We start from the raw sequence: 55,362 nt of genomic DNA, 5'->3' as shown, positions 1-55,362 counted from the left end.
CGAGATCCGGCCGCCGGGCCGGCGGCAGAGGCAGCTCATCGAGCGGCAAGACCATGCTCGATGGTCCCACCCCGACGAGCAGCGGTCACCCTGCTCGGCGGACGATCCGTTCCATGTCGGTGATGATCACCGAACGCGACTCCAGCCGGACCCAGCCCTTGGCCGCGAAGTCCGCGAGCGCCTTGTTGACCGTCTCCCGGGCCGCGCCCACGAGCTGCGCGAGCTCCTCCTGGGTCAGGTCGTGGCGTACGTGGAGACCCTCCTCAGTCTGCTCCCCGAACCTCTCTGCGAGGTCCAGCAGAGCCTTCGCCACCCGGCGGGGCGCGTCGGCAAAGACCAGGTCACCGATCACATCGTTGGCCCGGCGCAGGCGACCCGACAGCAGGGCGAGCAGCCCACGCGTCACGCTCGGGCGCCCGTCGAGCAGGCCCAGCAGATCGTCGTGCGACAGCGAGGCGAGCTCGACCTGGTCGGTGACGGCCGTGACCGTGGACGAGCGCCGACCGGGGTCGAAGAGCGACAGCTCGCCGAACACCTGGCCCGGCCCCAGGATCGCCAGCAGGCTGTCCTGTCCGTTGGCCGCGGCACGGCTCAGCTTCACCTTGCCGTCCACGACCGCGTAGAGCCGGTCGGCGGCGTCGCCCTCGTGGAACAACACCTCGCCGCGCCGCAGGCGTGTCTGACCCATCATCGCGAGCATCGCCGTCATCGACTCGTCGTCCAGCTCGCTGAAAAGCGGTGCGTGCCGAAGCACGTCTTGATCCATTACCCAGCCGCTCCTGTCATCCTTTTACCGAAGGCAACAGCCTAGCCAGACCGGGGCCTCCGACAGCGGATGTGTGTCCCGCATCGCACCCCTGTCGAGTGCGTTCTTCGCCACACCGGACACGGCGGGAAGCCTCGGAGCCCCTGCGTCGTTGCTTCAGTTGTGAAGCTCTCCATGCTGGACCGGTCCCGCACGCGGGTGGGGTACGCCGAGGGCGCTGCGTTGACCCACACGATCGATCGGGCGGTGGCGGCCGAGCGGCTCGGCTACCACCGGTTCTGGGTCGCCGAGCACCACGCTGTGCCCGGGATCGCGTCAGGGTCGCCGCCGGTGCTGATCGGTGCGCTCGGCGCGCACACCTCCACGATCAGGCTCGGGTCGGGCGGGGTGATGCTGCCGCACCACCAGCCGCTGGTCGTCGCCGAGCAGTTCCTCATGCTCGACGCGCTCTATCCCGGCCGGATCGACCTCGGCTTGGGACGTACGTTGGGCTTCACCGCTCCCGTACGCCGCGCCCTGCGGCAGGATCTCGACGACCCGGACACGTTCGCCGAGGACATCGAGGAGCTCCGCGGCTACCTCGACCGCACCGCGGCGGTCACCGCCCGGCCGGCCGCCGCCCAGCAGATCGCGATGTTCGTGCTCGCGACCGGGCGGGGTGTCGCTCTCGCCGCGAGCCTCGGGCTGCCGGTCGTCGTGGGCGGTCCGGTGCTGGACCGCCCGCGGCTGGACGAGGTCTTAGGGGCGTATCGGAAAGACTTCCGGCCCTCGTCGCGGGCCTCCGAGCCTTCGGTGATGATCTCCGTCGACGTGCTCGTCGCCGACACCGACGCCGAGGCCGCCGAGCTCGCCCTGCCGGAGGCGTGGGCAATGGCCAGGTCGCGGCAGACCGGCGAGTTCGGCCCGCTCGAGCCTGTCGCGGCGATCCGCGACCAGGCCTGGTCGAACCAGGTGCGCGAACGGGTCGAGGCGCATCTGGCGCGTACTACCGCGGGATCGGCCGAGACCGTCCGCCGTCGTCTCGACCAGCTGGCCGAGGCCACCGGAGCCGACGAGCTCCTCGCCTTCACCTCCACCTACGACCGCGACGCCCAGCTCGCCTCCGACGCCGCGCTCGCCGGGATCCTGACCGGGACTACGAGCCGGAGCTAGTGGTCAGAGTGTGGGCGACCTCCAGGAGGAGGCGGCCGAGCTCGTGCTGACGCGGCGGTCCGAGGCGGGCCTCGATGCCGGTGATGCTGAGCGCTCCGTACGGCTGCCCGTGGGCGTCGAAGACGGCGGCGCCGAGGCCCCAGCTGCCGACCACGATGAGGCCCGGGTTGACCGCGAAGCCGCGATCGCGGGTCGCGGCGACGCGTTCGCGCAGGGCGTCGGCGGAGTGCTGGTCGCCGTAGGCGCCGACGAGGTCGGTGCGGGCCAGGTAGGCCTCGCGCCGCGACTCCGGGAGGAAGGCGAGGATCGCCAGGCCGGCCGAGGCGACGCCGAGCGGGAACCGGATGCCTTCGTGGAGCACGTGGGAGCGGATCGGGAAGCTGCCATCCTCACGCAGTACGCAGACCGTCTCGTCACCGCGCCGGATCGAGAAGAAGGCGCTCTCCCCCGTCTCTCTGGCGATGCGCAGAACGGCCGCCCGGGCCGCCGGGGTGATGTCGTGGCGGGTGGTCGCGGCGGCGCCGAGCAGGAAGCACTCCGGGCCGAGGTGCCAGGTGCCGGTGTCGTTGTCGCGCTCGACCAGCCCCTCCTCCTGGAGGGCGCTGAGCAGCCGGTGGGCGGTCGGGCGCGGAATGGCGGCGGTCGTCGCCAGATGGGTGGTCGTCGCGCCCTCCGGCTCGCGCGCGGCGAGCAGCCGCAGCAGGTGCGCGCTGCGGCGGATCACGCTGGGACCGGGTTCCATGGGACGTACGATAGGCGACGTTCACTCAGTGAACGCATCTGCGGCAGCGGAGTCGGTCAACGAAAGATCGAGCGTGAACTCGTGCTCATCTATTGACCGAGCGGCCCGCCCACCCTTGACTGATCATCATGGACAAGGTCATCTCCTCAGCCGCCGAGGCGGTCGCGGACATCCCGAACGGAGCGACCCTCACGGTCGGCGGTTTCGGGCTGTGCGGCATTCCCTCGGTGCTCATCAATGCTCTGCTCGAGGCCGGTGTGACCGACCTCGAGGTGGTCTCCAACAACGCTGGCGTCGACGACTGGGGCCTGGGCCTGCTGCTCGGCGCCGGACGGCTGCGGCGGGTCGTCGCCTCGTACGTCGGTGAGAACAAGGAGTTCGCGCGGCAGTACCTCTCCGGCGACCTCGAGGTCGAGCTGACCCCGCAGGGCACGCTCGCCGAGCGGATGCGCGCCGGCGGCTCCGGCATCGCTGCGTTCTACACCCGCACCGGCGTCGGCACGCAGGTTGCGCAGGGCGGGCTGCCGTGGAAGTACGACGACGCCGGCAACGTGATCAAGACCTCGCCCGAGAAGCCGGTGATGACCTTCGAGACGCCTGACGGCGAGAAGGAGTTCGTCCTGGAGGAGGCCATCGTCGCCGACTTCGGCATCGTTCGCGCGTGGAAGGGCGACCGCCACGGCAACCTCCTCTTCAAGGACTCGGCCCGCAACTTCAACCCGCTGGCCGCGATGGCCGGACAGGTCACGATCGCGGAGGTCGAGGAGCTCGTCGAGCCCGGCGAGATCCCGCCGAACGACGTCCACCTCCCCGGGGTCTACGTCCACCGCGTGGTTCCCCTGACCCCCGAACAGGCCGCCGACAAGCGCATCGAGAAGAGGACGGTCCGCTGACATGGCATGGACACGTGAAGAGATGGCCGCCCGCGCCGCCGCGGAGCTTTCTGACGGCGACTACGTCAACCTCGGCATCGGGCTGCCGACGCTGGTGCCCAACTACGTCCCCGACGACGTCGAGCTGGTGCTGCAGAGCGAGAACGGCATCCTCGGAACCGGCGCCTACCCGACCGAGGACGCCGTCGACCCGGACCTGATCAACGCCGGCAAGGAGACGGTCACCGTACGCAAGGGGGCGAGCTTCTTCGACTCCGCCACCAGCTTCGGGATGATCCGCTCCGGCAAGATCGATGCCGCCATCCTCGGTGCCATGCAGGTCTCCGCGGCCGGAGACCTGGCGAACTGGATGATCCCCGGCAAGATGGTCAAGGGCATGGGCGGCGCGATGGACCTCGTCCACGGCGCCAAGAAGGTCGTCGTACTGATGGAGCACGTCGCCCGCGACGGCTCCTACAAGATCGTCAACGAGTGCTCGCTGCCCTACACCGGCCTCGGCGTCGTGCAGCGCATCATCACCGACCTCTGCGTCCTCGACATCACCCCCGAGGGCCTGCGCCTGGTCGAGCTCGCCCCGGGCGTGACGCTCGGTGAGGTCGAGGAGAAGACAGAGCCTCCGATCCTCCGCTGACCGCCCGAGAAGGCCCGCGCGTCGGTCGACGCGCGGGCCTTCTCGGCATCTGCGACAATGTGCGGCGTGGAATTGAGGGTGGTGCGGCCGACGCGCGGGAGCGTGTGGCTGGCGCTGCTCGCGGCCATCGAGATCACCACCGGGTCCAGCTTGGCCCACCTGGCCGGCGGCGGGGAGCTGCCGGACGCGTTGTGGCTGGTGGCGACCGGGTTCGCCGCATTCGGCGCCGGGGTCGTCGTGCTGCAACGACGGGTCGGGATCGTCTTGGGGGCGGTGCTCGCCGGCGCGGCGCAGCTGGGGATGCACGAGGCCTTCGAGGCGTACGCGGCACCGGCTGCACACATGCACAACGCCGGCTCGGGCGACACCTCGATGCTGGTCGCGCACGCCGCGGCCGCGGTGCTCACCGTCGTCGTGTGGGTGCTGCACCGCCGGGCCTGGCAGGTCATCTCCGGGGCGCTCACGCCGACCCGGAACCCGATCCCGTTCCGCCTGCCGGTACAGGCGCAGCCGGTCGTGCCGCGCACCGGGCTGTGGACGTACGTCGCTGCTGGCCGGGGTCCGCCGGTCCTCGCCTGAGGACCCGACCCCGTCAACTGGGCATCGCCCATCAGCAGACACTCCACAGAAAGCAACAACATGTCTCGACGTACCCTCACGCGCCTCGGCGCGCCCGCCGCCGCTGCCGCGGCCGTCATCTTCCTCGTCGCCGCCCCGGCCTCCGCGCATGTCACGGTCACCCCGACCGAGACGGCGGCCGGCGCGTACACCGTGCTGACCTTCAGCAACGGCCACGGCTGCGAAGGATCGCCGACCAAGCAGGTCACGATCCAGGTCCCCGAGGGGATCAACGACGTGACGCCCACGCGGCAGCCGTTCTACGACGTCAAGGTCGTCACCGAGAAGCTCGCCGAGCCGATCGAGGACGCCCACGGCAACAAGATCACCGAGCGCGACTCGACCGTCGTCTACACGTCCAAGACGCCGCTGCCCGACGGTCAGCGTGACGCGTTCGAGGTCTCCCTGCAGCTGCCCGAGGAGGAGGGCACGCTCGCCTTCCCGGTCATCCAGACCTGCCTGAAGGGCGAGACCGCCTGGGTCGAGGAGGCTCCCGAGGGCGCCACCGAGGAGCCGGAGAACCCGGCGCCGTCCTTCGAGGTCACCGCGGCCGAGTCCGAGGACGGTCACGGTGCCGAGGAGTCAGCCGAGAAGGCCGAGCCGGTCGCCGCGGATATCGAGGACGGCGACGACGGCAACCTGTGGGGTGCTATCGGTGCCGGCGCAGGCATCCTCGGCCTGATCGCGGGCACGACCGCCCTCGCGCTGGGACGTCGTAAGGCGTGAGTGCTCCCCTGACGCGCCGGCCGGGCCTCGACCGGCCGGGTCGGCGCGCCGTGGGGCGGTTGCTGGTGGTGCTTGCTGCCGCTGCGTACGCCGTCCTGCTCGGCATCTCCCCCGCCCAGGCACACGCCAGCCTCATCGGCACGAACCCCGAGGAGGGTGCGGTCCTGGAACAGGCGCCGGAGACGATCACCTTCACTTTCGACGAGGCGGTGACGCTGCCTCCGGCGGGCGTGACGGTCTACGACGCGAAGGGCGAAGAGGTCACCTCCGAGGCGACCGCGAGCGGCACCGAGATGCAGGTCGCGCTCGCGGGGGCGAGCAGCCTCGGCGACGGCACCTACGTGGTCGCCTGGCGCGCGGTGTCGGCCGACGGTCACCCGATCTCGGGCTCGCTGACCTTCGCGGTCGGCGCCCCGAGCCTCAGCGTCGCCCCGCCTCCGTCCACGGAGCCGTCCAGGGCGACGGCGGTGATCCACGGGGCGCTCCAGTTCCTCCAGTACGCCGCACTGCTGCTGGTCGTGGGCCTGGTCTGGTTCCGAGCGGTGATCATCGGCGAGCACCGCATCCCCGACCGCGCCACCGCCCGGGTCCAGCGTGTCGAGGTCCTCGCCGGCATGGTCGCCGTGGTCGCGCTGGTGGCCCTCGCTCCGGCCAGCGGCGCGCTGCAGAGCGAGAGCGGGCCGGGAGCGATCCTCACCTTCGACGCCTGGTCGCCGGCCTCGGTCGGCAAGGAGTGGCTCAGTGCGCTGGTGGGGATCGTGGGCATCGCGGCCGCGCTCGCGCTGCGTGAACGGCCCCGCCTGGCTGCGGCCGCGGCGCTGGTGGCGATCTGCTCCCCGGCGCTGGTGGGCCACTCCCGGGCGGTCGTACCAGCCTGGCTGGTCACCGCCACCGACGTCATCCACCTCATCGCCGGCGCGCTCTGGCTCGGCGGCCTCGTCGGTCTCGCGCTGACCCTGCCGCTGATCACCCGGCGCGGCACGGTCGCGGCCGAGATCGTCACCCGGTTCTCCACTCTTGCCGCCGCGTCCCTGGCCGCCCTCGCGCTCTCGGGCGTGCTGATGGGCTGGCGGATCCTCGGCTCCTGGGACAACCTGCTCAACAGCACGTACGGCACCCTGCTGATGACCAAGATCGCTCTGGTCGTCGCGGTGGCGGTGATGGCGGCCGGCAACCGGCTGCTGGTCCTCCCCCGCGTCCGGCAGGCGGCCGGACACGACGACACCGTCGAGGCCGGCTCGATGCTGCGCCGGGCCGTGCTGATGGAGGCGGGCGTGCTCGTCGTCGTCCTCGGCGTCACCGGCTTCCTGGTCGACCAGCCGCCGCAGGCCGGCGCCGGATCGACCGGGACCGGTTCGGCCACGGTCGCGCAGACCAACACCCAGGCAGCGGAGCTGGGCGACGACCACCGGGTCTACGCGACGCTGACCCCGGCCGGTCCGGGTCCGAACGTGCTCCGGCTGCAGATCCAGGACGCGGCCGGTGAGCCCGTCGAGGCGTCGGCGGTCCCGACCGCCAAGCTGAGGTCTGGCGACGTCGACCTGGGCAGTCTGGCCCTGAAGACGGTCGCTGCCGGCACCTGGGAGGCAGACGTCGTACTGCCCAAGGGCGGCGTCTGGGAGGCGACCGTCGGACTGCGCCTGGGCGAGTTCGAGAGCCCCCTGGGACTGGTGAAGTTCACCGTCAGACAGTGACTGTCAGACGGTGACCGGGAGCCGAAGCGTGTGGATCATCCCGTCGACACGTACCTGCACGAAGAAGACGTAGTCACCCGCCTTCGGCGGCTTCACATGGATGCCGAGGCGGGTGCCGTCCTCGCCGTTCTCGGGGCCGCCGAGCGGGTGCAGGTGGATCACCTCGCCCGTCTCCCGGCTGAACGCGGTCACGTGCGCGTAGACCCCGAGATAGGTGCCGAGGTTGACGGGCTTGCCGGCCGGGTCGGAGATCAGCAGGCCGACCTCCTGGTCGATCCCGGGCTTCGGGGTCTCTTCCAAAGCAGCGATCACGGTGCCGTCGTCGGAGCCGGGTACGTCCACCTCGGAAGCCCCTGCGACCTTCGCCGTCGTGCCGAGCATCGCCTGCTCCCCCTTGCCGTCGGGGGTCCGGGCCGCGAACTCCACGACCACTCGATAGGTGCCGCCCGCGGGCAGCGTCAGGTCGCCTGACCATTCCCCGGCCTCGCCGAGCGTCGGGTGCAGGTGACGAAACACCTCCAGGTCGTCGCGTACGACGTAGAGGTGGATGTCCTTGGTCTGCTCCTCGATGTAGTCGGTGACCGGGTCGCCCTCCTTGGTGATCGTGAAGCTCACCTTGCCCGGGGTGCCGGCCTCGGCGGGCAGGCTGACGTCACCGAGCGTGTAGCCGCCCGCGGTCGCGGAGGTGCCGTCGGCACCCTTGATCGCGGTCACGACCGTCGCCACGTTGGGCGACTCGTTGGGCGAGGTGGGGTCGGCCGCCTCCGGTTCGCCGCCGCAGGCGATCAGGGTGATCGCGAGGCCGAGGGTCAGGACGACAGCAGCAATTCCGACACGCACGGAGCAAGGGTGTCATGTCCCTGGTCAGAACCCGACACCAGGATTGAGAATCCCCAGCGGATCCAGGGCCGCCTTGATCCGATGCTGCAGGTCGATGGAGTCGGCGCCGATCTCGGGCTCGAGCCACTTGCGCTTGAGCCGGCCGACACCGTGCTCGCCGGTGGTGGTGCCGCCGAGCTCGATGGCGAGGGCGAAGATCTCGTCGCCCGCGGCGGTCTCGGCCGGCGGCATCACCCCCGGGACGTCGTCCGGCGACGGGTCCCAGCCGATGACCGGGTGGAGGTTGCCGTCGCCGGCGTGCGCGAGCGTGTAGGTGCGTACGCCGTGCCTCTCCGAGATCTCGGAGATCCGGTCGACCGCCTCGGCGAGCCGGGACCGGGGCACGCAGATGTCCTCGATGAACCAGGACCCCTCCGCCTCGATCGCGGGCAGGACCTGGCGACGGGTCTCGACCAGCCGGTCGGAGGACTCCTCGTCGACACCCTGCTCGATCCAGGTCGCCTCCTTGCCGAGGATGGCCGCGATGGCCTCGATCTCGGTCGCCGCCGCGGGTCCGTCGGCCTGGGCGATGACCAGCGCATCGCCCCGTTCGGCATACCTGGTGCCTGCGAACCGGTCGACCGCCTCGAGACAGCGCCGGTCGATGAACTCCAGCATCGACGGCAGCCGCCGGGCGGCGGCGATCTCGGCGCAGGCGCGAGCGGCCGCGGCCACCGAGGCGTACGCAGCCGACGCCGTCAACGTGGAGACCGGCCGTGGCTTGAGCCGCAGGGTCGCGCCGACGACGATGCCGAGGGTGCCCTCGGAGCCGACGAAGAGGGCGGTGAGGTCGAGGCCCGCGACGCCCTTCATGGTGCGGCGGCCGGTGTGGATCAGGGTGCCGTCGGCCAGGACGACGTCGAGGCCGAGGACCGCCTCCCGGGTGACGCCGTACTTCACGCAGCGCAGCCCGCCGGCATTGGTCGCGACGTTGCCGCCGATCGAGCAGATCGCCGCCGAGGCCGGGTCGGGTGCATACCGCAGCCCCACCTCGGCCGCCGCCGCGTCCAGGCGCGCGTTGAGCACGCCCGGCTCGACGACCGCGATCTCGTCGACCGGGTCGAGCTCGAGGATCCGGTCCATCGCGGACAGGTCGACGACGAGGTGGCCGGTGCCGGCCACCGCTCCCCCGGCCAGCCCGGTGCCCGCACCGCGCGGGACCACCGGCACCCGGTGCGCCGAGGCGACTCGCATCGCCGCCTGGACGTCCGCGATGCTGTGGGCCCTCACCACCGCCAGCGGCAGGCCGGCGGCGACCGATCCGGACCGGTCGGTCGAGGCCGCCAGCAGCGAGATCTCGTCGGTCACCACCTCGGAGACGCCGGCGGCGAGGTCGTCGATCAGGGAAAGCGCTGACTCCGTCGTCATCCTGACATCCTCTCGTGAGACAGCGATTTGCGAACCCCTTCGACGATACCGATACGCTTTCCCTCGAGGGGAGTACCTCACCAAGCTCATTCCGGTCAGTACGTCGGTGCCGACACCGTCCCGGAATGGCACCCCGATCTCGGGGTGAGGGAGACCTCAGACGTTCATCGACACGCCTGAGGAACCCGCATGCTCGATACCATCGCCACGCCCACTCTGTGGGCCGTGACCATCGCCGCCGTCGTGGTGCTGATCGCCCTCGACTTCGTCCTGACCCGCAAGCCCCACGACGTCACCATGAAGGAGGCGCTGGGCTGGTCGGCCTTCTACATCGCACTTCCGCTCGCGTTCGGCGTCTGGGTCTGGAACGCCCACGGAAGCCAGACCGGCTTCGAGTACTACACCGGCTACATCGTCGAGAAGTCGCTCAGCGTCGACAACCTGTTCGTCTTCATGCTGCTGCTCGCGGCCTTCGCGGTGCCACGGCACCTGCAGCAGAAGGTGCTGCTCTTCGGCATCGTCGGCGCGCTCGTGCTGCGCGGCATCTTCATCGCGCTGGGCGCCGCGGCACTCTCCCAGTGGGACATCGTCTTCCTGATCTTCGGCGCGATCCTGCTGATCACCGCGGCGAAGATCTTCGCCGAGGCGCTCCAGGGCCACGACCAGAAGGTCGACCCCGAGGAGATGCTCGCCGTACGCATCGGCCGCAAGATCGGCCTGAAGCCGATGGCCATCGTGGTGCTCGCCATCTTCGCCACCGACATCGTCTTCGCCGTCGACTCGGTGCCGGCGGTCTACGGCATCACCGGCGACCCCTACCTCGTCTTCGCCACCAACGCGTTCGCGCTGCTCGGCCTGCGGGCCCTCTACTTCGTGCTCGAGGGCGCCCTGTCCAAGCTGGTCCACCTCTCCTACGGTCTGGCCGCGATCCTCGCCTTCATCGGCATCAAGCTCGGCCTGCACTGGGGCCACGGTCACTGGGACAGCGTCCCGGTGATCCCGACCTGGCTCTCGCTGGTGGTCATCGTCGGCATCCTCGCCGTCACCGTCACCACCAGCCTGATCGCCTCCGCGCGCACGCAGGCCCGCGAGGAGAACGAGGCCCTGGAGGAGACGAACGCGTAGGCGACCGTGTTGGTCTCGACACGCTCGGCCGCGGGCGGCCTCACGGCTCGACCAGCGAAGGGACCGGCGGCTCGACCGACGGGGCGACGCCGTCGGTCGAGCCGGACTCGTGAGGAACGAACGAGTCCGTGTCGAGACCAACACATTGCTACCCGCGGTCAGTCCAGCGCGAGTCCCTCCGCCGGGCTGACCTTGGTGGCCCGCTTGGACGGCGCCACGCAGGAGACCAGACCGGCCAGGCCTGCGGCCGCGACCACCGCGATCAGCTGCAGCACCGGCAGCTGGAAGGTGGCGTCGGGCATGATGTCGCCGACCAGGATCTCGCTGCCGCCCCAGGCGAAGAAGACGCCCAGCGCGGTGCCGACGAGGGCTGCCACGGCCGAGAGCAGCACCGCCTCGGCGGCGAGCGTCCGGCGCAGCTGACGCCTGGTCAGGCCCAGAGCGCGCAGCAGCGCGTGCTCACGACCGCGCTCGAGCACCGAGAGCCCCAGCGTGTTGGCGATGCCGGCCAGCGCGATCAGCACCGAGATCGCCAGCAGCCCGATCACCGCCCAGGTGAACACGTCCAGCTGCAGCTCGACCCAGGCACGCTGACCCTTGCCGTTGGTGAGCTCGGCGTCGGGTGCGATCACCCCGATCGCGCCCGCCAGGTCCTCCGGGTCGGCGCCCGCGTCGGCACGGACCCAGACGGCGTACGTCTGCGGGTCCTCGGTCAGCGTCCGTAGCGTGGCCGCGGAGATCTGCGGGGCTCCGTCGATCTCGCGTACGTCCAGGGTCACCGTCGCGGTCCGGTCGCCGACGACCAGGGTGACCTTCTCCCCAGAAGCCTCGAACGCGTCCTCCACGAAGGCCGAGGCGGCCACCGGGGAGATCACCATCGTGCCCGGCTTCACGGTCATGTCCTGCAGGGCGATGTCGCCGCCCGGCGGGGCGACGACCGGCAGCGGGACGGGCTTGCCGTCGGTGCGTACCGATGCCATGGCCCCCGGTACGGCGACCGCGTCCGCGACGCCCGGGACGGCCTTCGCGTCCCCGGCCACCGAGTCCTCCAGCGGCTTCGACTCGGACTGGAGCGCGATGTCGATCGGGTGCTGCTGCGCCATCTCGTCCAGGGTGGCGCCGCGGATCGTCGCCATCCCGGTGAGCACGCCGGTGGTGAGGGTGACGCCGACGAGGAGCGAGGCCGCGGTGGCGGCAGTGCGCTTCGGGTTGCGCCCGGCGTTGGCCGCGGCGAGCTTCGCCGGGGAGCCGGCGACCACTGCCAGCGCCGACCCGGCCAGCCGCACCAGGCCGGGCACGAGCGCGGGACCGAGGAGCATCACGCCGATGAAGGTGACCCCACAGCCGAGCAGCACGATCAGCATCCCGGTCTGCGCGTCGTCCCAACCGACGGCCACGAAGATCGTCGCGATGCCGGCCAGTGCCACGACCAGACCGAGACCGATCCGGAACATCCCGGCGCCGCGTACGTCGAAGCCCTCCTGCGGCCGCAGCGCGGCCAGCGGGCTCAGCCGCATCAGCCGGCGAGTGGGCAGCCACGAGGCGACCAGCGTGGTGAGCACGCCGAGGACGAACGCGCCCACGAGCCAGGGCCACTCGAAGGCGACGTCACCCAGCGGGGCGGTCTCGGCGAGCTGGCGCACCAGCGCGACGATCCCCCAGCCGAGCAGGACGCCGACCACCAGGCCGAGCAACGAGGCGAGGAGTCCAAGGGCGAGCGCCTCGCGGCGTACCGATCGCAGGACCTGACGCTTCGTCGCGCCCATCGCACGCAGCAGCGCGAAGTCGCGCATCCGCTGGGCGAAGAGGATCGAGAAGGTGTTGGTGATGACCAGCACTGAGACGAACAGCGCGATGAAGGCGAAGATCAGGACCATGTACGCGACGATGTTGACCTCCTTGTTGAGCTGGGTCTGCAGCTCTGTGAGGTAGTCGTCGGTGTTCAGCCAGCCGTCGTCCTTGTCGCCGGTCCCGGCGGTCACGACGGCCTGGACGTACTGGTCCTCCCAGCCCTGCAGCTCGGGCCCGGTGACGTAGATCGGCGAGGACCACATCGACGGGGCGTCCACCAGGCCGACGACGGTGGTCTCGACCGCCGTCTTGCCGCTGCCGACCTTCAGCGTGTCGCCGATGGCGACCTTGTTGGTCTTGGCGGCGTTGGCGTCGACCACGGCCTCGCCGGCGCGGGTCGGGAACCGGCCCTCCTCGAGGTCCTGCCACTGCCAGCGCTTCTCGGTGGAGACCGCGCCGACCATGATGTCCTGGCCGAGCATGATCTCGTCGGTGCGGACCGGCTGCATCGAGAGGGCCAGCGCCCAGCCGCCCTTCTCGACGTACTTGTCGGTGACCTCGTCGGAGGGGAGGTCGACCGCACCGACCGCGTTCTGGAACGGCGCGTCGATGCCCGCGAACAGGCCCGACTTCGTCGCCGAGGTGAGGGCGTTGGTCACCACGATCAGCGCGACCGCGGCGACGACCGCCACGACTGCCGCGGCGTACCGGCGGGCGTATGTCCGCAAGGATGCGAACAGCACCGTCCGCATCAGCGCGTCACCCCTTCGATGTGTCCGTCCATCACGGTGACGATCTCGTCGGCGTACGCCGCGGCGGAGGCCTCGTGGGTCACCATGACCACGGTCTGACCGAGCTCGCGGACGCTGCGGCGCAGGTGGTCGAGCACCTCGGCCGAGGTCTCGGAGTCGAGGTTTCCGGTGGGCTCGTCGGCGAAGAGGATCGCGGGCTGAGTGACCAGCGCACGGGCGATGGCCACGCGCTGCTGCTGGCCGCCGGAGAGCTCGGAGGGCTTGTGGCCCAGGCGCTGGCCGATGCCGAGGGTGTCGGCGATCATCTGCGCCCGGGCGCGGGTCTCGTCGGTCACCCGCTTGCCGGCCAGCTCCAGCGGCAGCTGGATGTTCTGCCCGGCGGTGAGCATCGGCAGCAGGTTGAACGCCTGGAAGACGAAGCCGATGTTCTCCCGGCGGAAGATGGTCAGCTGGTCGTCGTTGAGGTTCTGCAGCGGCTGGCCCGCGACCGTCACCTCACCGCTGGTGGGACGGTCGAGGCCGGCCAGGCAGTGCATCAGCGTCGACTTGCCCGAGCCGCTCGGGCCCATGATCGCGGTGAACGCGCCACGGCGGATCTCCAGGTCGACGCCACGCAGTGCGTGCACCTCGGTCGCACCCTTGCCGTAGGTCTTGGTCAGGCCCACCGCTCGGGCGGCGGCCGTCATCGTGGGAACAGAGGTCTGTGTCATGCCACCGACCCTCTCGTCGCGAGGCGTCAGCCCGCATCGGGCTGGAGGCTGATCCCGGCGTACGACCTGGGGTGGATCGGCAAGGGTCGGCTCAGGGTCATCCCCGAATGAGGCTCACTCCGTCGGCCAGCCGGTAGGGGTTGGTCGCGACCAGGGCGCCGATCGAGCGGCGCAGCCGGGAGACCTCGGCGCGCACGGTGACGATGTGCTCGGCGTCGCCGAAGACGGCCTCGCTGAGCCCGCGGGCGGTGAGCCCGGCGGGGCCGGCCCGGTCGACGAGGGTGAGGATCTCGACATGGCGCCGGGTCAAGGTGGTGCGCCACCGCCCCGACTCCGAGACGACCTCGAGGGTGCCGTCGGGGTCGAGCCGCGCGGTCAGGGTTCCTGAGGCGCCGGAGGTCGGCCGGACCAGCCAGCCGCGTTCGCCGACCCGCTCGGGGAGGCACAGCCCCAGGCCCGGGACGGTCAGCATCTTGTCCTGCCGGGGCGCCGCGATCCGGTCGCGGGCGGCCATCCCGGCGTGGTGGGCGACCCAGCCGTCGTCGTCGACGACCAGCAGCGGACCCTCGACGCCGGAGACGACGTGGTCGGTCTCGCGGCGCAGCCGCTCGAGCCACTCCTGGTGGCGGCGCCACAGCGACATCTCGGCCAGGCGCACCGCGCTCTCGACCAGAGCGCCGATCGCCGGGTGCAGGGTCAGCGCGGGACCGCTGACGTCGACGACGCCGAGCAGGGCTCCGGTGCGGGGGTCGTGGATCGGCGCCGCCGTGCAGTACCAGGGATGCTGGGCCTGCTCGAAGTGCTCCGCGGAGAAGAGCTCGACCGGCGCCGCCTCGGCCAGCGCGGTGCCGATCGCGTTGGTGCCGACCGCGCGCTCGGTCCACAGGGCGCCCTCGACGAAACCGAGCTGGTCGGCGATCTTGAGGACCCGCGCCGAGCCCGCCCGCCACAGCACCACGCCCTCGTCGTCGGTGACCACCATCAGGTACGTCGCCGCATCCGCGGCCGAGGTCAGCACCGCCCGCAGGTCGTCGATCACCATCGCCAGCGGCGAGCGGGCTCTCCTGGTCGCGCACTCGGCTGCCGACGGCGTACGCCTGCCGTTGCTGCTCCCGGGCTCCAGGCCCATGCTCATCACGCGGCGCCAGGAGCGCTCGACCAGGATCCGGGGTGTGCTCGGTGGGCGGGCGCCGGACAGGACGGCGTCGTGGACGCGTACGAGATCACGGGCGAGGCGCGGCAGGTCTGCTCCCGCCGGGACTGCTCCGGTCGCTGTCATCTGGCGTCCACCTCCGACTCCGAGGGTAGGTCCTCGCTGTGACCGGCGCCACATGCAATCGGCTGCAACCCTTCCTCCGGTGCCCGCGCGGGGGTGTGCTGGTGGCATGACCCAGACACTCGAACCCACTCCCCCGGCCGTCCAGAGCGGCCCGGCGCAGACCTGGCTCGCCGACTTCGAGGCCGCACTGAAGGAACGCGACATCCCCCGGGCCGCCGGCCTCTTCGCCACGAAGAGCTACTGGCGTGACCTGGTCGCCTTCTCCTGGAACATCACCACCGTCGAGGACCCCGCCGGGGTCGCCGACCTGCTCGAGAGCACCCTGGACCGCGTCGACCCCTCCGGCTTCGCGCTCGAGGAGCCGGAGGCGACCGCGGACGGGGTGACCACCGCCTGGTTCACCTTCGAGACCGCGATCGGTCGCGGCCGCGGACTGCTGCGCCTCAAGGTCGAGGACGACCGCGCGAAGGCGTGGACGTTCCTGACCACGCTCTACGAGATCAAGGGACACGAGGAGCCCCGCGGCGTACGTCGCCCGAAGGGTGCCGAGCACGGCGTCAACCGCGACCGGGTGACCTGGGCCGAGAAGCGGCAGGCCGAGGCGGAGACGCTGGGCCTGACCGAGCAGCCGTACGCGTTGGTCATCGGTGGCGGGCAGGGCGGCATCGCGCTCGGGGCGCGGCTGCGCCAGCTCGGGGTGCCGTCCCTGGTCATCGACCGCTACGAGCGGCCCGGGGACCAGTGGCGCGGCCGCTACAAGTCGCTGTGCCTGCACGACCCGGTCTGGTACGACCACCTGCCCTACCTGAAGTTCCCCGACAACTGGCCGGTCTTCGCGCCCAAGGACAAGATCGGCGACTGGCTGGAGTCCTACGTCAAGGTGATGGAGGTGCCCTACTGGTCCTCGACCACGGCTACCAGCGCCTCCTATGACGAGGAGGCCGGCGAGTGGACGGTCACCGTCTCGCGCGGCGGGGAGGAGATCACGCTGCACCCGAAGCAGCTCATCCTGGCCACCGGAATGTCCGGCAAGCCGAACATCCCCGACCTGCCCGGCATGGACGTCTTCCAGGGCGAGCAGCACCACTCCTCCAAGCACCCGGGGCCGGATGCGTACGAGGGCAAGCGGGTCGTGGTGATCGGGTCCAACAACTCCGCCTTCGACATCTGCGGAGCGCTGTTCGAGCACGGCGCCGACGTGACGATGGTGCAGCGGTCCTCGACCCACATCGTGAAGAGCGACACGCTGATGGACATCGGGCTCGGCGACCTCTACTCCGAGCGCGCGGTCGCCTCCGGGGTGACCACGGAGAAGGCCGACCTGGTCTTCGCCTCGCTCCCCTACCGGATCATGCACGAGTTCCAGATCCCGCTCTACCAGCAGATGGCCGAGCGCGACTCCGACTTCTATCAGCGTCTGGAGAACGCCGGGTTCCGGCACGACTGGGGCGACGACGGTTCGGGGCTGTTCATGAAGTACCTGCGCCGCGGCTCGGGCTACTACATCGACGTGGGCTCGGCCGAGCTGGTCGCCAACGGCGACGTGAAGCTCGCCCAGGGCCAGGTCTCCCACCTGACCTCGTCGGCTGTCGTGCTCGAGGACGGCACCGAGCTCCCCGCCGATCTGGTCGTGTACGCCACCGGCTACGGCTCCATGAACGGCTGGGCCGCCGACCTGATCAGCCCGGAGGTCGCCGACCGCGTCGGCAAGTGCTGGGGTCTCGGCTCCGACACGACGAAGGACCCCGGACCGTGGGAGGGCGAGCAGCGCAACATGTGGAAGCCGACCCAGCAGGAGGCGCTGTGGTTCCACGGCGGCAACCTGCACCAGTCGCGCCACTACTCGCTCTATCTCGCGCTGCAGCTCAAGGCCCGGTTCGAGGGGATCGAGACGCCGATCTACAACCTGGCGCCGGTGCACCACCTCGCCTAGGGCCCCGGGATCAGCGGCCGACCAAGCCGGTCTCGTAGGCCAGCACCACCAGCTGGACGCGGTCACGAGAGCCCGTCTTGGCCAGCAGCCGGCCGACGTGGGTCTTCACGGTGGCCTCGGCGACCACGAAGGTCTCGGCGATCTCGGTGTTGGACAGGCCGCGGCCGACCAGCGTGAGCACCTCGCGCTCACGCTCGGTCAGCGTCTCCAGCCGGCCCTCGATCGCCGGCCCGGCCGTCGCGGGCGCGGAGGCGGCGAAGTGCTCCAGCAGGCGCCGGGTGGTGCTCGGCGCGACGACCGAGTCGCCGGCGTGCACGGTGCGGATCGCGGTGAGCAGGTCCTCGGGGCGGGCGTCCTTGAGCAGGAACGCCGCGGCACCCGCCCGGATCGCGGCGAAGGCGTACTCGTCGAGGTCGAAGGTGGTCAGCACGATCACCCGGGGTGCGTCCTGGCGGCCGGCGATCAGACCGGTCGCCTCGACGCCGTCCATGCGGGGCATGCGTACGTCCATCAGGACCACGTCGGCCGCGGTCCGGCCCAGCGCGGCGACGGCCTCCTGGCCGTCGCCGGCCTCGCCGACGACGCTGAGGTCGGGCTGGGAGTCGATGAGCATCTTGAAGCCGGCACGGACGAGCTCCTGGTCGTCCACGAGAAAGACACGGATCGTCATAGCGGGAGTCTTGCGTAGACACGAAAGCCGCCGCCGGATGCCGGGCCGGTCTCGAGCGTTCCGTTGTGGGCGGAGATGCGTTCGTCCATCCCTATCAAGCCCAGTCCGATGAGCCCGAGGCCGCCCGGCTGCGCGGTGGCGTCCGCGGCCGCGCCGCGGCCGTCGTCGGTGACCTCGATTGTGAGGCCGCCGTCGTCGGCCGTCACGGTGACTCTCGCCGCGGCCCCCGGACCGGCGTGCTTGCGTACGTTGCTGAGCGACTCCTGCACCACTCGGAAGGCGGTCAGTGCGACACCCTCAGGCACGGCGAGACCGGGCTCGGGAAGGTTCGCGGCCAGCTCCATGCCGCCGGCCCGAGTCTCCTCGATGAGCGTCGCGATGTCGCCCAGCCGTGGCTGCGGACGGGTCAGCGCGTCCCCGTCGCGCAGCAGGCCGAGCAGCTGCCGCATCTCGGCCAGCGCCTCGCGGGCGGTCTGCGCGACGGTCTCCAGTGCCTTCGGGGCGAGGGCCGGGTCCTGCTCGGCGGCATAGCGCGCGCCGTCGGCCTGGACCACGATCACGCTCAGCCCGTGGGCCACCACGTCGTGCATCTCGCGCGCGATCCGCGCCCGCTCCTGGGTCGCTCCGAGCACGGCACGCTGCTCGGCCTCGCGGCGCAGCTGCTCGTTGCGCTGGATCAGCGAGTCGACGTACGCCGTCCGCGTGCGCGCCAGCGCGCCGAGCGCCCAGGCGGCCACCGGGAAGGTGGCGAGCGAGAGGCTGATCGAGATGTAGGAGCTCCAGTCGATGCCTTCCGGTTCGTCATGAACCTCGATATTGGGGGCCGTATCGACCGCGCTCAGCCAATCATGGGCACCGAGTCCGGCCCCGAACAGACCGACCGCGAGCGCAGCCAAGCCCCATCGCGGACTGGCGTAGCGAGCCACGGAGTAGACCGCGATCGGATACGCGACCTGGGAGACCAGCGGATAGTCGAGAAGAAGTACCTGCAGGCCGCAGGCAGCGGCGACGACGGCGTAGACGATCACCGGATGACGGCGACGCCACAGCAACGGGACGACCTGGGCCACCACGAGCCCGAGGTCGACGAAGTGGTTGGTGCTCGACACGTCCTGGGCCGCGCCCCCGTCGAGCAGGGCTTGGACGGCGTAGAACGGGATGATCAGGAACAGGGTGCCGGCGAGCAGCACGTCGAACCACCATCGCCCGCGCGGGCCGAGCCGCCAGGGCCGTACCAACTCCTCCACGCACCCACCGTAGAGGAGCCGGGGCGGCCGCGACGTCAGCCCGGGGACGGATGTGCTCCTCAGACTCGGGGCGGACTAGAATCCAGAGGCTGGCGATGGATAGTCGCCATTTGATGGTGCTTGGGAGGGCTCGTGGAGGCAGTGCGCTACGTCGCGATCGGTGACTCGTTCACGGAAGGAGTCGGCGACGAGACTCCTGACGGTCACGTACGCGGCTGGGCCGATCTGGTCGCCCAGGGCTGGGCCGCTTCGGGCGTCCCGGTGGAGTATGCCAACCTCGCCATCCGCGGGCGCCTGATCCGCCCGATCGTCGAGGAGCAGCTCCCCGCCGCGCTGGCGCTGAAGCCGACGCACCTCTCCTTCAACGGCGGCGGCAACGACATGCTCCGCCCGAAGGCCGACGCGAACGCGATCGCCGACTTCCTCCATCCCGTGCTCGAGGCCTGCGACGCCAACGGGATCAAGCTGATCCTGCTCTCCGGCGCCAACCCCTCGGCCCGGCTCCCGCTCGGCAAGGTCTTCCAGCGTCGCGGCGACGAGCTTGTCGGGCTCGTCGAGCAGCGGATCGCCCATCGTGACGACGTCGTACGCGCCTACAACTGGCCCGACACCACCCTCACCGACGGCCGCTTCTGGTCCGAGGACCGCCTCCACATGAACGCCCGCGGCCACCACCGCGTCGCCGCGCGCGTCCTCGACTCGCTCGGCGTCGAGGTCCCCGAGGGTTGGTGGGACCTCGACTTCGAGGCCGCCGCGGGCAAGAAGGGTCTGGCCTACTACCGCGAGTTCGTCGGCCCCTGGATCCACCGCCGCCTCACCGGCCGCTCCTCCGGCGACGGCCGTACCGCCAAGTTCCCCTCCTGGACGCCGACCGCGGAAATGTGAGACCCGGCCGCGGCATCTCGCCGGCGGCCGGGTGTCACGAGGCGTACGGGATCAGCGAGCGAGCCGCTTCGCGTACGTCTTGAACGCCGCCTGCGTCTTCGGCCCGGCATCGCCGTCGACGGCGAGCTTCGGGGCGACCTTGGCCCTCAGCAGGCGCTGCAGCGCCTTGATGGTGTTCTTCCCGGGGTCGCCGTCGATCTTGCCGGCGTAGCCGTAGTCCTTCTTCAGGTACACCTGGAACGCCTTCCAGCTGTTGGTGCCGAGATAGCCGTCGATCTCGCCCGGGAACTTGCTCATGTAGCCGTACTTCTTGAGCACCTTCCCCTGGATGACCTTGGCCTCGGTCCTGGAGAGGCCGAAGTTCTGGGTCGCCTGGGCGGAGACCGCGGCTGCAGTGTTGCCCGTGCCGACCTCGGCGTTGGCGATGCTGGCAGTGGCGAAGGTGCCGGTGGCGGCGAGGCCGACGGCAGCGACGGCGCCGACCATGCGTCGGGTGATGGTGGAGGTCATGATGGTGTCCCTTCGGTGGGGCTGGTGGTTGACGTGACAAGCCAACCGATCAGCACCGTCTGGGATCGGTCCAGAATCTGACACCGGCGTCCGCGGACTGCCAGAAACCTGTCATCTGGGAGCCAGAACGAGTCCCGGCGCTCAGCGTCGTCGCACGCGGAGCACGCAGGTCATCATCGGAAGGGTGAACTCGCCGTCCGACGTCTCCGGCCTGGCGGCGAGGTAGCGCCGGATCCGGGCGAGGGTGGACTCCCGTTCCTCGTCCGGCATGACCAGCATCCCGGCCCGGGTGCCGAGAGTCGCGACGAGCGAGTCGGCGGTGCGGAGCTGCCCGTGCGGGAAGCCGGACTGCTCCGGGGAGCCGAAACTTGCGGGCGCGTCCGTCGTCGACAGATGCAGGTCGGCCGTCTCAATGCGCCAGGCGTCCGGGGTGTCGCGCGGCCCGATCGCCGCGGGGCCGCTGACTCTCGCCAGCCCGGCGACCCAGTCGACCCCGTCGTCCATGGTGTTCCACAGACCCGCGAGCACCCCGCCTGGTGCCAGCACTCTGGCGATCTCGGGGCCGGCGACGGCCATGTCGAACCAGTGCATCGCGTTGCCGGCGAGGACCGCGTCGACGGAGGCGTCCGGGAGCGGGATCGACTCGGCGCTGCCCGACGACGCGGTGACCTCCGGGAGGCTTCTTCGCAGCTCGGCGAGCATCGCCTGGTCGGGTTCGACGGCCGTGACGTCCGCACCCATCTGGACCAGGGTCGCGGTGAGTTTCCCGGTGCCGGCGCCGAGATCGAGCACCCGGGGCCCGGGCGCGGGCTCGAGCGCCCACCGGACCGCCTCGTGGGCGTAGTCAGGGCGGTGGGTGGCGTACGCGTTCGCCGCCGCTCCGAAGGATGAGGCGTGCCGGTGCCAAAGGTCCGAGTCCATGCGGGCAACGCTCCGGTACGTCGCCACAACTGACAACTCGATTGTCATAAGTGCCGTCTCGGCCGACGGGGGTGCCGTCTCGGCCGACGGGGGTGCCGTCTCGGCTCAGGACCAGTGGCGGCGGATGACGGCGGTGACGTCGAAGGGGTCGGTGCCGCGCTGGGCGACCAGGACACCGGCACCCTCGGGTGAGCCGGTGTAGAGCAGGCCGGAGCCGCCGACCCAGTGCTCCCAGGCGGCGAGGAACGACTTCGCGTCGGCGGCACGACGGCCGAGGGCGGTGGGGACCGCGTGCCAGGCCTCGGCGTTGGCGGCGTGCGTGCCCGAGACGCCCAGCCGCAGCCTCTCGAGGGCGTTCAGGTCGCCCACGATCGGGCGGGAGACGAGGTAGCGGGGCGCGGCGATCGGTGCCAGCGCCTCCTCGAGCGAGGTGGCGAAGAGCGCCGACTCCTCCTCGGGAACCCCGGCCAGGTGGAGGCGGTAGCTGCCGTCGCTGTCCACCGCGATCTCGAGCCCGGCGGCGCCGACCGAGGTCTGTCCGGTCGTGTTCAGCGCGTCGGCGACGGCTGCGCCGACCGCCCCGACGCTCGGGCGCCGGCGGAGCTGGGAGGCGATGCGGGTGCCGTCTCGATAGACGTACGCGGCCCACAGCGCCCACATTCCACCGACCACGCCGCCGACCGCTCCTGCGATCCCGGCGCCGAGGATGAGCGTCAGGGCGAGCCCGATGCTCAGCAGCACCGCGGGCGCGAGGATGGGCTTGGCCGGTAGCCGCCACTCCGGCACCCGTCCGTCCAGCAGCCGGAACCCAGGTGGCCGGGGAGCGAGCACCATCCCCGACGGCACGCGTAGCGCACCCGCTCGGCGGAGCCGGATCCGGACGGTGCGGCCGGCGACGTCGGCGTACGGCTCCCCGATCCGCCACCGCTCCCGGATCGCGGTGCGGTCCTCCGAACGCGCGACCATGCGGGCGTTGACGGTGTCGAAGTCGAACTCGGGCGGGGCGGCGTACGGGGAGAACGTCTCGTCGATGTGGCCGACGCCGTCGACGACGGAGCCGTCCTCGTCGGCGCCGAAGAAGCCGGTGTGCTTGCGGACGAGACGCTTCCAGTCGTTGTCGCCGCGCGGGTGCTCCTCCTCGACGCAGACGACGGTCCAGTTGACCGCGACCTTGTCGGGCCGCCCCGGATCCGTACGCAGCGACCGGCCGCGCAGCTGCACGACCGCCGTCGTGGTCGTGGCCGCGGTGAGGTCGACGATCCCGGTGACCGATCGGGCGTCCCAGCCCTCCCCGAGCAAGCCGCGCGTGCCGACCAGGACCCGGCAGCCGCCGGCCTCGAAGAACCGGGTCACGTGACCGACCCACTGCCGGCTCCCCCAGCGCCCCACGAGCGTGGCGTACGCCTCCCCCTGCTCGACCTCGAGAGCTTCGGCCAGAGCGGGGTCGGTCTCGGCGATGTGCTCGACCAGAGCCGCGAGGGTCGCCGCGGGCCCGGCGACGGTGGAGCCGGTGACCAGCAGGACGTCGTCGTGGGACCCGCAGAGAGTCGCGAGCACCGCCCGCGCGGAGCCGGACTGCTCGGCGATCACCCCACGCAGGTCGACGGGCAGCGTGGCCGAGGCCCGCTCGTGGTCGGTGACGACCAGCAGCCGCAGCGAGTCACCGTGCGCCAGGCGCTCGTGGTCCACGATGGCCACGGTCGCCGTCGTCTTCGCCTCCGAGCGCGCCAGCACCCGGTCGACGGGCGAACGCCCGGCCCGGATCCCTCGCCGGGTCAGCGAGTAGCCGACCGCCGGCAGCGCCTGCTTGATCGCGGCCAGCGCCTCCTGGTCGGCCTCCGCATCGGAGGCGGCCAGATGTCCGCGTACCCAGTCACCGATCAGCGCCACCCAGTCCTCGGCCGACGGGTCGCGGCGGTGCGCCTCGGTCAGGGTCGCCCCCTCGGGCAGGGCGAGCAGCCCGCGATGGTGCGCCCGCAGGGCCGCCGTGGCCAGATCGGGCCACGCCTTCGCGAGCTCGGCCCAGGACGGAGCTCCGGCCGGCCGCGACACGTACCGCCGGTCCAGCCAGGTCAGGAACGGGACACTGCCCAGATCGGCCGAGGTCAGCGCTGTGAGCAGCTCCTCGAACCGCTCCGCGCTCCCCCGCAGCCATTCCCGCTCGGCGGGCGTGGGGGCGGTCAGCCAGACCAGGTCCGCGAACGGCGCCAGGTCGCCCTCGCGAACCACGGCCGGGATCGAGGTCGAGAAGACGATCTCGCCGAACAGCAGCCCGACCAGCGCAGACTCCTCCTTGGTCAGCGCCTCGGGTGGAGTCGCGGTCAGCCCCAGCACCCGCGCGTCCGGCAGCAGCAGGAGGATCTCGCCGAGCAGCTCGCCCCAGACCTCGAGCAGATGGTGGCACTCGTCCAGCACGAGCAGCAGCGGCCCGGCCGTACGCAGCGCCGAGACCAGCGCCCGGCCGTTGTCGTGCAGCCTCGCCAGATGGCTCTCCCCGGTCTCCGCCTCGTCGTCGGGATCGCCGAAGACCGCGACCGACTGGTAGGTCAGCGAGGTCAGCGGCGCGTCCAGATCCCGCGACGAGGACGCCGAGAGACCCAGTGCCCCGGCCTGACGCAGCCACTGCCCCTGGATGGCCGTGTTGGGGCTGAGTACGACGACCTTCGCCCCGTCCGCGATCGCATCGCGTGCGGTCTCCAGCCCGACGAGCGTCTTCCCCGCCCCCGGCGGCAGCACGACCCACGCCCGCGAACGCCCCGCGTCCCAGGCCGCGCCCAGGGCGGAGAGCGCCCGCTGCTGATGGACACGGAGCTTCACCCGGCGAAGCCTAGTCAGCGGCCGGGCCGGACCCCAGGACCTAGGCCGCGGTGGCGAAGGCCGCCTCGGACTCCGGGTTGCGGGCGACCGAGCGCCGGGCGAGGGTGAACGCGACGGCGCCGAGGACCGAGGTGACCACCATGGTGATCGCCAGCGGCACCGCGGTGTGCTCACCGGCGACGGCTCCGAGCGGGGAGGCGAGGCCACCGCCGAGGAACATGATCCCGCCCATCAGCGCCGAGCCGGCGCCGACCGAGGGACGGGCCTGCTCGATGGCGAGGGCGCCGGTGTTGCCCATGATCAGGCCGACGCAGGTGGTGACGACCAGGATCGGCAGCAGGATGAGCGCCTTCGGCACCGGCAGGAGCGCGACGATCAGCACGAACATCGCGCCGATGGCGAGCACCGGCTGGGCCGAGCGGATGATCTGCGCCGGGTGCACCTGGCGCTTGGCCAGCCGCGCCGAGAAGAGCCCGGCGACCGTCAGGAAGGCGGCGTTGACCGCGAACCCGATGCCGTAGACCGCCGCCGACGTGCCGATCACCGACTGGTAGAGGAACGAGGAGGAGGAGACGTACGTCATCAGGGTGGCGAACGTGAGCGACTGCGTCAGGGTGTAGCCGAGGAAGGCGGGCTTGGCGAGGAGGCGACCGAGGTCGGCGTACTCGACCCGGCTGGTCCGGCGCTCGGCCGGCAGGCTCTCCCGGATCACCAGCAGCACGCAGACGACCTGCGCGACGGCGATCGCTGCCACGATGCCGAGCACCCCGCGCCAAGGCACGAAACCGGCGATGGCGCCGCCGATCACCGGGGCCAGGATCGGCGCGATCCCGCTGATCGACATCATGATCGACATCGCCCGGGCGGCGGCGAAGCCGTGGAGTACGTCGGCCACGATCGCCCGCGCCATCACGATCCCCGCCGCGGCGGCGAGGGCCTGGAGGAAGCGGGCCGCGATCAGCAGCTCGACGGTGGGCGCCAGGGCGGCCAGGACGCCGGCCGCCGCGGCCACGACCGAACCGATCAGCAGCGGCTTGAGCCGTCCGAAGCGGTCGGAGATCGGCCCCCAGGCGATCTGTCCGAGCGCGAGCCCGATCAGGAAGGCGGTGAGGGTCAGCTGCACGTTGCTCGCCGCGGCACCGAGGTCGGTGCCGATCTGCGGGAAGGAGGGCAGGTAGAAGTCGATCGCAAGCGGCGCGGATGCCGAGAGCAGGGCGAGTGCGAGCAAGAGCCGCGGCGGGACTGACGTCACCGAGTGAACCTCCGGAGAGTTTGGTTGAAGAAGACAACCAACCGAACGCCGTAGTCCCGCCGGGCATTCCTCACCAGAGCGTGATGGACCTCTCGAAGATCCCGGTCAGGTCCTCCGCCGACGGCTGCTTCGGCGCGGTGGCGAGCAGCCGCTGCTGCTTGAGCGCACCCTCGACCAGGTCGGGGATGTCGCCGGCGACGTAGCCGACCTCGCCGATCCCGGCCGGGATCCCGATGTCACGCATCAGGTCGCTCAGCACCCGGGGCAGTACGTCGCGGGGCTCCTCCTTCGACTCGTCGAAGCCGGGCGCCAGCAGCCGGGCCGCGCGCAGGTGTCGCTCGGGGGCGGCGTCGAAGGTGTAGCGGAACGCCTCCGGAGCGGTCAGCGAGACCGCCATCCCGTGCGGCACCAGCGCCTCGTCGCCGGGGTAGTCCTTGGGGTGGAAGTCGCGCACCCGGCCGGCGATCGGGTAGGCGCAGGCGTGCGGGATGTGCACGCCTGCGTTGCCGAAGCCCAGGCCGGCGAAGGTCGCCGCGAACGCCATGTCACCGCGCGCGAGGGTGTCGTCGCCGTGCGCGACCGCCTGCCGGAACGAGCCCGCCAGCAGCGACAGCCCCTTCTCCGACCACATGTCGGAGATCGGGTTGGCGCCGCAGTAGGGCACCCGCTGCGCCGGCTCCTTGCGGTCGTAAGAGGTGTAGGGACGGGCCGTGTAGCTCTCCAGCGCATGGCACAGGATGTCCATCCCGGACGCGGCGGTCACCCCGGCGGGCTGGGTCATCATCAGGTCGGGGTCGACGACGGCCAGCGTCGGACGCAGGCGCGCGTGCGAGATCCCGGTCTTCACCTTGAGCGAGAGCACGTCGAGCACGCACACGGTCGTCGACTCCGCCCCGGTCCCGGTGGTGGTGGGCACCGCGACCAGCGGCAGCAGCGGGTTGGCCGGCGCGAGTCCGCGACCCACCGGCGCGTTGAGGTAGTCCATCAGGTCGCCGTCGTTGGTGGTCAGCAGGTTGACCGCCTTCGCGGTGTCGATGCTCGACCCGCCCCCGACCGCCACGATCGCGTCGAACGGCCCGTTCTCGCGGGCGAACTCGACCGCCTCGCGCATGCTCTCGTCGGTCGGCTCGACATGGACGCCGTCGAAGACGACGGCAGTGACGTGGTACGCCTTCATCTGCTCGGCCACGCGCTGCGGCAGCCCGGTCGCGGAGATGCCGGGATCGGTCACCACGAGGGCGCGGCGGGCGCCCAGCGACGCCAGGTCGTAGCCGATCTCGGCCGATGCGCCGGTGCCGAACTTGAGCTGCGGGGAGCCATAGGTGAACACGGTCTCGGGTGTTGCGTGCGTCATGAGCGCACGATATCGACCGTCCGATAGCGGTTTCACGGGTCGGACTGCCCAACTGCCATCAGGCGATGGTGAAGCTGACCTTCCGGGCGACGACGTCAGCCGTCTCCAGCCGTACCTCGACCTCCTCGCCGAGCGGGAGGGCCGTCGCGCCGGTGAGCCGGGCCTCGATGGCCGGCTCCTCGACGGTGATCGAGCCCTTCTGCTTGTCCTCGTCGTCGATCTCGACGACGACCGCGGTGAAGGTCTCCCCGACTCGCTGGGACAGCACCCCGGCCTCGACGAGGTCGACGACGCCGCGCTCGTACGCACCGCTGGTGCGCGAGGACGCACGCATGGTGTCCGGGAGGGTGGTGAACGCAGCAGTCACCCAGTCGGGGACCGGCTGGTCCGCGCAGAGCGCCAGGCAGACCTCGCCGGCGTAGCGGTCGATCAGCCGGCGCAGCGGCGCCGTCACGTGCATGTACTCGTTCGCCAGCGCCGAGTGCTCGGTCAGCGCGGGGAGCTCGCCGTTGAACGAGGCGTACCCGCTCCCGCGCAGCAGCCGGGTGCACGCGATCGCCATCGCGGCGTGCTTGCCGTTCTTGCCGTCGAGCGAGCGGATGAAGTCGGGGTAGAGCATCTCCGCGGGCCACTCCAGCCCGAGTGCCCGAGCGGTGCGGTGCAGCCGCTGGACGTCTCGGGGGTCGGGTTCGGGGAGGGTCCTGAGGAGCCCGATGCGGGCGTAGACCATCAGGTCTGCCGCCCCGAAGCCGGTGAGCAGCGAGATCTGGGCGTTCCAGTCCTCGACGGGGAGCAGGTCGCGGTACTCCAGCGACCACTGATCACCCTGGACCGAGATCTCCTGGTCGCGCAGCGGCAGGTTGACCCCGCCGCGGGCCGCCTCGAGAGCGATCCGCTTCTCGCCGATCTCCTTCAGCAGCTGGAGGGAGTCGGCGTAGTCGGTGTCGCCGAACCCGTCGCCGTCGAACATCTTCTGCACACCGTCGTAGGAGAGCTTGGCCCGCGACCTGACCAGCGCGCGCTCGACGAAGGTGTCGGTCCCCTCGCCGGACGCATCGAGCTTGTGGGTCCACAGCAGGGCGGGGCGTACCTGATCCGGGAGCAGCGAGGCGGCGTCCTCGGAGAGCACCTTGGGGTGGAGCGGGATCTTCGCGTCAGCGGCGTAGAGCGTCTCGCCGCGCTTGTTGGCCTCCACGTCGACAGCGTCGCCGGACGTCACGAAGGCGGCCACGTCGGCGATCGCGTAGTGCACCACGTACCCGTCTCCGTCGCGCACGAGGTGGAGGGCCTGGTCGAGGTCCATCGACGTCTCGGGGTCGATCGTGACGAACGGCAGATCGGTGCGGTCCAGCTCCGGGAGTCGGGGGTTGGCCGCGGCGGCGCCCGCCGCCTCCTCCACCTCAGGCGGGAACTCGGCGGTCACCCCGAGCTCGGCCTGGAGCGCGGCGATCCCGTCGCGGAGCGTGGTGGCGGCGACACCGTTGTCGGCACTGGCGACCCGGATGATGCGTGCGGAGCCCATGGCCAGAACTGTAGTGGCTACTTCTTCTTCGAGGCCTTGTACGTCTTGTGCAGCGCGGCGGCTTCTTTGCCGAACGCCTTCGGGTTTCCCTTGAAGGCGCCGAACTGGTCCCACAGGTCCTTCTTGGAGCCGTTGTACGACCTCGCCGACCTGTCGATCTTGGCCAGTGCGCGGCGCTGGGACGAGGTCAGCGACCGCTTCGCCTTGAGGTGCGCCGAGCGCGCCTTGGACTTCTTCGAGACGTCCTGGATCAGCCAGAACAGGCCGACGATGATGATCACGACCAGGAAGCCGCCGAGGTTGGGCCCGGAGGCGGTCTCGGCGGCCAGAACGATCATGACTGGAACGTAAGCCCGCGCGTTCTCCCAGGTCACGGGCGCTTTGAAAGATACCCAATCCTCGATTCGGCCATCCCGGTCCCGGGCGGCACGATAGTCCCCGTGCTGATCCTGCTGCCGCCCTCGGAGGGCAAGACCGCGGCCGTACGCGGCAACCCGCTCGCGCTCGACGACCTCCGCCTCCCGGGGCTGAACCCGGCCCGCGCCAAGGTCATCGACGCGCTGGTCGAGCTCTGCACCACGCGCCCGGACGAGGCCGTCGACATCCTCGGCATCCCGAAGACCCAGCCCGAGCTCGTCACCTTGAACGCCAAGTTGTTCGAGGCCGCGACCGCGCGCGCAGACCGGATCTACACCGGCGTCCTCTACGACGCCCTCTCCCCCGCCACCCTGTCGCCGGCCGCCAAGCGCCGCGCGACCAGCCGGGTCATGGTGACCAGCTCCGTGTTCGGCCTCGTCGGCCTCGCCGACCGCATCCCTGCGTACCGTCTCTCGGGCGACACCACCCTCCCCGGCATCGGCGGCGTCCAAGCCCACTGGCGCGCCCACCTCGGCGCCGGCATCACCGAGGCTCTCGGCGACGGGCTGCTCGTGGACCTCCGGTCCGGGACGTACGCCGCCTTCTGGCGCCCCGACGCCGAAGGGTCGAGCACCGTGCCCGCCCGCACCGCCACCGTCCGTGTCCTCCACGAGCACAACGGCCAGCGCAAGGTCGTCAGCCACTTCAACAAGGCCACCAAGGGCCGCCTCGTCCGAGCCCTCCTCGAGTCCGGCGCCAATCCCCGCACCCCCGCCAAGCTCGCCGACGCCTTCCGCGACCTCGGCTGGACCGTCGAGACCGCCCCCGCCACCAAGACCGGCACCCAGCTCGACATCATCGTCGCCGAGATCTGAGACGGCGGTCGCCGTACGGAAGGTGTTGGTCTCGACACGCCTCCGCCTAGCGGCTCCGGCGGCTCGACCAACGGTCGCCCCGCTGGTCGAGCCGCGAGCGCCAGCGAGCGTGTCGAGACCAACACAGTCGTCTCCGCGAAACCTGTCGGTGGTCGCGCCCAGAATCAGGGCATGCCTTACATGTACATCCTCCGCTGCCGCGATCACATGCTCTACGTCGGAAGCACCTTCGACCTGGAGAAACGCATCGCCGAGCACAACGCCGGCCTCGGCGCCGAGTTCACGGTTCGGCGTCTACCGGTCACCCTTGCGTACGCCGAAGAACATCAGATGATGGCCGATGCCTACCGACGCGAGAAGCAGGTTCAAGGGTGGAGCCGGGCCAAGCGCGAGGCCCTGATAGCCGGGGATCTCGACCGGCTGCATGACCTCGCTCGCCGTCGTGGCAAGCGGTCGCCATAGGGACTGTGTTGGTCTCGACACGCCTCCGCCTAGCGGCTCCGGCGGCTCGACCAGCGAGGCGAGCGCTGGTCGAGTCGGCTTCAGAAGAGTCCGGCGGCGAAGGGGTCGCGGGCGACGGGGAGGCCGTTGAAGAGGCGCATGGAGGCGCGGTCGTCGGCGAAGAAGGAGACGACGGTGACGGAGGCGGGCGAGAGCTCCATGCTGAAGACTCCGCCGATCGGGGCTCCCAGTGCGTGAGCGACGATCAGCTTGATCGGCGAGACGTGTGAGGTGACCACGACGGTCTCGCCTGCGTGGGCCTCGAGGACCCGCGAGAGGCCGTCGAGCACGCGGGCCTGAGCGGAGTCGAAGGACTCGCCGCCCGGGGGCGCGACCTCGGTGGCCCCCATCCACGACTTCATCTCGTCGGGGAACCGTTGGGCGACCTCACCGAAGGTGAGACCCTCCCACTCCCCGAACTCGATCTCGGCGAAGGCGGGCTCCTCGACCAGCCGGGCATCGAGCGCACCGGCGACGAGCTCACCGGTCTCGACGGTGCGCAGGACCGGCGAGGTCACGACGGTCGAGACCGAGGACGCGAGCGGCTTGAGCCACTCCGCGGTGAGCATCACCTGCTCGCGGCCCTCCTGGGTCAGCGGCGGGTTGTCACCGCCGAGGCCCCCGGAGAACGCCTTGGCGGCGGTGTGCTTGGTGACCCCGTGACGTACGAGAACCAGCGTCGTCGCCGCCGCGCCGGCTCCCCAGCCACGCGAGGTCTTGGAGCTCACAGACCCGACTCGGCCGTGCGGACCAGGATGCGGGAGCACTCCTCGCAGCGCACGACCTCGTCGGCGGCGAGGCCACGGATGCGGGAGATCTCGGCCGGGTCGAGCTGGAGGTTGCAGCCACCGCAGCGGCGGGCACGCAGCTCGGCAGCACCGACACCCATCTTCTCGCTCAGCCGCGAGTAGAGGGCGAGCAGGTCATCGGGGATGCCCTCGAGCGCCGGCGTCCGCTCCTCGGCGACCCCGGCGAGCTCGCCGTCGATCTTCGAGGTCTCGACGTCGACGGAGTCGACCGCGACCGCGAGCTTCTCGGTGATCTCGGCGAGCTCGGCCTCGAGCCGGGTCACGCTCGCCTGAGCCTCCTCGAGCTGCTCCATGACCTCGAGCTCCTCGTCCTCGAGCACCGAGATCCGGCGGTCGAGGGTGGCCAGCTCGTGCTGCATGCGCTCGAGGTCCTTGGCGCTGCTGATCGCCCCGGAGTCCATCCGCTCCTGGTCGCGCCGGCGGCGGGTCTTGACCGCCTCGACGTCGGCGTCGGCCTTCTTCTGCACCCGCTCGAGGTCGTCGCGCGTGATCCGGGCGTCGCGTGCGGCATCGTCGGTGGTCTTCTTCGATGCCTGCAGCTCCGCCACGACGGCGGCCTGCGGCAGATGCGCACGGCGGTGGCGCAGCTGGAGCGCACGCGAGTCCAGCTCACACACGTCGAGCAGCTTCACCTGGGCGAACGGGTCGGCTTTCAGCGGATTCTCCTCAGCTATTCACACACGATTTTCTTACAGACGCAGCGTCCACGGGTCGGTGACGATCTGGCTGACCCGGGCCTCCACCGTATCTCCCAAAGCCTCGTTCAGTCGCCTCGCCAGGACAGGCAGCCAGGTCCACTCCGCCGCCCAGTGCGGGATGTCGATCAGCGCACCACCCTTCTCGAGGAACTCCGAGGCCGGATGGTGGCGCAGATCGCTGGTCACATAGACGTCGTACGCAGCCACCTGGTCGAGCAGGAAGTCGCCCGCGCCGCCGCACAGCGCCACCGAGGAGACCGGCCGGTCGAGGTCGCCGGCGACCCGGATCCCGGCCGCGGTCGCGGGCAGCGCGGCCGCCACGGACTCGGCGAAGGCGCCCAGCGTGGTCGGCTCCACGGTCCCGGCCCGGCCCGTCCCGACCTCGTCGGTGAGCCCCGGCACCAGCGGCCGCAGCGAGCTCAGCCCGAGCGCGAGCGCCAGCGACTCCGAGACGCCGCCGAGGGCCTGGTCGGCGTTGGTGTGCGCGGTGAGCAGCGCGCACCGCGCGGAGACCAGCGTCGAGAGCGTACGTCCCTTCGGGGTCGTCGCCGCGAACCCGTGCACACCCTTGAGGAACAGCGGATGATGGACCACGACCAGGTCCGCACCCCACGCGGCCGCCTCCTCGGCGACCGGGAGGGTCGGGTCGACGGCGAGAAGCACCTTCGAGACGGGCTGCGAGGGCTCGCCCCAGACCAGGCCGACAGCATCCCATTCGTCGGCGGTCGCGGGCGGGTACCAGTCGTCCAGCAACGAGGTGACGGTGGACAGAGTGGGCGGGGTCGGCATGGGGTAAACCCTAGATCCCGAGACCGGGGCCGCACTCAGCGGCGGCGACGTACACGAAATCAAGTTCGTAACCGTTCTTTTACAACTGATTCCGTACTTTTCCCCGGATCCTGTGGTGGAATGCAGCGCTAAGTGAACAATCGACTGGAGCAGCGATGACCACGACAGCTACCCCGGACCCACCCTCCGGCTCGGTAACCATCACCGGCCTGACCAAGACCTATGGCCAGGCCACGGCGGTCGACGGCCTGGATCTGGAGATCCGGGCAGGCGAGTTCATCTCGCTGCTCGGCCCTTCGGGCTGCGGCAAGACCACGACGCTACGCATGATCGCCGGCTTCGAGAAGCCCGATTCCGGCAGCATCATCATCGGCGGCAAGAACGTCGTCAGGCTCGCGCCCTACCAGCGCGACGTGAACACGGTCTTCCAGGCGTACGCGCTGTTTCCGCACAAGTCCGTCGCGGAGAACGTCGCCTACGGCCTGCAGCAGCGCAAGACGCCCAGGGCCGAGGTCCGCGAGCGGGTCGTCGAGGCGCTGCGGATGGTGCGCATGCTCGACTTCGCCGACCGCGGCCCGGCCCAGCTCTCCGGCGGCCAGCAGCAGCGGGTGGCGCTCGCCCGGGCGCTGGTCAACCGTCCCGGCGTCCTCCTCCTCGACGAGCCGCTGGGCGCCCTGGACCGCCAGCTGCGCGAGGAGATGCAGCTCGAGCTCAAGCTCCTCCAGTCCCGCCTCGGGATCACCTTCGTGTTCGTCACCCACGACCAGCACGAGGCGCTCGCGATGAGCGACCGGATCGCGATCATGCGCGCCGGGCGGATCGAGCAGCTCGCCGACGCCGAGACCGTCTACAACCAGCCCGCCAGCGCGTACGTCGCCGGCTTCGTCGGCCAGCAGAACTTCCTGCACGGCGAGGTCAGCTCCGACGGCACCACCGTCGAGACCCCCTTCGTGGTCGTCGAGGGTCCCGCGAAGCCCGACGGGAAGCCCGGCGAGGCCCACCAGGCCGCGATCCGGCCCGAGATGATCTCGATCGAGCCGCGAGCCGAGTCCGGGACGGCGACGGCGAGCCTCAACTCCGTATCCGGCGAGGTCCTCCAGGTCTCCCCGCTCGGCGAGGTGATCCAGTACCTCGTCACGGTCACCGACGAGGTCAGCCTGCTGATCCGCCGCCCCACCCACGGCGCCGCCCGACTCTCCCCCGGCGATCCTGTCCTCTGCGGTTGGGCCGCCGAGGACGTACGTCTCTTCCCCCTCGACACCCCGCTCGACCCGTCCACCGCTAGGAGCCCACAGTGAACAAGCCTGTCAACAAGAGTGGCAACGTACGCATCCTGGCCAGCCATGCCGGCGCGCGAGCGATCCGCCAGGAGCTCTCGCGGCGCCACTTCCTGAGCCTCGCCGCGCTCGCCGGTGCCGGCGTCGCGCTGAGCGCCTGCGGCTCGGGTGAGTCGGGCAGCACCGCCGTCGAGCCGGGCGGCGGCGCGACCGGCGGGCCGGTGGAGAAGTCGCTGTCGATCTACACCTGGGGCGACTACGACGCCCCCGAGGTGATCGACGCCTTCGGCAAGACCGGCCCGAAGGTGACGCTCGACTCCTACGGCTCCAACGAGGAGCTGATCTCGAAGCTGGTCGCGGCCGAGGGCACCAGCGGCTACGACATCGTCGTGCCGACCGGGGTCTACATCCCGCAGCTGATCGAGAACGAGATCATCGTCCCGCTCAACAAGGACCTGATCCCCAACATGGCCAAGGTGGACCCGCAGTTCCTCGGCCAGGACTGGGACCCGGAGAACGAGTACTCGGTGTGCAAGTGCTGGGGCACCACCGGGTTCGTCTACGACACCACCGTGATCAAGCGTGACCTGGTGACCTGGAACGACTTCATCGACGCGATGCAGAACGAGGCCTCGGGCAAGACCTCGCTGCTCGACGACCCGCAGGGTGTCGCGGGCCTCTACTTCTGGGCCAACGACATCGACTGGAACACCGAGGACATGGCCGACTACGACGCCTACGAGGCCGAGGCGGTCGAGAAATGGGCACCGCACATCGCCGGCTTCGACTCCTACCCGGCCACCGGCGCGATGCAGCAGAACACCTTCGCCCTGATGCAGAACTGGAACGGCGACTCCCGCCTCGGGATCCTCGAGCACAAGCAGCCCGATCGCTGGAAGTGGGTCCTGGCCGGCCCGACGACCGAGCTGTGGATGGACAACTGGTGCATCGCGGCCGGTGCGCCCCACCCGGAGGCCGCGCACGCGTTCCTCGACTACGTGCTGGACCCGGAGAACTCGTTCCTGGAGATGGACTACATCGGCTACAACACCGGCGCGCTGGGCATCGAGGAGATGGCCGCGGAGCGCGGTGTCGAGCTGCCCGAGATGATCTTCTTCACCGACGAGCAGATCGCCACCATGAAGAACGGGGCCGTCAACGAGGCTCAGGACCGGCGTACGGAGGTCTACGACAAGCTGAAGGCCGCCGCCAGTGCGTAAGCGTCTCCCCGGTTTCGTCCTCGCCGTACCCGCGTGGCTGTGGTTGACGGTCTTCTTCGTGGTGCCGTTCCTGCAGATCGCCTGGTTCAGCTTCGGGGAGAAGCCCGGGATGTTCGGCACCCACAGCAACGCGGTGATGTCGCTGGACCGCTACGCCGAGGCGTTCAGCCCGACCTTCTTCACGATCTTCCGGGCGACGCTGTGGATGAGCGTGCTGGGGACCGTCGCCTGCCTGCTGATCGCGTTGCCGGCTGCGTACTTCATGGCGGTGAAGGTCCCAGCGAACCGGCGTGGGCTGCTGGTCGCCCTGGTGATGGTCCCCTATTGGACCTCGTTCCTGATCCGGACGATCGGCTGGAAGGTGATCCTGTCCTCCGAGGGCGCCCTGGCCGGGTTCCTGACCGACGTCGGCCTGGTCGCCGACCCGCACGACCTGCTCAACACCCGCGGTGCGGTGCTGCTGGGCCTGATCTACAACTATCTGCCGCTGATGATCCTGCCGATGTACGTCGCCTTCGACCGCGTCGACAACGCCCTCGGTGAGGCGTCCAAGGACCTCGGCGCCGACCGGCTGCGGACGTTCTTTCAGGTCACGCTGCCGTTGGCGCGGCCCGGGATCATCGCCGGCATCGTTCTGGTCTTCATCCCGATGATGGGCGACTACGTGACCCCGGCGGTCCTCGGCGGCGCGAAGGGCACGATGGTCGGCTCCCTGATCGCCAGCCAGTTCCTGACCGCGCAGAACTGGGCGCTGGGCTCGGCCATGGCGGTCGTCCTCATCCTGCTCACGATGCTCATCGTCGTCCTGGCCATCACGCTGATGTGGGCCGTGGGATGGCTCCTGCACAGGCGCAGCAAGCTGGTCATCGGAACCGTCCACACCAAGCAGGTGACCGCATGAGCAGGCCGTCCGGAACAAATCTCGCGCTCGGCGCGTGGACCACGCTTGTCTTCCTCTTCCTGTTCGCCCCGATCATCGTGATCGGCATCTACTCCTTCAACGGCGGCCGATTGCTCACCGCCTGGGACGGCTTCAGCCTGGAACCGTTCACGGCGATCATCGAGCGCCCGACCGTACGCCACACCGTCGCCGTCTCCCTGCAGACCGCCGTGGTCGCCGCCCTCCTGGCGAGCGTGCTCGGCACCCTGGCCGGGATGGCGATGGCGCGGTTCCCGGGCCGCTGGGCGGGGCCGTTCACGCTGCTGTTGCTGCTGGTCTCGGTGACGCCCGAGATCGTCGACGGCATCGCGCTGCTCCCCTGGTTCGTGACGCTCGGGCAGGACTGGTCGCTGCTGCCGTTCAACAACGGCTACGTACGCCTCGTGGTCGGCCACTCGCTCTTTGCGACAGCGGTCGTCACCTACATCGTCCGGGCCCGCCTGGTCGGTCTGGACGCGTCGCTGGAGGAGGCCTCGGCGGACCTCTATGCGCGGCCGGTGGCAACCTTCTTCAAGGTCACGATCCCGCTGGTCGGCCCGGCGGTGCTGGCCGGTGGGCTGCTGGCCTTCACGCTGAGCCTCGACAACACGGTGATCTCCTCGTTCATCAACGTCTCCGGCACGACCTCGTGGCCGGTCTACGTGCTCTCCTCGGTCCGCTCCGGTCTCAAGCCCGAGATCGCCGCGGTCTCCACGATCCTGCTGGTCTTCACGCTCCTGGTCCTCGGCCTGGTGGCGCTCGTGCTCAAGCGCTCGGGCTCCTCGGTCACCGACACCATGGCCGTCAACTGATGGGCGGTGGCGCCCTCCCGGCGGACCTGCTGCTGCGCGGTGGTCGCGTGCTGCGCGAGGGCCGCTGGGCGGACGCGGCTCTCGCCGTCCGTGACGGGCGGATCGTGGCCGTCGGCGAGGAGCTCGAAGCGCTGGCCGGCCCTGAGACTGTGGTCGAGGAGCTCGACGGCCGCTGGGTCCTGCCCGCCTTCCACGACTCCCACGTGCACCCGATCCAGGCCGGGCTGGAGATGAACCAGTGCGACCTGACCGGTCTCTCGACCCTCGAGGGCTACCTGGACGCCATCGGTTCCTACGCCGCGGCCAACCCCGGACGTGCCTGGGTCACCGGCGGTGGCTGGTCGATGGACTCCTTCCCGGGTGGGGTGCCGAGCGCCGAGCCCCTCGACCGGCTCCTTCCCGACCGGCCGGTCTTCCTGCCCAACCGCGACCACCACTCCGCCTGGGTGAACAGCCGCGCGCTCGAGATCGCCGGCATCGATGCGGCTACGCCCGATCCGGGCGACGGGCGCATCGAGCGTGACTCCGCAGGCCGGCCGACCGGCGCACTGCACGAGGGTGCGATGGCGCTGGTCGGCTCGCTGGTCCCCGCCCCGACCCCACGCGACCTGACCGAGGCGCTGCTCACCGCACAGCGCCATCTCCACTCCGTCGGCATCGTGGGCTGGCAGGACGCGCTGGTCGGCGCCGGCCTCGGCATGCCCGACTCGCTGCCGACCTATGTCGCCGCCAACGACTCCGGCGTGCTCACCGCGAAGGTCGTCCTCGCCCAGTGGTGGGACCGCGACCGCGGCCTGGAGCAGCTGCCCGAGCTGATCTCGCGCCGCGCTCTTGCCGCTCAGGTGGGGCTGGACGCGGCCAGCGTGAAGCTGATGCAGGACGGCGTCTGCGAGACCCACACGGCCGCCATGCTCGACCCCTACCTCGACTCCCACGGTCATCTCACCGACAACCGCGGGCTCTCCTTCATCCCGGCCGACGCCCTGGCGACGTACGTCGCGGCGCTGGACGCCAACGGGTTCCAGGCGCACATCCACGCGCTCGGGGACCGCGCGGTCCGCGACAGCCTGGACGCGATCGAGCACGCGCGGGCGGCCAACGGGGCCAGCGGTCTGCGCCACCATCTGGCCCACGTCCAGGTCGTCGACGCGGCCGATGTCGCTCGGTTCGCCGCGCTCGAGGTCACCGCCAACATCCAGCCGCTGTGGGCGTGCCTGGACGAGGCGGTGGAGGTGCTGACCCTGCCGTTCCTGGCACCGGCTGCCCGCGACCAGCAGTACGTGTTCGGGTCGCTGCTGCGTACGGGTGCCCGGATCGCGTGCGGCAGCGACTGGCCGGTCTCCGACCCGGCGCCGCTGCTCGGCATGCACGTCGCGGTCAACCGCCGCTCCCCCGACCAGCCCGCCGACGCCACCCCGCTGCTTCCCGAGGAGGCGCTGACGGTCGCCGAGGCCCTCGCCGGCTACACCACCGGCACCGCCTACCTGAACCGTCTCGAAGGGTCCACGGGCCGAATCGAGTCCGGGTACGCGGCCGACCTGGTCGTCGTCGACCACGACATCCTCGGCGAGGACACGACCGTCCTCGGCCGGACCCGGGTGACGAACACCTACGTCGACGGTCGCGAGGTCCACCGGCGCTGAGCGCGTGCAAGACTCGTCGGCATGATCATCTTCGGGCTCAAGGCCTACACGCGACTGCTGGCCACGCTCTCGCTGGTCTGTCCCCACTGCCGCCAGCAGGCGGCCCATCGCCTGTTCGAGGTCGTCAACAAGTTCACCCTCTTCTTCATCCCGCTCTTCCCCGTCAGCAAGTCACGCCGGATGGACTGCACCTACTGCGGCTACGCCTCGAAGCTGTCCAAGGAGCAGGCGGACCAGCTCCAGTCCGCCCCACGTCCGAGCGTCGGCTGATCCTCGGCGGCTTTCACAGGAACCCCACAGCCCGGGCAGGAGGTCCTCACGGATCCGGACGTCAGAGTCAGGTCAACGCACCAGACAGACGTCAAGGAGAACCGAATGAGCCGCGTACCCGAACCCGAGAACACCCCTGAAGGCCCCGCCTATGAGGGCCGCCTGCTGGCCCGCCCCGAGGAGGAGGTGGTCGACCAGGGTGCCGGCTTCGACATCTCGACGCTGCTGACCCGCCGCCGGGTCCTCGGGCTCGTCGGGGTCGGGGTCGGGGCAGCAGCCCTGGCCGCCTGCGGCGCCAGCTCGTCGGGCTCGAGCTCGTCCGGCTCCTCGAGCACCTCGACCGGCGGCTCCGCCTCCAACACCTCCACGACCGCCGACGGCGAGATCCCGCAGGAGACCAACGGCCCCTACCCGGCCGACGGGACCAACGGCACCAACGTGCTGACCGAGTCCGGGATCGTACGCAGCGACATCACCTCCAGTCTCGACGGCGGCACCACGGTCGACGGTGTGCCGCTCACCTTCACCTTCACGGTCACCGACATGGCCAACGACAACGTGCCCTTCGAGGGCGTCGCGGTCTACCTGTGGCAGTGCGACGCGCAGGGCCTCTACTCGATGTACTCCGAGGGCGTCGAGGACGAGACGTACCTCCGCGGTGTCCAGGTCGCCGACGCCAAGGGTCAGGTGACCTTCAAGACGATCGTGCCGGGCTGCTACACCGGTCGCTGGACCCACATGCACTTCGAGGTCTACCCCGACGCCGACTCGGCGACGACCGGCGACAACGCCATCGCGACCTCGCAGGTCGCCTTCCCCGAGAAGATGCTCAACAAGGTCTACGAGCTCGACACCTACGCGGGCTCGGCCGACAACCTCACCCAGGTCAGCCTCGAGAACGACAACGTCTTCAGCGACGGCTACGACCTCGAGATGGGCAAGTTCAGCGGCAGCCCGAGCGCCGGCTACAAGGGCTCGCTCTCGGTCGCCGTCGACACCACCACCGAGGCCTCCATGGGCGGCGCGCCCGGCGGCGGTGCCCCGCCCGAGGGTGGTGACGGTGGCACTCCGCCGGAGCCCCCGACCGAGTAACTCGTCCAGACCATCATCCAGGAGATCATCATGTTGCAGAACCTCACGGGCTGGCACGCCCTCGTCATCCTCGCCATCATCCTGCTCGTCTTCGGCTCGGCGAAGCTGCCGGCCCTCGCCCGGAGCGTCGGCCAGTCCGTACGCATCCTCAAGGACGAGACCCACGAGGCCGTGACCGACCGCAGGGCGTCATGACCACCGCCACCGCCGCACCGGTCACCGCCCCTCCGACCGCGAAGGGGACCATGCCCGTCGCCGGCCACCTGCGCGAGGCGAGCAGGCGTGGGATCCGTGCGGCGGTGGCGCTCCTCGTCGGCGTGGTCGTCGGCTTCTGGCTCTCCGACCAGATCCTGGAGGTCCTGCGTTCCCCGATCGAGCAGATCGCCCAGTCCCAGGACGCCAGCCTCAACTACGACACCGTCACCGGTGCCTTCGACCTCAAGCTCAAGATCGCGCTCTTCACCGGCGTGATCCTCTCCAGCCCGATCTGGCTCGCCGAGCTGTTCGCGTACGTCACCCCCGGGCTGACCCGCCGCGAGCGGAAGTACACCTTCGGGTTCCTGGCGGCCGCGATCCCGCTCTTCGCCGCGGGATGCGCGTTCGGCTTCCTGCTCTTCCCGCACATGGTCGAGATGCTCGCCGGGTTCTCGTCGGCCGAGGACAGCACCATCCTCAACGCCGGCTACTACGTCGACTTCGTGATGAAGATGGTCCTCGCGATCGGGGTCGCGTTCGTGCTCCCGGTCTTCGTGGTCGTGCTCAACGCGCTCGGCCTGCTCCCCTCGAGCACCCTGCGGCGCAGCTGGCGCACCATCGTGGTCGTCATCGTGCTGTTCAGCGCGCTGGTGACACCGGCTGCCGACGTACTGTCGATGTTCCTCGTCGCCGCGCCGATGTCGGCCCTGTTCGCCGCCGCCGTCCTCATCACCCATCTGCACGACCGCCGACTGATCAGGAGCCAGCCATGTTCGGCCTGACCTTCGAGAAGCTCTTCCTGGTCGCGATCGTCGCCGGCCTCGTGATCGGCCCCCAGCGGCTCCCGATCTACACCCACCGGCTCGCCGAGCTGATCCGCTCCGTCCGAAGCTTCGTCGACGCGTCCAAGGCTCGGGCGGACCTCGAAGCCCTGGACGTACGCCAGTACGACCCGCGCCGGATCGTGCGGAAGGCACTCACCGAGCCAGCGTCCGCGCGGCCTGCAGACGAGGCTGACCTGGAGGAACAAGCAAGCCGCGTACGTCCCGGACAGAAGTATCTGGTCACCGGCGGCTCCGCGCATCCTCGCCGGATCCTGATCGACTCCCTGCCGGAGGACGACCCCCGCCGCCTCGCCGCCCACGTCCCAACTCCGGCCGCGGACGACGAGACCGAGCTCCTCCTGGCCGAGGTCGAGCAGCTCCTCGAGAATCCTGTCCGGAGCTAGTTGACCTTGCGTTCGCGGTCGCCCCAGTAGGGCTCGCGGAGCTTGAACTTCTGCAGCTTGCCGGTGGCCGTACGCGCCAGGGAGTCGCGGAACTCGACGACCGTCGGCGCCTTGTAGCCGGCGGCTCGTTCCTTGCTCCAGGCGATCAGCTCCTCCTGCGTCGCCTGGGCGCCCTCGGCGAGGACGACGAGGGCCAGGATGGTCTCGCCCCACTTCTCGCTGGGGATGCCGATGACAGCGACCTCGGCGACCGAGGGGTGCAGGAAGAGGACGTCCTCGACCTCGGCGCTCGAGACGTTCTCGCCGCCGGTGATGATGACGTCCTTGATGCGGTCGGAGATGGTGAGGTAGCCGTCGTCGCCGAGGCTGCCGCCGTCGCCGGTGTGGAACCAGCCGTCGGCCAGCGCCTTCTCGGTCTCCTCCGGTTTCTCCCAGTAGCCCTCGAGCACGACGTTGGAGCGGGCCAGGACCTCCTTGTCGGGCGAGATGTCGAGGCTCACCCCGATCGCGGGCGCGCCGGCGCGGGTCAGCTTCGCGGCGCGCTCCATCGGGTCGAGGTCGTCCCACTCGGCACGGGTGCGGTTGATGGTCAGCAGCGGCGAGGTCTCGGTGAGGCCGTAGATCTGGATGAACTCCCAGCCGAGCTCCTCCTGGACGCGGACGACCGTCTTCGTGGGCGGCGGCGCACCGGCCATGATGATCCGAACCTTGTCCCGTCCCGGGATCTCGCCCTCGGTCGCCTGCCACTGCGGAAGCGCGTCGAGCACGGCGGCCGCCACCGCGGGGGCGGCGCACATGTAGGTGACTCCGTGGTCGCGTACGCGGCGCAGGATCTCCATCCCGTCGACCTTGCGCAGCACGATGTGCTTGATGCCGAGGCCGGTCGCCGCGAACGGCATCCCCCAGCCGTTGGCGTGGAACATCGGCAGCGTGTGCAGGTAGACGTCGCGGTCGTTGCAACCGGCGTGCAGCGCGAAGGTCATCGCGTTGGTCCAGATGTTGCGGTGGGTGATCTGCACGCCCTTGGGCCGGGCGGTGGTGCCGGAGGTGTAGTTGATCGCCGCGGTCGCGTTCTCGTCCGGCTCCCACGGCTTCGGCTCGACACCCTCCGCGGCGTAGAGGTTGGCGTCGTCTCCGAGCACGAACCGATGCTTCGCGGTCACGTCCTTCAGCGCCTCGTCGACCTCGGGGTCGACCCAGAGCACCGAGGCGCCGGACTGCTCCACGATGTAGGAGACCTCGTCGGGACGGAGACGGAAGTTGACGGGCACCAAGATGCGCCCGTAGCCGGAGACGCCGTAGAACGCGGTCAGCAGTCGCGCCGAGTTGTGGGAGACGATCGCGACCCGCTCCCCCACCCCGATGCCGAGCTCGTCGAGCCTCGCCGCCATCCGCTTCGCGAGCGACTTCATCTCGGCGTACGTCACCTCCCCGAGGGAGGCCGCCGGCTGGTCGGGCTCGTCGATGATGCCCACCCGCTCGCCGTAGACGGCTGCGGCACGGTCGATGAAGTCGTTGACGCTGAACGGGACGAACACGGGCGTTACCTCCAGGTGCAAGTGGTGACCCGGATCACTGTATCGATGAGAGGTCTCTCATGGACCCCCACATCGGACAGGTGGTCAGGCACTATCGGAGGGTCATGTCCCGCACCCTGAAACTCATCCTCCCGCTGGTCGTCCTGGTGGCGGTCGGCGTCTACCTGGCCGCCTCCTTCGCCGGAGCCTCCGACAACGACCCGCCGCCTCGCGAGCCCGTCGTGCTGCCCTCGGAGAGCGTCTCGCCCTCCTCGCCCGGATCCCCGGGCTCCTCATCGAGCACGGATCCCTCGGGTGTCCCGGTCGTCACCCCTGGTCCCGTCGACGATGATGATGACGACGACGATGACCGCGACGACCGACATGACGACGACTGACCCTCAGCCACCCGGGACCACACCGCCCCCGCGGCGCCGGGGGCTGTCCGTGCGCGCCCGGATCACCGCCTCGGTCGCTCTACTGGTCACCCTCGCCCTGGCCGGCGCCGGTCTCATCGTCTACGTCGTCGAGCTCAGCCGGGTCGAGGCCGCGACCACGCGCGAGATGGAGCAGGAGCTCGACGAGTTCTCCAGGCTGCGCACCGAGGGCATCGACCCCGAGACCAGGGCACCGTACGACGTGGAGGGCCTGCTGCGGACGTTCCTGAGCCGCAACGTGCCCGACGACGACGAGCTCCTCGTCGCCTGGGTCGACGGCCGGGCGCGCGCACACTTCCCCGAAGACCCGCTGATCACCACCGCGCGGTTCAGCGAGGCCGTCGCCGATGTGGTCGTGGACGGCGGGACGACCTATCTCGACACCGCGGACGGCGAGGTACGCATCACCAGCCAGCCGGTGCGGCAGGACAACGCCCAGGGCACCACCGAGGGCGCCCTCCTCGTCGTCTCCTACCTCGACGAGGACCGTGCCGAGCTGCGCAGCACGATGCGCACCTACACGATCGTGGCCGCCCTTCTCGCCCTGCTCGTCACCGTGGTCGCGGCCTGGCAGTCCGGGCGGCTGCTGGCCCCGCTGACCAGACTCCGGCAGGCGACCGGAGCGGTCAACGCCACCGACCTCTCCGCCCGGCTGCCCGAGTCGGGCAACGACGACATCTCGGCCCTGACCAGGAACTTCAACGACATGCTGGCCCGGCTGGAGCAGGCGTTCTCCGACCAGCGCCAGTTCCTCGACGACGCGGGGCACGAGCTGCGTACGCCGCTGACGATCATCGGCGGCCACCTCGAGCTCCTCGATGAGTCCGACCCGGCCGAGGTCGAGCAGACCCGGCGGCTGGCGCTCGACGAGGTCGACCGGATGAGCCGTCTGGTCGGCGACCTGATCCTGCTGGCCAAGCACGACCGGCCCGACTTCCTCACCCTGGAGGAGGTCGACGTCGACACCCTCACCGAGGACATCCTGGCCAAGGCCAGCGCCCTCGCCGACCGCGACTGGCACCTCGACGCGGCGACTCCCGGCACCTGGCGCCTGGACCCGCAGCGGGTCACCCAGGCGATGCTGCAGCTGTGCGACAACGCCGCCGGACACACCGCGCCCGGCGACCGGATCGCGGTCGGCTCGGCGACCGTCGACGGCACCCTGCGGCTGTGGGTGCGCGACACCGGACCGGGCGTGCCGGCCGAGGACCGGGAGCGGATCTTCGAGCGGTTCGCGCGCAGCGCGGAGACCGGCTCGGGCGACCGGCCCGGACTCGGACTCGGCCTCGCCATCGTCTCCGCGATCGCCACCGCCCACGGCGGCACCGTGGGCGTCGAGGACGCGACACCCTCCGGCGCCCGCTTCACGATCACCCTGCCCGCACGCACCGAAGGAGAGGCATGGCCCGCATCCTGATCGTCGAGGACGAGGACCGCATCGCGGCCTTCCTCGCCAAGGGCCTGAGCGCCGACGGCCACCAGGTCAGCACCGTCGCCGACGGGCTGGAGGGACTCGAGGAGGCGCTGAGCGGCGCCTTCGACCTGATGGTGCTCGACATCGGCCTGCCGACCATCGACGGCTTCGAGGTGCTCGACCAGCTGCGCGCCCAGGGATCCCGGATGCCGGTGGTCGTGCTGACCGCCCGCGACTCGGTGCACGACACCGTCTCGGCGCTCGAGGGCGGCGCCGACGACTACCTGGCCAAGCCGTTCCGCTTCGCCGAGCTGCGGGCCCGGATCAACGTACGCCTGCGGCAGCAGGACAACACCGACGCCGAGGTGGGCGAGCTCCGCTCCGGTTCGGTGGGCCTGGACCTACGTACGCGGCGGCTGCGGGTCGACGGGCGCGAGAGCGACCTCTCGGCGCGTGAGTTCGCGCTTGCGGAGGTGCTGCTGCGGCATCCGGGGCAGGTCCTCTCCCGCGCGCAGCTGCTCGACCTGGCCTGGGGCATGGACTTCGACCCCGGCTCCAACGTCGTCGACGTCTACGTCGGCTACCTGCGCAAGAAGCTGGGCTCGGCCCGGGTCGAGACCGTACGCGGCATGGGCTACCGCTTCCAGCCCTGATCCCGGCTCCGGGAACGGCTGAGGGCCCGGCAGGCGCCGGGCCCTCAGCTGCAGGGGATGGGAGAAGGGTCAGTGGATCCGCAGGCCGCCCAGCGAGGCTCGCGGAAGCCGCTCCAGCGCGGGCGAGACGGTCTCGGCGATCTCCGCCGGGGCCGGCCGGTCACCGGCGGCCGGGGCGAGGCACGCCTCGATGACCTTGACGACCTCGGGCGGCGTACGCCTGGGGAGGTCGCCGGGGCCGGAGACGAGCTGCGGGTAGCGCTCGGTGCGGTCAGCCGCCGACGGGTCGCCATGGGGGAACGGCCGCTCGCCGGTGACCGCGTGGAAGAGCGTCGCGCCGAGGGCCCAGACGTCGCTGGCGGGGCCGACCTCGCCCAGCTCGCCGGGCAGGCACTGCTCGGGGGCCATGTAGGCGTCGGTGCCGATCTCGTGGCGCAGAGCGGCCGCCGCTGCGGTCGGGCGGGCCACGGAGAGGTCGATCAGCCGGGCCGGCGAGCCCATGATCAGGTTGCTCGGCTTGATGTCGAGGTGCACCCAGCCGGAGCGCCGCAGGTAGTGCAGCGCCGAGGCGAGGTCGAGCGCCAGCGGCAGGTACTGCTGCTCCGGGAGGCGCCCGTGGCGGCGGACCAGCGTCGAGAGCCGGGGGCCCTCGACGTGCTCCATCACGACGTACGGGCGCTCGCCGTCGAGGTCCTCGCGCAGGCCGCGGACGAGGACCGGATGGCGCAGCTGCGTCAGTGCGTCGGTCTCGCGCCGCAGCGCGCTGCGGCTGGTCTCGCTGTCGATCAGGTTCGGTCGCAGGACCTTGGCGACGACCGGCCCGTAGGTGATCTCGTCGAAGGCCAGGAAGGCCTCGTACGACGAGCCGCCCCCGAGCAGCCGCATCGCGGTCAGCTCGGGGGTGATCGCGTCACCCTGGACCAGGCCCCAGGTGTCGGTCATCTTCGACTCAGCCCTGGGTCCGGTCGTTGGTGTTGTCGTTCCGCGTGTTGTCCCGCGTGTTGTCCCGCGTGTTGTCCTTGGTGTTGTCGTCCTTGGTGTTGTCGTCCTTGGTCTGGTCGTCGCGGGTGACCTTGTCGCGGGTGTTGTCCCGGGTGTTGTCCTTGGTCGCCCGGGTCACGCCGGTGCCGTTGGTCGCGGTGTCGTTGCCGGCGGCGTCGCGGGTGACGTCGTCGGCGTCGTTGTCGTCGTCATCGTCGACGGTGTTCACCTGGGTGTTGGACTTCTCCTCGCGCTTGGCATAGCCGTCGTCATCGACAGCGGCAGCGCTCTGGTAGCTGAACACAGCGGCCGCGACCACGCCGACCAGGCCGGTCCCGAGGATCATCGGAAACTTCTTCATCATTCGTCCCTTCAGGTTCTGCCCCGGGTGTTCCCGGCGCCATGCAAGAACCATCTCGACCCGCGGTGAGGTGATCGTGAGATGACCATGAGAGCTCTCTCATCCGCGAGCCGGTTCGGGTCCTGGGGCCGGTGGTGGTAGGAACGTCCCGTGCAAAGCAGCGAGCGGCGCGAGATCGCGCTCAAGGTCGGTGTACTGCTGCTGGTCGGGGTGCTGATCTCGGTCGCCGGGTACGGCTACTCGCGCTCGCGCTTCCGCGAGCACGCCATCGAGCAGTCCGAGACGGCCGCCAGCCAGTTCGCGCGGACCACGAGCTGGACCACGGTCGAGGCGAAGCCGGAGCTGGTGGCGCAGTGGGCGCGGGCCTGTCCCTCGGTCCAGACCCCGCCCACCGAGAAGACGGCTGACGCGCGCGGTCACCTGGAGAAGGTACGCATCACCTCCACCGACCTCACCGAGACCGGCGCCACGGTGGAGCTGACCCCCGACGGCGGTCAGTCCGTGTTCACCTTCGAGGTCGCCCGCTCCGGCGAGGGCAAGGACGAGGAGTGGCGGGTCACCGAGGTCACCTGCGCAGCCGGTTGATCGAGCGCGTGTCACATCCCCTGTCAGTGGGTACCACACCGATATGGACACTGCTGGATTCACCAACCTGTTGACCCGACCCGGGCCGTACGCCACCGTGCTGGCCGATGTCAGCCAGGACTCGGAGAACGCGGCCCACGCCAAGGAGCTGCGGGTGCGCGCCGCCTGTGAAGAGCTCTCCGCCCAGGGGGCTCCCCCGGGCGTCGTCGCCCAGGTCTCCGACCGGCTGGAGGCGAACGTACGTCAGCCTGCCCCGCTCGCGCGGGTCGTCGTCGCGACGCCCGAGGGGATCGCCTACGACGAGGTCGCCGTTGCCGCGGTCCCCCACCCGGTCGCGACCTGGGACATGCTGCCCGACCTCGGCTCCTGGATCGCCGCGCGCGAGACGTCGATGCCGTTCGTGCTGGTCCTGGCCGACCACACCGGTGGCGAGATCTCGCTGTGGGACTCAGGACTGCCGCAGCCGACGAGCACGACCACCGCGGAGGGCGACGAGCTCGAGCACGTCCACAAGATCCGGGACAACGTCGGGTGGGCCGCCTACCGCATGCAGCAGACCACCGACAACGTCTGGCGCCACAGCGCCGACAAGGTCGCCGAGGAGGTGACCAGGCTGGTCCGCGACCACGGCCATGAGCTCGTCCTCATCGGCGGCGACCCGACGACGGTGGGCAGACTGCGCGACGACCTCTCCGGGCTGTCGGCCGAGGTGGTCGAGCTGGCGAGCGGTCAGCGCGCCGAGGACGGCGGCGACCACGCTCGCAACGAGGCGATCCGCAGCGCGCTGCTGGACCAGGTCGTACGCCGCCGCACGGCGCTGGTACGTCGGCTCGAGGAGGCCTGGGGCCGGGGCGAGCGCGAGGCCACCGGCGTACGCGACGTTGCCGACGCCTTCGTCACCGGCCGCGTCGAGACCCTGCTGATCGACCCCGGCGCGCTGGCCGGCCGCATGCTCGACCCGGCGGATCATCCCGGCCTCACCTTCGGAGAGGCCCCGGTCTCCGGTCCGGTCGAGGCCGGCGAGGCGCTCATCGCCGCCGCGGTCCTCACCGACGCGGAGGTGTACGTCCTGCCCGCCAGCCTGCTCGGCGACGCCCCTGTGGCAGCGCTGCTGCGCTGGGCCTGACCCGGCTCAGCGGCACAGGATCAACGGCGCCAGGCCCTGAGCCGGTCCGGCTCGGGGTCGGGTGACTCGGTGGCCGCCCAGACCTTGCGCCACTCGGCGATCTCCTCGCCGGCGGGGTCGGGCGTGCGCTCCTCGGCAGCGCGGCGCATCGAGGCGTACCAGTCCGTGGCGTCCTCATCCAGCAGCCTCGCCACCGCCGTCCGGATCCGGGGCGCGAACTCGCGGATCGACTCGCCCTCGGCCGGGCGGAGCGGCTCCCCGAAGCGTACGGTCAGTTGGCGACGGCCGCCGGCCCTGTCCTTGCCGGGCCAGTTCACCCCGCGCGGCATCGCCGCGTAGGTGCCGCGATGGGCGATCGGGACGACGGGGACGCCGTACTCGATGGCCAGGTAGGCGGCGCCGGACCGGAACCGGCCGACGGTGCCGTCCTTGGACCGGGTGCCCTCCGGGAAGACGACCAGCGACCAGCCGTCGGCGAGCACCTCCCCGGGTGCGTTCGCGAGCGCGCCCCCGCGTCGGTCGATCGGCAGCGTGTTGAAGACCAGCGAGGAGCCCACCGCCCGCCACCAGGTGTCGAAGAAGTAGTCGGCCGCGGCCGCCACCGCCGTACGCCGCCGCCACTGGTCCGGAAGGCTCAGCAGGATCAGCGGAGTGTCCAGGTGGGAGGCGTGGTTGGCCACGAAGATCACCGGCCCGTCGAGCCTCTCGAGCACGTCCAGCCCCTCGACCTGGGTCTTCACCTGCGACCGGAAGACCGCCTCGAGCCCGGCCTGCGCGACCTCCCTGACCGCTCGCGCGGCCGGCCTGCGCGACCACTCGTTGTCGAAGACCGTCGTCGTAGCCGGCGGCACGAACGGCTCCGCCGACCGCGGCACCTGCGCCCGGTGACCCCACCGCCAGCCTCTTTGGAAGAGCCGTACGTCGCGGGCGGTGTCCTTCCAGAAACTACTCATGAGCCGCCCCCGCTGGTCTCGACACGCTCGCTGGCGCTCGCGGCTCGACCGACGATGGCGCTCATCGGACGTCCGCCAGGAGGTGCGGAGGGTTGCGGAGGTAGGTGATCGACGGGGACGGGCCGACGGTCGAGCTCGCCATCTCGAGCGCATCCCGCAACGTCGACGCGCTCCGGAAGCCCATCCGCGCGGCGGCCTTGGGGTTGCCGCCGACCCAGATGACGTCGCCGAGGTGGTCGAGGGCGTGCGCGATCCAGTACCACATGTAGAACGGGTGGACGCCGTGGTAGGCGTTCGAGGTGCGGTAGAGGTGGACGTACCAGGGGTCCGTGGCGAACTGCTCCTCGAACTTCGGCCCGATCAGCGCCGGGTCGTTCGTGTCGGCCAGCACCTCCTCGTAGAAGTCGACGTAGGAGGGGTGCGTCAGGGTGTTGAAGCCCTCGTCGAGCGGGTGGTAGAGGATCGCGACGCCACCCGCGCGCACGACCGGCTGGCGCAGGTAGGAGTTGAAGTAGTAGCCCAGCCCCATGCAGGCGGCCAGGATCGGGTTCATGGTCGAGTTGACGTTGTAGGGGCCGAGATAGGGCACCCCCATCACCATCACGTCGGACTGCCCCTCGACCTTGACCCGCTGCTGCTGGTGGACGCGCTGCACCGTCAGCTCGTGCACCGGCTCGACGGCGCCGGCGGTGATCCCGGTCAGCCCGTAGTTGGAGCGCAGGTCGTGGAACATCTTGTGGCGCATCTTCTGCGGCGCGACCGCCAGCCCGCGGCGCAGGCCGAGCACGGTGGCCTGGTCGCGCAGCGACCACTCCCACTCGCGCTTGAGCAGCGTGTCGTACGGCTTCCCGAACACCTCGTTGTCGAGCGTCGTCTCGATCTGGAAGACCTTGACGTGCTCGCCGATCAGCCGGCCCATCCGCCAGGCCGAGGAGTGCATCTCGGAGTGCTTGTGGTCCATGAACGAGCGCGAGTGCACCATCGTCTTGGCGTTGTGGTGGTGCTTGATCGACTTGTAGGAGGCCAGCCCGATGCCGACCGACTTGTGGCCGCCGTCCATCGCGACGAGGTTCACGTTGACGTAGATCAGCAGGTCGGAGGTGGCCGCCCGCTTGTTGATCTCGACATCCTCGCCCTTCTCGGTGACGCCCATGTGCTCGAGGTTGGCGCGGTCTTCGGCGTCGTGGTTGTAGAGCAGCCCCTGCGGCGCGAAGCTGCGAAAGACGCGCTCGCCGACGATGTGCTTCATCTCGGCGTCGGTCATCCGGCGGTGCAGGGCCAGCGCGGCGATGATCTCGACGTCGTCGACGCCCTTCTCGGCCGCGATCGTGAGCACCTGCTCGATGATCCGGCCCCGGATGTCGGGCGCCTTCATGGTCGGCAGCGGCAGCGAGAGGTCGTCGAAGGCGATCGTCAGCCGCATCCCCGGGAACATCAGCTCCCGCAGCGGTTCGGAGTCGACCGGGTTCTCCAGCGACTCCCGGATCGCCGCGTCCACGTCTGGCACCGTCGGCAGCGACTCCGGCGGGTAGATCACCCGGGTGCCCTGCGGGAACTCCTCCAGCCTGAACCCGAGCCCCTCGTGGACGAGCAGGGGCGGCGTACGGTCGTCGACCTCCAGCACGAAACCTGGTCGTGTCATCGTGTCTCTCCTTCTTCAGGACGTACGTCTCGGGTCGAACGCCACCTTGACGGTGCCGAGCCGACCGGCTGAGTGGGCATGGTCGAGCGCCTCGCGCCAGCGATGGAGCGGGTAGGGCGCGACGGTCTTGGCCAGGCGGCACATGGCGTCGTGGCCGACCAGGTCGAGGGCGGTGGCGAAGTCGCCGGAGCCGCGCGAGGAGGCGTACGTCCCGACCACCTCGAGCTCCCGGAACCAGGCCGCGGACAGATCGGCGGAGGCGGGCATCCCGGAGAGCACCACGCGTCCACCCGCGCGGGTGGCGTGCAGGCAGGTCTGCAGCGACTCCTTGGAGCCGACCGCGTCGACGGTCACGTCCACGCCGCCGAGGAGGTAGGGCGAGGAGAGCATCTCCGGCTCGAGCATGAACGCGCTGGTCGCGCGCCTGATCCTGCGCAGCGTCTCCGACGGCGCGACGACCTCGGTGGCGCCGAACTCGAGCGCCAGCTCGCGCTGATGAGCGTGCTTGGCGACCACCAGGATCTCACCGGCGTCGGTGAGCTCGCGCAGGGCCAGCGTGGCCAGCAGCCCGACCGCCCCGGCACCCGAGACGAGCACGCGGTCACCGGGCTTGACCGCGGCCCGGCGAGCGGTGTGCACCGCACAGGCGACCGGCTCGGCGAGCAGCGCCTGCTCGTCGGAGTAGCCGTCGGGCACCACGTGGAGCTGGGAGCGGTGCACCGAGAGCTGCTGCGACCAGCCACCGCCGGTGTCGTGACAGAACCCGGTCTGCAGCCCGGAGGAGATGTCGCCGACGGTGATCCGGGAGCACCGGTTGGTCTCGCCCCGCGCACACGCCTCGCACGCCTCCAGCCCGCGCGCGGCGCAGGTCAGGACCGGGTCGACGACCACGCGGGTCCCGGCCGCCAGGTCGCCGCAGGGGTCGAGCAGCTCGCCCACGATCTCGTGGCCGGGCACGAACGGCAGGCTCACCAGCGGCTGGAAGTAGAGGCTCGTCCTCCCCGACAGCATCCCGAGGTCGGAGCCGCAGATGCCGGACAGGGAGACCCGCAGCCGCGCCCATCCGTCGTGCTCGACCCGTGGCGGGTCGAGCGTCACCATCCGCAGCGGCGCCGCCGCCCCGGTCAGCAGCAGCGGCAGCCGTCCGCCGGCGACCTTCCCCAGCGCCGTCTTGGCGACGCTGCGGTACATCTCGAGCGCGAGCATTCAGCCCCTCCTCATCGGTGCAGCCCAGCCGGGTCGAGCGTCCGGCTCGCGTGGCCCGGCGACTCCCAGTCGACGATGGTCCAGTGCGACTTCTTGGCGTGGCGGAAGAGAGGTACGTCGGGCCGGACCGCCACCGGGTGTCCGACCGCGGCGAGCAGCGGGAGGTCGGAGTGGGAGTCGGCGTAGGCGAAGCTGTCGGCCGGCGAGATGCCCTCGCGGCGCGACCACTCCCGAACGAAAGCCCCGCGCGACTCCCCGACCAGCGGCGACGCGGCCATGTGGCCGGTGCAGAACCCACGGTCGTCGACGGCCAGATCTGCCGCCTCGATGTGGTCGAACAGCGGCATCAGCGGCCTGGTCAGCGGCCGGATCGCGCCGGTGACCAGCACCGTGACGTGCCCCGCCGCCCGGTGCTCCCGGATCCGCCGGACCGCGTCCGGGGCCAGCCGACCGAGGATGTGCGTGGTCAGGTGCTCGTCGACGATCTCGTCCAGCTCGGAGAGCCGGGCGCCGGCGTACTCCTTGTAGACCGTACGCAGCAGCGTGCCGCGCTCGGTGCGGTCCGCCCACACGTAGCCGGGCACCTTGCTCGCCATCCGGGCGATCTCGGCCGCCTTCTGGGAGCCGGAGAGCTCACCGAGCCGCAGCCACAGGTAGGTCTCGATCACGTTGGAGGACATCAGGGTGCCGTCGAGGTCGAAGAAGGCCGCGACCCGCCCGTCCTTGAGCTGAGGCAACCGGCCGGAGTCGGGCCGCTTCCGCAGCTTGCGCAGCTCGTCGAGCTCACGGACCGGCTTGGTCACCGACGGCACGTGGATGTCGTGGAGGTATTCGTGCCAGTCGATCACGCCGGTGTCGAAGGCGAAGGTCTCCTGGTCGGCCGGCGACAGCGACCGATAGAGCGCGAGCGTGTTTTCGTCGACGAAGCGCAGGTCGGCCTGGGCGTACTCCTTGTAGAGATCCAGGTAGCGACGCAGGAACTGCAGCCGCCGACCCTGCCGGTCGAGGTCGCGCGCCCAGCTGCGGGTGCGGTCGCTACGTGGAGCCATCCCCAGCAGCCTGTCGGCGATCTTGTGGACCCTCTCCCCGGTCACCATCATCCGCTCGACCGAGGCCCCGCCCGGGAACGTCCACTCCGGCAGTCGGGCCGCGCCGCGGTCACCGGCCGCGAACGGCTCCTTGGAGAAGTAGGCCCGCACGGTCTCGTAGAGCATCCCGAAGGTCACCGGGTTGCGGTCGCCGGAAGCGAGATGGAAGTAGGCCGGTTCGCCGTGCTCGGGCGGGTGCGCCAGGCACGCCACGATCGAGGCGACGACGTGGTCGACCGGCACGATGTCGACGGGGGTGTCCGCGGCTGCGGGGAAGAGCGGCAGCTCGCCGCGGCCGTAGGCGAGGATCAGCGGCTCGGCCATCTTGAAGCCCTCGATCCAGCCCGGATAGGGGCGGGAGACGGCCGACTCGATGATCGCCGGGCGGTAGATCGTGGCCCGGTTCCCCGCTGCGGCGTGGGCTTCGACCACGCGCTCGCCCAGCGCCTTGGTGAACGTGTAGGCGTCGGTCCAGCCCAGCGACCGCGCTCGCTCGGTGCCGAGGCGTACGAGCTCGTCCTTCACCCACTTCTTGCGCGCCTCCTCGGCGGCAGCGGCGGCGGTCATCAGACCTGCCCGACCGTGCTCGCGCTCGGCCTGCTTGCGCAGCTTGGAGATCACCTCGACGCCGCGCGAGCGCTCCTCGACGGCCGCCCGCTGCGCCAGCCCCCAGGCCAGCTCGGCGTCCACGTCGACGGAGTGGTCGACCGGCCCCTCGGGGATGTGTCCACGGCGCCGCCCGGAGACGTACGCGGTCGAGACGTGCAGGTAGTGGATGTCCCGCCCCGTCTCCGCGACCCGCCTGAGCAGCTCGCGGACGCCGACGACGTTGGTGACGAACCCTTCGTCGACCGGCGGGTCGAAGGAGACATCGCCCGCGGAGTGCACCACGGCGTCGAGATCGTCCGGCAGCGACGGCGGAGCGGAGAGATCGCCCTCGACGACGTTCACCTCCGCGTCCGAGACGGACTCGAAGATCGGCTTGGTCAGCATCTTCGCGATCCGGTCCGCCCCCGATGTCGACCCCTTGGGCCGGACCAGGACGCTGAGACGTACGTCCGGCACCTCGGTCAGCATCAGATGCAGCAGCGCCTCGCCGACGAACCCGGTCACTCCCGTGAGCAGCACATGCTGCCCCGCGAGCCGCTCCCGAATGGAGGCCCGAGGATCGTCGTCGTAATGGTTTCCCTGCGCCAGGTCAGAGGTCACGGTTGCGATTGTGCCCGCTCGAGGCAACCCCCGTGACTCCTTTTCCGGGCTCGACCTGAGAAACTGCGTGGAACCCCCGAAACCCCGAGGAGCCATACGTGTCGAGGAAGCTGCTGAGCGTCGCAGCCGTCCTCTTGGCGACCGCTCTCGCCGGCTGCGGCTCCGGGGAGCCCACCACCAGCAGCCCTGGCCCGAGCCCGTCGACCTCCTCCCCCGTCGAAGCCTCCGGACCCTGTCTCTTCGAACCTGGTCAGGTCGCCAGCGCCATCCCCGGATCCTGGTCGCATACCGCCGACGAGGACGTCTGCACCTACACCAGCGACCGGGGCGCGATCTTCGTGACGACCTTGGTCGACACCTCCGTCTCTGCCGGGCTCTCCGCCAGCCGGGAGGACTGCATCTCCTCTCCTGCGCCGGTTGAGATCGACGACCGGGCGTTCGTGTGTATCGAGTCGCACGATGACGGCGATCTCGTGGTCGGCAATGTTGCTGTCGGGAGTCGGCTGTGGTCGCTTGTCATCGTCCCTGATCAAGGGGTTCACGATGCTGAGGTAAGTGCGATGGGGCGGCTCGTGGAGATGGTTGCCGACTGACCCCTTGGTCGAACTCCGTCTACCGGAGTCCACCGAGACGGAGGGCATCTTCGATCTCGCTGAGTTTCGCGGAGGGCAGGGCGCCTGCTCGCTCGATCAGGTCGTCTCGGGACAGGGTCGTCAGCCACGTGCAGGGGGTGAAGCCTGGGCGCGGCAACGCAAACCGGACCACGCCTTCAAAGGGCAGTCCTTCGGTGGCGCCTACTGCCACTTCGACGCCCAAGCCGGTGATGTCGACACCCGCCGGGGCGACTACCTGCATCACCTGGATCCCGGACGCGTCCTCGTCCGACAGCAGCACCACCGGCCGACGCTCGTCGAACTCCACCCACCAGACTTCGCCACGTTGCACATGTCCTCCTGACACGCTACGGCACGCCACAGGTCTCAGCGTGACCCTATCTGCTGGCTGGAGGCGTTCGGGTCTAATGGGCCGGATAGCGGGAACGCGCGTCGAGCCGCCTTGCCCTCGCTGGTCGAGCCGCTCTGCCCCGCTGGTCGAGCCGCCGGAGCCGCTAGGCGGAGGCGTGTCGAGACCAACACGGTTCTCTTGCTGGGGAAACCTCGCTTAACGACTGTGCTTCGTTTCAAGGTTCGCCGCCGACCCTTGATTTGAGTGTTTCTCGATCGCGCACCGCGTCAAGGACGGGCTTCGCCCGCCGGCTTCGCCGGCCG

At 70.5% G+C, this 55,362-nt stretch carries 55 protein-coding genes (1 of these 55 only partly in view); 27 read left to right on the top strand and 28 right to left on the bottom strand.

Annotated elements, in window-relative coordinates; translation table 11 throughout:
* Both ABZU72_RS18395 and ABZU72_RS18390 read right to left on the bottom strand, forming a co-directional pair.
* Positions 1-55: the start of a hypothetical protein gene (locus tag ABZU72_RS18395; protein ID WP_355020272.1), read on the bottom strand. The gene continues 755 nt to the left of window position 1, outside the view; only the first 55 of its 810 coding nucleotides appear in the window; its start codon is at positions 53-55; the stop codon falls past the left edge of the window.
* 30 nt (positions 56-85) lie between these two features.
* Positions 86-766: a Crp/Fnr family transcriptional regulator gene (locus tag ABZU72_RS18390; RefSeq protein WP_355020271.1), complete on the bottom strand. Its 681-nt coding sequence runs from the start codon at positions 764-766 to the stop codon at positions 86-88.
* A gap of 174 nt (positions 767-940) precedes the next feature.
* On the opposite strand from ABZU72_RS18390, the gene ABZU72_RS18385 reads away from it, so the two are divergent.
* The gene (locus ABZU72_RS18385; RefSeq protein ID WP_355020270.1) at positions 941-1,918 is read left to right on the top strand and encodes an LLM class flavin-dependent oxidoreductase; all 978 of its coding nucleotides are present in this window, start codon (positions 941-943) and stop codon (positions 1,916-1,918) included.
* Here ABZU72_RS18385 and ABZU72_RS18380 read toward each other — a convergent pair.
* On the bottom strand, positions 1,902-2,660 hold the full coding sequence (locus tag ABZU72_RS18380) for an IclR family transcriptional regulator (protein WP_355020269.1): 759 nt from the start codon (positions 2,658-2,660) through the stop codon (positions 1,902-1,904). The two genes, ABZU72_RS18385 and ABZU72_RS18380, sit on opposite strands and share 17 nt — an antisense overlap.
* Before the next feature lie 128 nt (positions 2,661-2,788).
* On the opposite strand from ABZU72_RS18380, the gene ABZU72_RS18375 reads away from it, so the two are divergent.
* Genes ABZU72_RS18375 through ABZU72_RS18355 form a run of 5 tightly spaced genes read left to right on the top strand, consistent with a single transcriptional unit; the run spans position 2,789 to position 7,222 of the window.
* Positions 2,789-3,553: a CoA transferase subunit A gene (locus tag ABZU72_RS18375; RefSeq protein WP_355020268.1), complete on the top strand. Its 765-nt coding sequence runs from the start codon at positions 2,789-2,791 to the stop codon at positions 3,551-3,553.
* Between the two features lies 1 nt (position 3,554).
* Positions 3,555-4,184 carry a 3-oxoacid CoA-transferase subunit B gene (locus ABZU72_RS18370; protein WP_160021993.1) on the top strand — a complete coding sequence of 210 codons (630 nt, stop codon included), beginning with the start codon at positions 3,555-3,557 and terminating at the stop codon, positions 4,182-4,184.
* Positions 4,185-4,241: 57 nt separating this feature from the next.
* On the top strand, positions 4,242-4,763 hold the full coding sequence (locus tag ABZU72_RS18365; RefSeq protein ID WP_355020267.1) for a cell division protein FtsQ: 522 nt from the start codon (positions 4,242-4,244) through the stop codon (positions 4,761-4,763).
* Positions 4,764-4,823: 60 nt separating this feature from the next.
* Positions 4,824-5,528 (top strand): YcnI family protein, encoded by a 705-nt coding sequence (locus ABZU72_RS18360; RefSeq protein WP_355020266.1) that lies wholly within the window; start codon positions 4,824-4,826, stop codon positions 5,526-5,528.
* The gene (locus ABZU72_RS18355) at positions 5,525-7,222 is read left to right on the top strand and encodes a copper resistance protein CopC (protein ID WP_355020265.1); all 1,698 of its coding nucleotides are present in this window, start codon (positions 5,525-5,527) and stop codon (positions 7,220-7,222) included. Before ABZU72_RS18360 ends, ABZU72_RS18355 begins: the two co-directional genes overlap by 4 nt.
* Positions 7,223-7,225: 3 nt before the next feature.
* Here the strand turns inward: ABZU72_RS18355 and ABZU72_RS18350 are convergent, their stop codons facing one another.
* Positions 7,226-8,062, bottom strand: coding sequence for a hypothetical protein (locus ABZU72_RS18350; RefSeq protein WP_355020264.1), 837 nt, complete (start codon positions 8,060-8,062; stop codon positions 7,226-7,228).
* 24 nt (positions 8,063-8,086) lie between these two features.
* Positions 8,087-9,469: an FAD-linked oxidase C-terminal domain-containing protein gene (locus ABZU72_RS18345; protein ID WP_355020263.1), complete on the bottom strand. Its 1,383-nt coding sequence runs from the start codon at positions 9,467-9,469 to the stop codon at positions 8,087-8,089.
* A gap of 189 nt (positions 9,470-9,658) precedes the next feature.
* Between ABZU72_RS18345 and ABZU72_RS18340 the strand changes: the two genes are divergently transcribed.
* The gene (locus ABZU72_RS18340; protein WP_355020262.1) at positions 9,659-10,594 is read left to right on the top strand and encodes a TerC family protein; all 936 of its coding nucleotides are present in this window, start codon (positions 9,659-9,661) and stop codon (positions 10,592-10,594) included.
* A gap of 158 nt (positions 10,595-10,752) precedes the next feature.
* On the opposite strand, the gene ABZU72_RS18335 is transcribed toward ABZU72_RS18340, so the two are convergent.
* The 3 genes from ABZU72_RS18335 to ABZU72_RS18325 all read right to left on the bottom strand — a co-directional run bounded on the left by ABZU72_RS18335 (position 10,753) and on the right by ABZU72_RS18325 (position 15,126).
* Complete coding sequence (locus tag ABZU72_RS18335; RefSeq protein ID WP_355020261.1) at positions 10,753-13,137, bottom strand: FtsX-like permease family protein; 2,385 nt, start codon at positions 13,135-13,137, stop codon at positions 10,753-10,755.
* Entirely contained in the window at positions 13,137-13,847 is a 711-nt protein-coding gene (locus tag ABZU72_RS18330) for an ABC transporter ATP-binding protein (RefSeq protein WP_355020260.1), read from the bottom strand. Before ABZU72_RS18330 ends, ABZU72_RS18335 begins: the two co-directional genes overlap by 1 nt.
* A gap of 97 nt (positions 13,848-13,944) precedes the next feature.
* On the bottom strand, positions 13,945-15,126 hold the full coding sequence (locus ABZU72_RS18325; protein WP_355020259.1) for a GAF domain-containing protein: 1,182 nt from the start codon (positions 15,124-15,126) through the stop codon (positions 13,945-13,947).
* A gap of 106 nt (positions 15,127-15,232) precedes the next feature.
* Here ABZU72_RS18325 and ABZU72_RS18320 point away from each other — a divergent pair, with 106 nt between their 5' ends.
* A complete protein-coding gene (locus tag ABZU72_RS18320; RefSeq protein ID WP_355020258.1) occupies positions 15,233-17,059 on the top strand; it encodes an NAD(P)/FAD-dependent oxidoreductase in 1,827 nt (608 codons plus the stop codon).
* Between the two features lie 10 nt (positions 17,060-17,069).
* Here ABZU72_RS18320 and ABZU72_RS18315 read toward each other — a convergent pair whose 3' ends face one another.
* Positions 17,070-17,729 (bottom strand): response regulator transcription factor, encoded by a 660-nt coding sequence (locus ABZU72_RS18315; RefSeq protein ID WP_355020257.1) that lies wholly within the window; start codon positions 17,727-17,729, stop codon positions 17,070-17,072.
* Positions 17,726-18,976 carry a histidine kinase gene (locus ABZU72_RS18310; protein ID WP_355020256.1) on the bottom strand — a complete coding sequence of 417 codons (1,251 nt, stop codon included), beginning with the start codon at positions 18,974-18,976 and terminating at the stop codon, positions 17,726-17,728. Before ABZU72_RS18310 ends, ABZU72_RS18315 begins: the two co-directional genes overlap by 4 nt.
* Positions 18,977-19,108: 132 nt before the next feature.
* On the opposite strand from ABZU72_RS18310, the gene ABZU72_RS18305 reads away from it, so the two are divergent.
* Entirely contained in the window at positions 19,109-19,861 is a 753-nt protein-coding gene (locus ABZU72_RS18305) for an SGNH/GDSL hydrolase family protein (RefSeq protein ID WP_355020255.1), read from the top strand.
* A 51-nt stretch (positions 19,862-19,912) separates the two neighbouring features.
* Here ABZU72_RS18305 and ABZU72_RS18300 read toward each other — a convergent pair whose 3' ends face one another.
* The 7 genes from ABZU72_RS18300 to ABZU72_RS18270 form a co-directional block, all read right to left on the bottom strand.
* Positions 19,913-20,371 (bottom strand): peptidoglycan-binding domain-containing protein, encoded by a 459-nt coding sequence (locus ABZU72_RS18300; protein ID WP_355020254.1) that lies wholly within the window; start codon positions 20,369-20,371, stop codon positions 19,913-19,915.
* Positions 20,372-20,512: 141 nt separating this feature from the next.
* Positions 20,513-21,292 (bottom strand): class I SAM-dependent methyltransferase, encoded by a 780-nt coding sequence (locus ABZU72_RS18295; protein WP_355020253.1) that lies wholly within the window; start codon positions 21,290-21,292, stop codon positions 20,513-20,515.
* A 105-nt stretch (positions 21,293-21,397) separates the two neighbouring features.
* The gene (locus ABZU72_RS18290) at positions 21,398-24,109 is read right to left on the bottom strand and encodes a DEAD/DEAH box helicase family protein (RefSeq protein WP_355020252.1); all 2,712 of its coding nucleotides are present in this window, start codon (positions 24,107-24,109) and stop codon (positions 21,398-21,400) included.
* Positions 24,110-24,149: 40 nt separating this feature from the next.
* The gene (locus tag ABZU72_RS18285) at positions 24,150-25,361 is read right to left on the bottom strand and encodes a multidrug effflux MFS transporter (protein ID WP_355020251.1); all 1,212 of its coding nucleotides are present in this window, start codon (positions 25,359-25,361) and stop codon (positions 24,150-24,152) included.
* A gap of 70 nt (positions 25,362-25,431) precedes the next feature.
* Complete coding sequence (locus tag ABZU72_RS18280) at positions 25,432-26,715, bottom strand: hydroxyacid-oxoacid transhydrogenase (RefSeq protein WP_355020250.1); 1,284 nt, start codon at positions 26,713-26,715, stop codon at positions 25,432-25,434.
* Between the two features lie 58 nt (positions 26,716-26,773).
* Positions 26,774-28,237, bottom strand: a complete 1,464-nt coding sequence (locus ABZU72_RS18275) for an RNB domain-containing ribonuclease (protein WP_355020249.1) — start codon at positions 28,235-28,237, stop codon at positions 26,774-26,776.
* Between the two features lie 17 nt (positions 28,238-28,254).
* Positions 28,255-28,575 (bottom strand): hypothetical protein, encoded by a 321-nt coding sequence (locus tag ABZU72_RS18270; protein WP_355020248.1) that lies wholly within the window; start codon positions 28,573-28,575, stop codon positions 28,255-28,257.
* A gap of 102 nt (positions 28,576-28,677) precedes the next feature.
* Between ABZU72_RS18270 and yaaA the strand changes: the two genes are divergently transcribed.
* Positions 28,678-29,469 (top strand): peroxide stress protein YaaA, encoded by a 792-nt coding sequence (yaaA, locus tag ABZU72_RS18265; protein WP_355020247.1) that lies wholly within the window; start codon positions 28,678-28,680, stop codon positions 29,467-29,469.
* Between the two features lie 171 nt (positions 29,470-29,640).
* Positions 29,641-29,931: a GIY-YIG nuclease family protein gene (locus ABZU72_RS18260; protein ID WP_355020246.1), complete on the top strand. Its 291-nt coding sequence runs from the start codon at positions 29,641-29,643 to the stop codon at positions 29,929-29,931.
* Positions 29,932-30,011: 80 nt separating this feature from the next.
* On the opposite strand, the gene ABZU72_RS18255 is transcribed toward ABZU72_RS18260, so the two are convergent.
* The 3 genes from ABZU72_RS18255 to ABZU72_RS18245 are packed head-to-tail and all read right to left on the bottom strand — an operon-like array spanning position 30,012 to position 32,266.
* Positions 30,012-30,698 carry a histidine phosphatase family protein gene (locus ABZU72_RS18255; protein ID WP_355020245.1) on the bottom strand — a complete coding sequence of 229 codons (687 nt, stop codon included), beginning with the start codon at positions 30,696-30,698 and terminating at the stop codon, positions 30,012-30,014.
* Positions 30,695-31,411 carry a C4-type zinc ribbon domain-containing protein gene (locus tag ABZU72_RS18250; RefSeq protein ID WP_355020244.1) on the bottom strand — a complete coding sequence of 239 codons (717 nt, stop codon included), beginning with the start codon at positions 31,409-31,411 and terminating at the stop codon, positions 30,695-30,697. Before ABZU72_RS18250 ends, ABZU72_RS18255 begins: the two co-directional genes overlap by 4 nt.
* Positions 31,412-31,468: 57 nt before the next feature.
* Entirely contained in the window at positions 31,469-32,266 is a 798-nt protein-coding gene (locus ABZU72_RS18245) for a Nif3-like dinuclear metal center hexameric protein (protein WP_355020243.1), read from the bottom strand.
* A gap of 155 nt (positions 32,267-32,421) precedes the next feature.
* On the opposite strand from ABZU72_RS18245, the gene ABZU72_RS18240 reads away from it, so the two are divergent.
* From ABZU72_RS18240 to ABZU72_RS18195, 10 genes are all read left to right on the top strand, one after another.
* On the top strand, positions 32,422-33,564 hold the full coding sequence (locus ABZU72_RS18240) for an ABC transporter ATP-binding protein (protein ID WP_355020242.1): 1,143 nt from the start codon (positions 32,422-32,424) through the stop codon (positions 33,562-33,564).
* Complete coding sequence (locus ABZU72_RS18235; protein ID WP_355020241.1) at positions 33,561-34,763, top strand: spermidine/putrescine ABC transporter substrate-binding protein; 1,203 nt, start codon at positions 33,561-33,563, stop codon at positions 34,761-34,763. The genes ABZU72_RS18240 and ABZU72_RS18235 overlap by 4 nt, the downstream gene beginning before the upstream one ends.
* Positions 34,756-35,664 (top strand): ABC transporter permease, encoded by a 909-nt coding sequence (locus tag ABZU72_RS18230; RefSeq protein WP_355020240.1) that lies wholly within the window; start codon positions 34,756-34,758, stop codon positions 35,662-35,664. The genes ABZU72_RS18235 and ABZU72_RS18230 overlap by 8 nt, the downstream gene beginning before the upstream one ends.
* Positions 35,661-36,494 (top strand): ABC transporter permease, encoded by an 834-nt coding sequence (locus tag ABZU72_RS18225; protein ID WP_160021945.1) that lies wholly within the window; start codon positions 35,661-35,663, stop codon positions 36,492-36,494. Before ABZU72_RS18230 ends, ABZU72_RS18225 begins: the two co-directional genes overlap by 4 nt.
* Positions 36,494-38,137 carry an amidohydrolase gene (locus ABZU72_RS18220; RefSeq protein WP_355020239.1) on the top strand — a complete coding sequence of 548 codons (1,644 nt, stop codon included), beginning with the start codon at positions 36,494-36,496 and terminating at the stop codon, positions 38,135-38,137. The genes ABZU72_RS18225 and ABZU72_RS18220 overlap by 1 nt, the downstream gene beginning before the upstream one ends.
* 21 nt (positions 38,138-38,158) lie before the next feature.
* Entirely contained in the window at positions 38,159-38,407 is a 249-nt protein-coding gene (locus ABZU72_RS18215; protein ID WP_355020238.1) for a zinc-ribbon domain-containing protein, read from the top strand.
* A gap of 105 nt (positions 38,408-38,512) precedes the next feature.
* Positions 38,513-39,499 (top strand): intradiol ring-cleavage dioxygenase, encoded by a 987-nt coding sequence (locus ABZU72_RS18210; protein ID WP_355020237.1) that lies wholly within the window; start codon positions 38,513-38,515, stop codon positions 39,497-39,499.
* Positions 39,500-39,529: 30 nt separating this feature from the next.
* On the top strand, positions 39,530-39,694 hold the full coding sequence (gene tatA, locus ABZU72_RS18205) for a twin-arginine translocase TatA/TatE family subunit (RefSeq protein WP_355020236.1): 165 nt from the start codon (positions 39,530-39,532) through the stop codon (positions 39,692-39,694).
* Complete coding sequence (gene tatC, locus ABZU72_RS18200) at positions 39,691-40,476, top strand: twin-arginine translocase subunit TatC (protein WP_355020235.1); 786 nt, start codon at positions 39,691-39,693, stop codon at positions 40,474-40,476. Before tatA ends, tatC begins: the two co-directional genes overlap by 4 nt.
* Positions 40,464-40,922 (top strand): hypothetical protein, encoded by a 459-nt coding sequence (locus tag ABZU72_RS18195; RefSeq protein WP_355020234.1) that lies wholly within the window; start codon positions 40,464-40,466, stop codon positions 40,920-40,922. Before tatC ends, ABZU72_RS18195 begins: the two co-directional genes overlap by 13 nt.
* Here the strand turns inward: ABZU72_RS18195 and ABZU72_RS18190 are convergent.
* Positions 40,919-42,460 carry an AMP-binding protein gene (locus tag ABZU72_RS18190; protein WP_355020233.1) on the bottom strand — a complete coding sequence of 514 codons (1,542 nt, stop codon included), beginning with the start codon at positions 42,458-42,460 and terminating at the stop codon, positions 40,919-40,921. The two genes, ABZU72_RS18195 and ABZU72_RS18190, sit on opposite strands and share 4 nt — an antisense overlap.
* 104 nt (positions 42,461-42,564) lie before the next feature.
* On the opposite strand from ABZU72_RS18190, the gene ABZU72_RS18185 reads away from it, so the two are divergent.
* Genes ABZU72_RS18185 through ABZU72_RS18175 form a run of 3 tightly spaced genes read left to right on the top strand, consistent with a single transcriptional unit; the run spans position 42,565 to position 44,943 of the window.
* Positions 42,565-42,837 carry a hypothetical protein gene (locus tag ABZU72_RS18185; RefSeq protein ID WP_355020232.1) on the top strand — a complete coding sequence of 91 codons (273 nt, stop codon included), beginning with the start codon at positions 42,565-42,567 and terminating at the stop codon, positions 42,835-42,837.
* On the top strand, positions 42,806-44,293 hold the full coding sequence (locus ABZU72_RS18180) for a HAMP domain-containing sensor histidine kinase (protein WP_355020231.1): 1,488 nt from the start codon (positions 42,806-42,808) through the stop codon (positions 44,291-44,293). Before ABZU72_RS18185 ends, ABZU72_RS18180 begins: the two co-directional genes overlap by 32 nt.
* On the top strand, positions 44,278-44,943 hold the full coding sequence (locus ABZU72_RS18175; protein ID WP_350666096.1) for a response regulator transcription factor: 666 nt from the start codon (positions 44,278-44,280) through the stop codon (positions 44,941-44,943). The genes ABZU72_RS18180 and ABZU72_RS18175 overlap by 16 nt, the downstream gene beginning before the upstream one ends.
* A 69-nt stretch (positions 44,944-45,012) precedes the next feature.
* On the opposite strand, the gene ABZU72_RS18170 is transcribed toward ABZU72_RS18175, so the two are convergent.
* Together ABZU72_RS18170 and ABZU72_RS18165 are read right to left on the bottom strand one after the other, a co-directional pair.
* Positions 45,013-45,885 (bottom strand): serine/threonine-protein kinase, encoded by an 873-nt coding sequence (locus ABZU72_RS18170; protein WP_355020230.1) that lies wholly within the window; start codon positions 45,883-45,885, stop codon positions 45,013-45,015.
* A gap of 7 nt (positions 45,886-45,892) precedes the next feature.
* Positions 45,893-46,285: a hypothetical protein gene (locus tag ABZU72_RS18165; protein ID WP_355020229.1), complete on the bottom strand. Its 393-nt coding sequence runs from the start codon at positions 46,283-46,285 to the stop codon at positions 45,893-45,895.
* A 150-nt stretch (positions 46,286-46,435) separates the two neighbouring features.
* Here ABZU72_RS18165 and ABZU72_RS18160 point away from each other — a divergent pair, with 150 nt between their 5' ends.
* Positions 46,436-46,870, top strand: coding sequence for a hypothetical protein (locus ABZU72_RS18160; RefSeq protein WP_355020228.1), 435 nt, complete (start codon positions 46,436-46,438; stop codon positions 46,868-46,870).
* A 43-nt stretch (positions 46,871-46,913) separates the two neighbouring features.
* Positions 46,914-47,996: a Vms1/Ankzf1 family peptidyl-tRNA hydrolase gene (locus ABZU72_RS18155; RefSeq protein ID WP_355020227.1), complete on the top strand. Its 1,083-nt coding sequence runs from the start codon at positions 46,914-46,916 to the stop codon at positions 47,994-47,996.
* Between the two features lie 20 nt (positions 47,997-48,016).
* Here the strand turns inward: ABZU72_RS18155 and ABZU72_RS18150 are convergent, their stop codons facing one another.
* From ABZU72_RS18150 to ABZU72_RS18135, 4 genes are all read right to left on the bottom strand, one after another.
* Positions 48,017-48,949 (bottom strand): lysophospholipid acyltransferase family protein, encoded by a 933-nt coding sequence (locus tag ABZU72_RS18150; RefSeq protein WP_355020226.1) that lies wholly within the window; start codon positions 48,947-48,949, stop codon positions 48,017-48,019.
* A gap of 61 nt (positions 48,950-49,010) precedes the next feature.
* Positions 49,011-50,591 carry a lactate racemase domain-containing protein gene (locus ABZU72_RS18145; RefSeq protein ID WP_355020225.1) on the bottom strand — a complete coding sequence of 527 codons (1,581 nt, stop codon included), beginning with the start codon at positions 50,589-50,591 and terminating at the stop codon, positions 49,011-49,013.
* Positions 50,592-50,606: 15 nt separating this feature from the next.
* Positions 50,607-51,797 carry a zinc-binding dehydrogenase gene (locus ABZU72_RS18140; protein ID WP_160021914.1) on the bottom strand — a complete coding sequence of 397 codons (1,191 nt, stop codon included), beginning with the start codon at positions 51,795-51,797 and terminating at the stop codon, positions 50,607-50,609.
* Positions 51,798-51,808: 11 nt separating this feature from the next.
* The gene (locus ABZU72_RS18135) at positions 51,809-54,094 is read right to left on the bottom strand and encodes an HAD-IB family phosphatase (RefSeq protein WP_355020224.1); all 2,286 of its coding nucleotides are present in this window, start codon (positions 54,092-54,094) and stop codon (positions 51,809-51,811) included.
* Between the two features lie 98 nt (positions 54,095-54,192).
* Between ABZU72_RS18135 and ABZU72_RS18130 the strand changes: the two genes are divergently transcribed.
* Entirely contained in the window at positions 54,193-54,687 is a 495-nt protein-coding gene (locus ABZU72_RS18130; RefSeq protein WP_355020223.1) for a hypothetical protein, read from the top strand.
* 19 nt (positions 54,688-54,706) lie between these two features.
* On the opposite strand, the gene ABZU72_RS18125 is transcribed toward ABZU72_RS18130, so the two are convergent.
* Complete coding sequence (locus tag ABZU72_RS18125; RefSeq protein WP_355020222.1) at positions 54,707-55,039, bottom strand: type II toxin-antitoxin system PemK/MazF family toxin; 333 nt, start codon at positions 55,037-55,039, stop codon at positions 54,707-54,709.
* Positions 55,040-55,362 lie beyond the last annotated feature (323 nt).

Source organism: Nocardioides sp. NPDC004968 (genome assembly GCF_040608935.1).
Taxonomy (GTDB): Bacteria; Actinomycetota; Actinomycetes; order Propionibacteriales; family Nocardioidaceae; genus Nocardioides.
The sequence above is the reverse complement of the archived record's forward strand: the minus strand, read 5'-3'. Positions and strand labels throughout refer to the sequence as shown.

What these genes read in the sequence shown, in the direction of transcription:
- ABZU72_RS18390 (WP_355020271.1), bottom strand. Translation starts at nt 766, where the DNA reads ATGGATCAAGACGTGCTTCGGCACGCACCGCTTTTCAGCGAGCTGGAC.
- ABZU72_RS18385 (WP_355020270.1), top strand. Translation starts at nt 941, where the DNA reads ATGCTGGACCGGTCCCGCACGCGGGTGGGGTACGCCGAGGGCGCTGCG.
- ABZU72_RS18380 (WP_355020269.1), bottom strand. Translation starts at nt 2,660, where the DNA reads ATGGAACCCGGTCCCAGCGTGATCCGCCGCAGCGCGCACCTGCTGCGG.
- ABZU72_RS18375 (WP_355020268.1), top strand. Translation starts at nt 2,789, where the DNA reads ATGGACAAGGTCATCTCCTCAGCCGCCGAGGCGGTCGCGGACATCCCG.
- ABZU72_RS18370 (WP_160021993.1), top strand. Translation starts at nt 3,555, where the DNA reads ATGGCATGGACACGTGAAGAGATGGCCGCCCGCGCCGCCGCGGAGCTT.
- ABZU72_RS18365 (WP_355020267.1), top strand. Translation starts at nt 4,242, where the DNA reads ATGTGCGGCGTGGAATTGAGGGTGGTGCGGCCGACGCGCGGGAGCGTG.
- ABZU72_RS18360 (WP_355020266.1), top strand. Translation starts at nt 4,824, where the DNA reads ATGTCTCGACGTACCCTCACGCGCCTCGGCGCGCCCGCCGCCGCTGCC.
- ABZU72_RS18345 (WP_355020263.1), bottom strand. Translation starts at nt 9,469, where the DNA reads ATGACGACGGAGTCAGCGCTTTCCCTGATCGACGACCTCGCCGCCGGC.
- ABZU72_RS18340 (WP_355020262.1), top strand. Translation starts at nt 9,659, where the DNA reads ATGCTCGATACCATCGCCACGCCCACTCTGTGGGCCGTGACCATCGCC.
- ABZU72_RS18335 (WP_355020261.1), bottom strand. Translation starts at nt 13,137, where the DNA reads ATGCGGACGGTGCTGTTCGCATCCTTGCGGACATACGCCCGCCGGTAC.
- ABZU72_RS18330 (WP_355020260.1), bottom strand. Translation starts at nt 13,847, where the DNA reads ATGACACAGACCTCTGTTCCCACGATGACGGCCGCCGCCCGAGCGGTG.
- ABZU72_RS18325 (WP_355020259.1), bottom strand. Translation starts at nt 15,126, where the DNA reads ATGACAGCGACCGGAGCAGTCCCGGCGGGAGCAGACCTGCCGCGCCTC.
- ABZU72_RS18320 (WP_355020258.1), top strand. Translation starts at nt 15,233, where the DNA reads ATGACCCAGACACTCGAACCCACTCCCCCGGCCGTCCAGAGCGGCCCG.
- ABZU72_RS18315 (WP_355020257.1), bottom strand. Translation starts at nt 17,729, where the DNA reads ATGACGATCCGTGTCTTTCTCGTGGACGACCAGGAGCTCGTCCGTGCC.
- ABZU72_RS18300 (WP_355020254.1), bottom strand. Translation starts at nt 20,371, where the DNA reads ATGACCTCCACCATCACCCGACGCATGGTCGGCGCCGTCGCTGCCGTC.
- ABZU72_RS18295 (WP_355020253.1), bottom strand. Translation starts at nt 21,292, where the DNA reads ATGGACTCGGACCTTTGGCACCGGCACGCCTCATCCTTCGGAGCGGCG.
- ABZU72_RS18280 (WP_355020250.1), bottom strand. Translation starts at nt 26,715, where the DNA reads ATGACGCACGCAACACCCGAGACCGTGTTCACCTATGGCTCCCCGCAG.
- ABZU72_RS18275 (WP_355020249.1), bottom strand. Translation starts at nt 28,237, where the DNA reads ATGGGCTCCGCACGCATCATCCGGGTCGCCAGTGCCGACAACGGTGTC.
- ABZU72_RS18270 (WP_355020248.1), bottom strand. Translation starts at nt 28,575, where the DNA reads ATGATCGTTCTGGCCGCCGAGACCGCCTCCGGGCCCAACCTCGGCGGC.
- ABZU72_RS18260 (WP_355020246.1), top strand. Translation starts at nt 29,641, where the DNA reads ATGCCTTACATGTACATCCTCCGCTGCCGCGATCACATGCTCTACGTC.
- ABZU72_RS18245 (WP_355020243.1), bottom strand. Translation starts at nt 32,266, where the DNA reads ATGCCGACCCCGCCCACTCTGTCCACCGTCACCTCGTTGCTGGACGAC.
- ABZU72_RS18240 (WP_355020242.1), top strand. Translation starts at nt 32,422, where the DNA reads ATGACCACGACAGCTACCCCGGACCCACCCTCCGGCTCGGTAACCATC.
- ABZU72_RS18225 (WP_160021945.1), top strand. Translation starts at nt 35,661, where the DNA reads ATGAGCAGGCCGTCCGGAACAAATCTCGCGCTCGGCGCGTGGACCACG.
- ABZU72_RS18220 (WP_355020239.1), top strand. Translation starts at nt 36,494, where the DNA reads ATGGGCGGTGGCGCCCTCCCGGCGGACCTGCTGCTGCGCGGTGGTCGC.
- ABZU72_RS18215 (WP_355020238.1), top strand. Translation starts at nt 38,159, where the DNA reads ATGATCATCTTCGGGCTCAAGGCCTACACGCGACTGCTGGCCACGCTC.
- ABZU72_RS18210 (WP_355020237.1), top strand. Translation starts at nt 38,513, where the DNA reads ATGAGCCGCGTACCCGAACCCGAGAACACCCCTGAAGGCCCCGCCTAT.
- tatA (WP_355020236.1), top strand. Translation starts at nt 39,530, where the DNA reads ATGTTGCAGAACCTCACGGGCTGGCACGCCCTCGTCATCCTCGCCATC.
- tatC (WP_355020235.1), top strand. Translation starts at nt 39,691, where the DNA reads ATGACCACCGCCACCGCCGCACCGGTCACCGCCCCTCCGACCGCGAAG.
- ABZU72_RS18195 (WP_355020234.1), top strand. Translation starts at nt 40,464, where the DNA reads ATGTTCGGCCTGACCTTCGAGAAGCTCTTCCTGGTCGCGATCGTCGCC.
- ABZU72_RS18185 (WP_355020232.1), top strand. Translation starts at nt 42,565, where the DNA reads ATGTCCCGCACCCTGAAACTCATCCTCCCGCTGGTCGTCCTGGTGGCG.
- ABZU72_RS18180 (WP_355020231.1), top strand. Translation starts at nt 42,806, where the DNA reads ATGACCGCGACGACCGACATGACGACGACTGACCCTCAGCCACCCGGG.
- ABZU72_RS18175 (WP_350666096.1), top strand. Translation starts at nt 44,278, where the DNA reads ATGGCCCGCATCCTGATCGTCGAGGACGAGGACCGCATCGCGGCCTTC.
- ABZU72_RS18170 (WP_355020230.1), bottom strand. Translation starts at nt 45,885, where the DNA reads ATGACCGACACCTGGGGCCTGGTCCAGGGTGACGCGATCACCCCCGAG.
- ABZU72_RS18165 (WP_355020229.1), bottom strand. Translation starts at nt 46,285, where the DNA reads ATGAAGAAGTTTCCGATGATCCTCGGGACCGGCCTGGTCGGCGTGGTC.
- ABZU72_RS18155 (WP_355020227.1), top strand. Translation starts at nt 46,914, where the DNA reads ATGGACACTGCTGGATTCACCAACCTGTTGACCCGACCCGGGCCGTAC.
- ABZU72_RS18150 (WP_355020226.1), bottom strand. Translation starts at nt 48,949, where the DNA reads ATGAGTAGTTTCTGGAAGGACACCGCCCGCGACGTACGGCTCTTCCAA.
- ABZU72_RS18145 (WP_355020225.1), bottom strand. Translation starts at nt 50,591, where the DNA reads ATGACACGACCAGGTTTCGTGCTGGAGGTCGACGACCGTACGCCGCCC.
- ABZU72_RS18140 (WP_160021914.1), bottom strand. Translation starts at nt 51,797, where the DNA reads ATGCTCGCGCTCGAGATGTACCGCAGCGTCGCCAAGACGGCGCTGGGG.